Here is a 56,747-nt window from a genome sequence, read left to right on the forward strand (position 1 = left end):
CAGATGGTTGTTGACATCGCGTATGCGCGAGCCTGGCGAGAGGCGGTCGGCCTTGCCGTCCATGGAAATCATGGGCGGGTTGAGCACCACCATTTCACCGCGCAAGGCGTTTTTGGGGAAAGGTCTGACCTTGGGCGTGGCCTCGTCATTGGCCTGCGCGGCGGCGGGCAGGCTCAAGAGGCTGGTGGATGCCGCCAGCAAAAACAGGGCGGCCATCAGGGGCGGTGCGCAGCGGTTCATGGTGTCTATCCAGAGGCTGTGAAGTAATAAAGCCCCAGGGGTCAGGACCACTGAGGCTTTTGGAGTTTGGTGGTGATAGGTGGATTTGAACCACCGACATCAGCATTATGAATGCTGCGCTCTAACCAACTGAGCTATATCACCGTCAGGCCAGTATTATAGCGGCGGTTTTAGCGATTCTTGAAAATTGGTTGGCGTTTGTTCACAAAAGCGTCCATGCCTTCCTTTTGGTCCTCGGTGGCGAACAGGGCGTGAAACAGCCGGCGCTCGAACATCACGCCATCGCTCAGGCCGCTCTCAAAGGCGCGGTTGACGGCTTCCTTGGCCGCCATCACGCTGGGCTGGCCAAAGTTGCAAATCATCAGCGCCGCGCCCAGCGCTTCGTCCATCAGCTTGTCCAGCGGCACCACGCGGCTGACCAGGCCGGCACGCTCGGCCTCGGTCGCGTCCATCATGCGGCCGGTCAGCGCCATGTCCATGGCCTTGGCCTTACCAACGGCGCGGGGCAGGCGCTGCGTGCCGCCGGCGCCTGGAATGATGCCCAGCTTGATTTCGGGTTGACCGAATCTGGCGTTGTCGGCGGCAATGATGAAGTCGCACATCATGGCCAGCTCACAACCGCCGCCCAGGGCGAAGCCGCTGACGGCCGCGATCACCGGCTTGCGCACGCTGCGGATTTGCTCCCAGTTGCGCGTGATGTAGTCGTTGTTGTAGGCATCGGCAAAGCTGTACTGGGCCATGGCGCCTATGTCGGCGCCGGCGGCAAAGGCTTTTTCGCTGCCGGTCAGCACGATGCAGCCAATGCTGTTGTCGGCGTCAAAAGCCTTCAGGGCACTGCCCAGTTCATCCATCAGCTGGTTGTTGAGCGCATTGAGCTGTTTGGGGCGGTTCAGGGTCACGATGCCGACCTGGCGGGTCTCCGGGCCTTCGGTGCGGATCTCTATCATTTCGTAGGTCATGGATGCTCCTTTTGAGGCTTGAATCATGCCATGTTCAGGCGGCCTTGCTGCGCCCGTTTCCCGACCCTAAAGCGCCCAGCCGCAAGGCTCAATGTCATCCAGGCGGCTGGCACAATCGGCCGGCTTTTTCAGGCCGGATCTTGCCGGCGGTTCAGGCTTTGGGGCTCAGCCAGGCGTTGAGCAGCGCCGCGTCCTTGACCGCCAGCCGCCAGGTCGTGAGGGCTGGCGGCAGCGTCAACTCCAGCCGCAGCAGGCGCTTGTCGCGGGCCACCAGGGCGCTCACTTTCTTGGCTTTGCCGGCGTACAGCGTGAGTTCATCCAGGCTGTTCAGGCGCCAGCCGCCAGCTTGCTGGGCTGCGGCCTTGCCGCTAGGTTCCAGGCCCAGCCATTCGTCGCCCGCCGCAAAGCCGGCGCGCTCGGCCAGACCGCCGCGCAGCACGGTTTTGATTTCCACACTCCGGCCTTCGCTGACGCGCAGGCCCAGCTTATGCGCCATCTGTGCGGGGTCTTCGAGCACGGCCACGCCGTGTTGTTCCAATAGCGCTTTGAGCGGCAACTCGCCCTTGCCGTGCACCCAGCGTGCCAGTTCGGGGGCGAACGAGCGCTGGCCTGCCGCCTGCAGCGCCTCGGCCACATCGGCTTCGCGCAGCGGGCCGGCCTTGCAGCGCAGCCAGAGCTCGCGCATCACATGGTCCAGCGTTGCGCCCGCGTCGCCGCGAGCGCGGCCCTCGGCGCGCAGCGTCAGGTCCAGGCACAGCGCCACCAGCGCGCCCTTGGTGTAGTAGCTGACCGTGGCGTTGGGCGTGTTTTCGTCCTGCCGGTAGTACTTCACCCAGGCGTCAAAGCTGGCCTCGGCCACCGACTGCAGCTGCCGGCCCGGCGTCTGCATGACCTGGTTGATGGTTTTGTTGACCAGTTTCAGATAGCCGGCGTTATCCAGCAGACCGGCATGGCGTAGCAGCAGGTCGTCGTAATAGCTGGTGAAACCCTCGAAAAACCACAGCAGCTCGGTGTAGTTTTCGCGGTCGTACTGATAGCTCTCGAACTCCGCGGGGCGCAGGCGTTTGACGTTCCAGGTGTGGAAATACTCGTGGCTGATGAGGCCGCGCAGCGTGGTGTAGCCGTCTGAGGTCTTGGGCTCGCCCAGGCTGGGCAGGTCTTTGCGGTTGCAGATCAGCGCCGTCGAGTTGCGGTGCTCCAGCCCGCCGTAGCTGTCGTCCACGGCATTGAGCATGAACAGATAGCTTTGGAAGGGCGGCTTTTTGTTGCCATGCCAGAAGCGGATTTCGGTTTCGCAGATTTTTTGCGTATCGGCCAGCAGACGCTCGCCATCAAAGCTGGGCGCGGCGCCCGCCACCACAAAGCGGTGCGGTACGCCGCGGGCGGTGAAGCTGCCGCTCCAGAAGGCGCCCATTTCCACCGGGCAGTCGGCCAGCTCGTCGTAGTCGGCCGCCAGATAGCTGCCAAAGCCCTGTTTGTTGACTTTCTGGGCGCTCAGGCCGGTGGCCACCGACCAGCCCTTGAGGGCTTGGTTGGCGGGCAGCTCCAGCACATGGGGCGCGCTTTCCTGGCCTTCGACCCGCAGGCACAGGCTGGTGCCGTTGAAAAAGCCGCGCTGGGCGTCCAGCCAGGCGCTGCGCACCGAGTTGTCATGGGCATAGACCTGATAGCTCAGCACCAGCGGCTTGGCGGGCGAGCAGCGGACTTGCCAGCTGCATTTGTCCAACTGCTGCACCGGCAAGGCGCTGCGCGTGCCCTGGTGGGCCTGCAGGCCTTGCAGGTGTTTGGAAAACTCGCGAACCAAATAGCTGCCGGGAATCCAGACCGGCAAAGACACTCGTTGAAGTTCCGCCGGTTTGGCAATCGTCAGGGTGACTTGAAACAGATGGGCGTGCAGTTCGCCGATGTCGACGCGGTAGTGAATCGGGCTGGCGGTGTTTCGGCTGGCAGTGGGCATCTTGATCCAAGAGTGTTCCAGGCCTGCCGTAGCTATGGCCAGGCCCTGGCCATAAATACCGCAACAGCACGCTGGAGTTTGCTATTAAAAGAGAAGCTTGTATCGCCCGTAGTATATGGGCTACAGGCCTTTTTTATTTAAAAACCAGGCGGGCGCGGCTTATTGGGCACCGCCGCTGCTGAGCAGTTTTTCGACCTGTTGTGAGCTGATGGCACCGGGCACGCGTGAGCCGTCGGCAAAAAAGATCGTGGGCGTGCCGGTGATCTTGTATTTCCGGCTGAAAGCCAGGTTGCGCTCCAGCGCGGCGGTGTCGCAGCTGGCCTTGGCGGGGGTCTGATCGCGCACCATCCAGTCGGTCCAGGCCTTGTTCTTGTCTTTGGCGCACCAGATGTTCTTGGATTTTTCGGTCGAGTCCGGGCTCAGGATGGGAATCAGGAAGGTGTGTATCGTCACATCGGTCACCTTGAGCACATCACGTTCAAAGCGCTTGCAATAGCCGCAGTTGGGGTCGGCAAACACCGCCATCTTGCGCTTGCCGTTGCCGCGCACTTCGACAAAAGCGTCTTTCAGGGGCAGGGCGCTGAAGTCGATGGCGCTGAGTTTTTCCATCCGCTCCTCGGTCAGGTTGCGCTTGGCCTTGGTGTCGATCAGCTGGCCTTGCAGCAGGAAGTTGCCCTCGGCATCGGTGTAGAAAATGTCGTTGTCGTTGACGCGAATCTCAAACAGGCCGTTCATGGGCGTTTTGCTGACTTCATCAATCTTGGACAGCGCCGGCAGCCTTTCCGCCAGGTTTTTGCGTATGGTGGCTTCCTGCGCAAAGGCAGCGCTCAGGCTACAGGCCAGCAGGCTTAGCGCGGCGATTGATTTCATGGTGTTCATCTTCATTCCTAGTTATTCCAAAATTCTTATAAACCAGCCGCCTGGCGCGCCACCCAGCGTTTGAGCAGGGCGCTGCGCGCAAATCCCTTCATGCCCCAGTTGCGCAAGGCCTGCCAGCGGCCGTCGGGTTGCGCAAACAGGCCGTGCAAGCCATCGGTCACCGCGCCCATGGCACTGACATCGGCCTGGCGCGCCCTTTCGTAGCGGCGCAGCAGTTTTTCATCACCCAGCTCGCGCCAGTATTCACGCTGTGCCAGCACGCTGGCCAGACAGGCCGCATCGGCCAGACCCAGGTTCAGGCCCTGGCCCGACAAGGGGTGCACGGTGTGCGCCGCATCGCCGGCCAAGGCCCAGCCCGGGCCTACCCAATGATCGGCCCTGGACAGCGCCAGCGGCCAACTGGCCCGCTCGCTGGTCAAACGCAAGCTGCCCACTTCCTCACCGCAGACGGCTTGCAGAGCCGCACAAAATTCTTCCGGCGCCAGCTTCTCCAGCGCAGCGGCGCGCTCTACAGAGACAGACCAGACCAAGGCCACAGAGTTCCCGGCCGCGCCCGATAAAGGCAGGAGCGCCAAAATGTCGCCGCCCGAAAACCACTGCCGCGCCACGCCGCCATGGGGGGCGTCTGCTTCGAGCCGGGCGGCAATGGCTTTTTGCGGATAGGGCTTGACGGTCCAGTGAGCGCCGAATTCATCGCGGCTGCGGCTTTGCCGGCCTTCGCAGATGACGGTGAGAGCGGCCTTGACCGGCGCCTGCACGGTCTCGATTTGCGGCTGGTAGCGCACCGCCTGAATCAGCTGCTGCTCCAGCGCGGGCACATCGACGATCCAGGCCAGGGCCTCTTGCGCCACGCTGTCGGCGCTGAAGTCGAGCCGGCCGCCGTCGTCGCCCCAGACGCGCATTTCCCGCACCGGGGTGGCAAAAGGCGCTTCTGGCCAGACCCGCAAGGACTCCAGCACTTGCCGCGAGGCGCTGTTCAGGGCGTAGGCACGCACGTCGGTGCGGGCCTGGCCGGGCTGGTCGGCGCTTGCGCTGTCTGGCCTGGTGACCAGCGCCACGCGCAAACGCTCGCGCGCCAGCAACAGGGCCAAGCTGCGGCCGACCACGCCGTCGCCGCGAATACAAACATCAAAGGACTTGGACATCCCTCATTTTAGAAGGCAGTGCAGAATGGCTGTTTTTGACGCTTGGCTTGGCCTTGGGCCGGCATTGACAAGGACTGAATCAAAGTGAGTGATGCATCCAATGACAGCTTGAAGACCGCCGTCGCCGAAGCGGAGTGCGACTTGGTGGCGGTGATTTCGCGGCTCTATGTCTATCCGGTGAAGTCCTGCGCCGGCGTGCAGGTGCAAGAGGCGATACTGACCGAGACCGGGCTGGAATTTGACCGCGCCTGGATGGTGGTCGACGGCGCGGGGCGCTTTCTGACGCAGCGCGAGCTGCCGCGCATGGCGCTGATCAAGCCGCAGCTCAAACAGTATGAGATGGTGTTGCGCGCTCCCGGCATGCTGGCCTTGCACATCGCGCTGGACCAGGTCGAGGCGCCAACCCGTGTCAGCGTCTGGGACGACGAGCTGCCGGCTTACGACATGGGGCCCATCGCCGCCCAGTGGTTTAGCGATTTTCTGGGCACCACGGCCCGCCTGGTGCGCTTTGACCCCGAGCAGCAGCGCGTCTGCAGCCGGAAATGGACCGATGAGCACGAGGCGCTCAACCAGTTCAGCGATGGCTATTCGCTCTTGCTCAGCAGCGAAGCCTCGCTGGACCAGCTCAACAGCAAGCTGGGCGCCGCCGGTGTCGCGGCGGTGGGCATGGAGCGGTTTCGGCCCAACATCGTGCTTGGCCATGCGGCCGGCGGGGAGGCGCTGGCGCCGCATGACGAAGACCGGCTGGAGTGGCTGCAGATCGCCACGGCGCCGGGCGCGCCAGGCTTGGTGGAACTCAAGCCGGTCAAGCCCTGCCCGCGCTGCCCCATCCCGAATATCGACCCGGCGACCGCCATCAGCAGCCCGGAAGTCGGCGACATGCTGCAAAGCTACCGCCAGGATGCGCGCGTCAATGGCGCGGTGACTTTTGGCATGAATGCCATCGTGATTAGCGGCGTGGATCAGTTGCTCAAGGTGGGGCAAAGCGTTGCCGCCAACTACCGCTTTGACTAGCAGAGCCCTTAAATCGCGGCCTGCGGGCGGTATCGAATACACTTCTCACCCTGTTTTTGAAGGTTTGTCATGAGTTTGAAGTGCGGTATCGTAGGCTTGCCTAACGTCGGAAAATCAACCCTGTTTAATGCCTTGACCAAGGCGGGCATTGCGGCGGAAAACTACCCGTTTTGCACCATCGAGCCCAATGTGGGCGTGGTGGAGGTGCCTGATCCCCGGCTGGCGCAGCTGTCCGAGATCGTCAAGCCCGAGCGCGTAGTGCCGGCGATTGTCGAGTTTGTCGATATTGCCGGCCTGGTGGCCGGTGCCAGCACCGGCGAAGGCCTGGGCAACAAGTTCCTGGCTCATATCCGCGAGACCGATGCCATCGTCAACGTGGTGCGCTGTTTTGAAGACGAGAACGTGATTCACGTCGCCGGCAAGGTCGATCCGATTTCCGACATCGAGGTGATTCAGACCGAACTCTGTCTGGCCGATCTGGGTGCGGTGGAAAAAGCCCTGCACCGCGTGACCAAGCTGGCGCGCTCGGGCGACAAGGAGTCCGTCAAGCTGGTGGCCATCCTGGAGAAATGCCAGGCCGCTTTGAATGAAGCCAAACCGGTGCGCACGCTGGAGTTCAGCAAGGAAGAAAAGCCGCTGCTGCAGCAGTTTTTCCTGATCACCGCCAAGCCCGCGATGTTTGTCGCCAATGTGGCCGAAGACGGTTTCGAGAACAACCCTTTCCTGGATCGCCTGAAGGTCTTTGCCGAGTCGCAAAACGCACCCGTGGTGGCCATCAGCGCCAAGCTGGAAGCCGAAATGTCCGAGATGAGCGACGAAGACCGCCAGATGTTCCTGGAGGAGCTGGGCCAGACCGAGCCCGGCCTGAGCCGGCTGATTCGCTCGGCCTACAAGCTGCTGGGCTTGCAAACCTATTTCACCGCTGGCGTGAAAGAAGTGCGCGCCTGGACCATTCATGTGGGCGACACCGGCCCGCAGGCCGCCGGCGTGATTCACACCGATTTCGAGAAGGGCTATATCCGCGCCCAGACCATCGCGTTTGAAGACTTCATCGCCTACAAGGGCGAGCAGGGCGCCAAGGATGCCGGCAAGATGCGCGCCGAAGGCAAGGACTATGTCGTCAAGGATGGCGACGTGATGAACTTCCTGTTCAGTTCCTGAGCGGGGTAGGCCGGCTTGCTGCTGGCCTTGATTTTTAAGTGATTTATGCCTGTAGCCCAATAAACATGGGCGCAGCCAGCTATTAATTAAGTAGCGAACAAATTTTCCATTGCAACCGGACTCAACAGGACATGCGGCCATGAATGAACCGGTACGACTCGCCAAACGCCTGGCCGAGATGCTCTCCTGCTCGCGCCGCGAGGCCGAGCAATACATAGAGGGTGGCTGGGTCACAGTTGATGGCGTGGTGGTGGAAGAGCCGCAATTTCGCGTGCTGAACCAGACCATTGCGCTGGACCCGGACGCCAGTCTGCTGGCGCTCACGCCAGTCACCTTGCTGCTGCACAAGCCGGTCGGCTATGAGGCGGGCCTGGGTGCGGCTGGAGGCCAGGCGCTGCCTGCGGCCCAGTTGCTGTCGGCGGCCAGCTTGTGGCCCGAGGACCGCTCACGCATACGGCCGTTGAAAAAACACTTTTCCGCTTCTGAATTGGTCACGCCGTTGGCCACGCCGGCCAGTGGCCTGGTGGTGTTTACCAGTGACTGGCGCGTGACGCGCAAGCTGCGCGAGGACGCCAGGTTGCTGGAGCATGAGGTGCTGGTGGAGGTTGGCGGCGAGATCAAGCCCGGCGGCCTGGAGCGCTTGAATCGCATTGATCACGGCTTTACCTATAGGGGCGCTTTGTTGCCGCCGGCCAAGGTGAGCTGGCAGAGCGAGGCGCGGCTGCGCTTTGCGCTCAAGGGCGAGTTGCCCGGGCAGATCGCCTATATGTGCGAAAGCGTGGGGCTTAGGGTAGAGGCCATGAAACGCCTGCGCGTGGGCCGGATTCCCATGAGCCACTTGCCGCCCGGTCAGTGGCGCTATTTGCTGCCGCACGAGCGCTTTTAAGTACCGAAGACGCCAGGAAATGCCCAGATCAGGCTTCCGGTCAGCAAAAAATAACGCGCGAACTTGCCTATGGCCATATAGGCCAAGCAGGGCCAGAAGGGGAATTTGAGCCAGCCGGCCACGGCGCAAAGCGGGTCGCCCACGCCCGGCAGCCAGGCCAGCAGGCAGGCTTTGGGGCCCAGCTTTTCCAGCCATCGCACCGCCCGGCCATGGTGCGAGGAATGCTTGTACTTGTCGACCACCTTGTGCGCGCCGTAGCCCAGCCACCAGTCCAGCGCACCGCCCAGCGTGTTGCCGGCAGTGGCGACCAGGACGGCCGGCCAGAACAGCTCGGGGTTGAGCTTGACCAGACCAAACACCACGGGCTCAGAGCCCAGCGGCAGCAGCGTTGCCGAGATGAAGGACACCACAAACACCGTGCTCAGGCCAAATTCGGGCAAGGCCAGCAGCGTGATCAGTTGTTGTATCCATTCTTCCATAGGGCCTAGAGTTTATAGGCAGGGGTGCATGGGCCAGAACAGGACGGATGGGCGGCTTGGCCGAATAGATGCAAAAATTTCAATTGCTGAAATTTTAGGCAGTTACAATCACCGCTCCCTTTTCGACCCGTCCCACGCTCCCACTTCTCATGAACATCGGCTCTTATGCTTTGGCAAACAACCTGTTTGTCGCGCCCATGGCTGGCGTGACGGACCGGCCGTTTCGCCAGCTCTGCAAAAAGCTGGGAGCCGGCTATGCGGTGAGCGAAATGGTGACCTCGCGGCGCGATTTGTGGAATACGCTGAAGACCTCGCGCCGCGCCAATCATGAGGGCGAGCCGGGCCCGATTGCGGTGCAGATTGCCGGCACCGACGCGCAGATGATGGCCGAGGCGGCCGCCTACAACGTGGACCGGGGCGCGCAAATCATTGACATCAACATGGGTTGTCCGGCCAAAAAAGTCTGTAACAAGTGGGCCGGTTCGGCCCTGATGCAGGATGAAAAGCTGGCGCTGCAAATCATCGAGGCGGTGGTCGCGGCCTGCGCCCCGCACCGGGTTCCGGTGACGCTGAAAATGCGCACCGGCTGGGCCCAGGGCCACAAAAATGCCCTGGCGATTGCCTGCGCCGCCGAAAGCGCCGGCGTGCAGATGGTCACCGTGCATGGACGCACGCGTGAGCAGGGTTACAAAGGCTTTGCCGAATACGACACCATCGCCGCGGTGAAGGCGGCACTGCGCATTCCGGTGGTGGCCAATGGCGACATCAACAGCCCGGAAAAAGCCAGGGATGTGCTGGCCTATACCGGCGCCGACGCCGTGATGCTGGGTCGCGTGGCCCAGGGCCGGCCCTGGATTTTCCGTGAGGTGGCGCATTTCCTGGCCACCGGCACGCAGCTGGCGCCGCCGCTGGTGAGTGAGGTCAAGCGCCTGCTGCTAGACCATTTGCCGGACCACTACGCCTTGTATGGGGACTTCAGCGGCGTGCGCACGGCGCGCAAGCATATCGGCTGGTATGTGAAAAGCTTGCCGGGCGGCGAAGCGTTTCGGGCGCAGATGAATTTACTGGAAGACTGCCAAGCGCAGCTCCAGGCGGTCGCTCATTTTTTTGACGACCTGGGTGAACGGATGGACAGAATTCCGTTGCCCACAGAGAGTGAGAACGACCCGGTATGGGTCGGGATGAACAAAGATAAAAATCAGGAGGAAGCTGCTGCATGAGCAAAAATCACATCGAAGAGTGCGTACGCACCAGTCTGGAAGGCTATTTCAAGGACCTGGACGGCACCAACCCCGACGGCATGTACGACATGATGGTCAGGGTGGTTGAAAAGCCCCTGCTGGAAGTCGTTATGCACCACGCCGAACAAAACCAGTCGCGCGCCGCCGAATGGCTGGGTCTGAACCGCAATACCTTGCGTAAAAAGCTACTCGAGCACAAGCTCATTAAATAATCCACCCCCTCCATCAGGGCCGGTTTGACCGGCCCTGATGACTTGCACAGAAGAAAACCATGAACGCTCTGATTTCCGTTTCCGACAAGACCGGCATCCTCGAATTCGCCCAGGCCCTGCATGGGCTGGGCATCAAGCTGCTGTCCACCGGCGGCACCGCCAAACTGCTGGCCGATGCCGGCCTGCCCGTCACTGAAGTGGCCGATCACACGGGCTTTCCCGAAATGCTAGACGGCCGCGTCAAGACGCTGCATCCCAAGATCCACGGCGGCCTGCTGGCGCGGCGCGATTTCCCTGAGCACATGGCGGCGCTGCAGACGCACGGCATAGACACCATAGACCTGCTGGTGGTCAATCTCTACCCCTTTGAAGCCACGGTGGCCAAGCCCGGCTGCACGCTGGAAGACGCGATCGAGAACATAGACATCGGTGGTCCGGCCATGGTGCGTTCGGCGGCCAAGAACTGGAAAGACGTCGGCGTACTCACCGACGCCTCGCAATACGCCGGCGTGCTGGCCGAACTCAAGGCCGGCGGCAAGTTGACGGACAAGACCAAGTTCGCCCTGTCGGTGGCCGCCTTCAACCGCATCAGCCAGTATGACGGCGCCATCAGCGACTACCTCTCCAGCATCCAGCCGGACGGCTCGCACAGCCTGTTTGCCGGCCAGTCCAATGGCCGCTTCATCAAGCTGCAAGACCTGCGCTACGGCGAAAATTCGCACCAGCAGGCCGCGCTATACCGTGACCTTTACCCGGCGCCTGGCTCGCTGGTCACCGCCAAGCAGCTGCAGGGCAAAGAGCTGTCCTACAACAACATCGCCGATGCCGACGCCGCATGGGAATGCGTCAAGAGCTTCACGGAATCGGCCTGCGTCATCGTCAAGCATGCCAACCCCTGCGGCGTGGCCGTCGGCGCGGATGCGCTGGAGGCTTACAGCAAGGCCTTTCAGACCGACCCAACCTCTGCATTTGGCGGCATTATTGCCCTGAACTGCCCGCTGGATGAGCGCGCTGCGCTACAAATTTCGAAGCAGTTCGTGGAAGTGCTGATGGCGCCCGCCTTCACACCCGAGGCGCTGGAAGTGTTTAAGAGCAAGGTGAATGTGCGCATCCTGCAAATCGATCTGCCGCCTGGCGGCGACACCGCCTGGAAGCAGGGCCGCAACCTGATGGACGTCAAGCGCGTCGGCTCCGGTCTCTTGATGCAGACCGCCGACAACCATGAGCTGGCCCTGGCCGATCTGAAGGTGGTCAGCAAGCTGCAGCCCACGCCAGCGCAGTTGCAGGATTTGCTGTTTGCCTGGAAGGTCGCCAAATACGTCAAGTCCAACGCCATCGTGTTCTGCGCCAACGGCATGACCATGGGTGTCGGTGCTGGTCAGATGAGCCGGCTGGATTCGGCGCGCATCGCCAGCATTAAGGCGCAGCACGCCGGACTGTCGCTGCAAGGCACGGCGGTGGCCAGCGATGCCTTCTTCCCCTTCCGTGATGGCCTGGATGTCGTGGTCGATGCGGGTGCGACTTGCGTGATTCAGCCGGGCGGCTCCATGCGTGATCAGGAAGTGATTGATGCCGCCGACGAGCGTGGCGTGGTCATGGTGCTGAGTGGCGTGCGCCACTTCCGTCACTGAGTTGGTGTCCTTGGGCTCAAGCTCCCGGGGCTTGGCAGGGCTGCGCTGCATGGCAGCGGCCCTGCTGCTGGTCTGCAGTCTGACGGCTGTGGCCCAGCCGCCATCGCTGCAGGCGCAGGATTTGGCCCGAAAAAACGGCTGCCTGTCCTGCCACGGCATGGTCCGCAAGCAAGTCGGACCGGGCTTCGCCCAGATCGCGGCGCGTTACCGCGGCGACCCCGAGGCGCCGCTACGTCTGGCGGGAAAAATTCAAGCAGGCAGTGTTGGCACCTGGGGCCGCGTCATCATGCCCCGGCAAGCGCTGGTGACGCCGGCCGATGCGCAGGTGCTGGCAGACTGGGTGCTGTCCCAGCCGCCGCTCCCGTAACCGGCTGACGCTCTTATTTCGAAGCGAGTGAACTGAAGAAGTCGCGCGCCGCAGCAATCGTGGTTTCTATGTCGTCGGCCGTGTGCGCCGCGCTGACAAAGCCCGCCTCATAAAGCGCCGGGGCGTAATACACGCCGCTGTCCAGCATGGCGTGATAGAAGCGGTTGAAGGCCGGGCTGTCCGTCTTCATGACCTGTGGATAGTTTTGCGGCAATTGAGACAGCAGGAAAAAGCCGAACATGCCGCCTTCGCTGTCGCTGCAAAATGGCACGCCGGCCTTGGTGGCGGCTTGCGTCAAGCCCTCAACCAGGCTGCGCGTACGGGCGCCCAGTGCATCGTAAAAACCAGGTTTCTGGATTTCGCGCAGCGTTGCCAGGCCACAGGCGGTAGCGACCGGATTGCCAGACAGCGTGCCGGCCTGGTAGACCGAGCCTATAGGCGCCAGGTGCTCCATCACAGCGCGGCTGCCGCCAAAGGCCGCCATCGGCATGCCACCACCTATCACCTTGCCCAGCGCCGTCATGTCGGGCTTGAAACCGGGAATGCTCTTGGCGTAGACGCTTTGCGCGCCGCCCAGCGCCACGCGAAAACCGGTCATGACTTCGTCAAACACCAGCAGTGCGCCGTATTCGGTGCAAAGTTCGCGGCAGCGCTTGATGAAGGGAACGCTGGCGCGCACGAAATTCATGTTGCCGGCAATCGGCTCGATCATCAGGCAGGCGATGTCTTTGCCGTGCAGTGAAAAAGCTTCTTCGAGCTGGACGATATGGTTGTATTCGAGCACCAGCGTGTGTTGCACCACCTCGGGCGGCACGCCGGCGCTGGTGGGACTGCCGAAAGTCGCCAGGCCCGAGCCGGCCTTGACCAGCAGCGCATCGGAGTGGCCGTGATAGCAGCCTTCGAACTTGATGATCTTGCTGCGCCTGGTGGCGCCACGCGCCAGCCGGATTACGCTCATGGTCGCCTCGGTGCCCGAGCTGACCAGTCGCACCATCTCCAGGGAGGGCACCAGCTTGACGATTTCCTCGGCCAACTCCACTTCGCGTTCAGTCGGCGCGCCATAGGAAAAGCCTTCGAGCACGGCGGCCTGTACGGCTTCGACCACCGCTGGATGGCCGTGGCCCAGAATCATGGGTCCCCAGGAGCCGATGTAGTCGATATAGCGCTTGCCGTCGGCGTCCCAGAAGTAGGCACCTTGGGCGCGCTGTATAAAGCGCGGCGTTCCGCCGACGGCCTTGAAGGCTCGGACTGGGGAATTGACGCCACCAGGGATCAGCTTTTTGGCGCGCTCAAACAGGGCGGTGTTGCGGGATGGGGAGGTCAGGGAGTTAATGCTTGAGTGTTCCATTGGGGGGCAGGTCAAAAGGAGGCTTGGAAGTCAGGGGTGAGTCAGCGGCTGCATCGTCTGCTTCGGCGTCGGCCTCAGAAGCCTCGGCGTCGTCATCGCTTTGCGCCCAGAACAGGCGATCCGGCACGATGTGACCCATGCCGGGGTGAAAGCCGGCATCCAGGCTGTGATCCAGATAGGTCAAGGCTTCGGCGGTGGCCGCCTGCAGGTCATGGCCGTTGGCCAGCAAGGCGCAGAGGGCTGCCGAGAGGGTTTCGCCGGCGCCGGCAAACACGGCCTCGAAGCGCTCGAACTTCTCGCTGTAAAGAATGGCTTGTGGCGTGGCCAGGACGTTGTCTATGAACTGGTCGGGCAAGGGAATGCCGGTGACCAGTGTGTAAGGCACGCCCAGATCGGAGGCCGCCTTGGCAATATCGCGGGCCGAGGGGCTGCGCTCGGCCGGCCAATCGGGCAGCAGCCAGCGCCACAGGCTGCTGTGGTTGCCTATCAGCACCGTGGTCTGCGGCAGCAGCAATTCGCGAAAGGCGTCTAGGTAGTTGTCAATTTCGCTTTCCTCCCACCAGGACAGGCTGGGCATGTAGGCGACCAACGGAATTTCAGAATAGTCCGAGGCGATCTCGGCAATCGTGCTGATGTTCTCCGGGCTGCCGACAAAGCCCACCTTGATGGCAGAGACTGGCATGTCTTCCAGCGCGGATCGCGCTTGCTCCGCGACGGCCTCTTCGTCAAAAGCAAAGTGATCGAAAATTTCGGCGGTGTCGCGCACATAGGCGCCGGTCACGACGGCCAGTGGATGAGCCCCGGCAGATGAGATGGCGGCTATGTCGGCGGTCAGGCCGGCAGCGCCGCTCGGATCATTGGCATTGAAGCTCATGACGCACGTCGGCGACATGTCGCTGTCCTCGGCTTGTGTTTGTTGGCTGTCTAGCAAAGGGGAAGTGGGGTTTGCCATAGGCCTAGATTTTGCCCTGTGAGCGAATAAGCAACACGGGCTGGATACAATTGTTGCATTCTATTTGAAGGCAACTTAAGCTGTGACTGACTCAATGACTTGGATGTGTTTGATTTGTGGGTGGATATACGACGAAGCTACAGGTTCGCCTGAGCATGGTATTGCCGCCGGGACGCCGTGGGCTCAAGTGCCCATGAACTGGACTTGCCCTGAATGCGGGGCGCGTAAAGAGGACTTTGAAATGGTCGCGATGTAAATCTGCAAGCGCTGGTTTGAATAATGGCAATCCGGCGTACCGATCACTTCGGAGCCCGCAAAAAGAGGAGTAGAGGCAGTGAGCATTCCTAGTTCCGGACTGAAGGTGTTAGTTATCGATGACAGCAACACCATCAGGCGTAGCGCCGAGATATTCTTGAAGCAGGGTGGGCATGAAGTGTTGTTGGCCGAGGACGGCTTTGATGCCTTGTCCAAGGTGAACGACTATGAGCCCAACCTTATTTTTTGCGACATCCTGATGCCGCGTCTGGATGGTTATCAAACCTGCGCCATCATCAAGCGTAATGCGAGGTTTTCGGATGTTCCCATTGTGATGCTGTCCTCCAAGGACGGCGTCTTCGATAAGGCGCGCGGTCGCATGGTGGGTTCGCAAGACTACCTGACCAAACCCTTTACAAAAGATCAGTTGCTGCAAACCGTGCAGGACTTGGGCAGTGTTAAAGAAGGCGTATTGTGATGGCAATCAAAAAAATATTGATCGTTGACGACTCTAAAACCGAATTGATGTTTTTGACCGATCTATTGGTTAAAAATGGTTTTATGGTCAAGACGGCAGAAAACGCGGAAGACGCTTTTCGTCGTCTGGCTGAAGACAAGCCGGAGTTGATTTTGATGGACGTAGTCATGCCGGGACAAAACGGCTTCCAGTTGACCCGAGCCATTGCGCGTGACCCGCTTTACTCCGACATCCCCATCATGATGTGTACCAGCAAAAACCAGGAAACCGACCGGGTCTGGGGTATGCGCCAAGGCGCGCGTGACTACATCACCAAGCCGGTGGTGGCCGATGAGCTGATGGCCAAAATCAAAGCCCTCGGCTGAGTCACGGCCTAAGCCCCAAGCATGGCGAACAGACAGGCCCTCAGAGAGCTACAAACCCGGCTGGCCGACCGGTTACAAATTGCCCGAACCCAAGGTGTTTCGGCTTCCTGGTTGGCGGTGGAGGCCGGGGGCAAGAAATACTTGTTCCCACTGAGTCAATCCGGTGAAATTTTCCCCTGGGTCAGCATGCAGTCGGTTCCTTATACCCAAGCCTGGTTTGCCGGCGTTGCCAATTTGCGCGGCGGCCTGTTCGGGGTTGTGGACTTGGCCAGCTATGTGAGCGGTCAGCCACCGCTACTGAAAAATGAGCTCGCACGCACGGATTCGAGGCTGGTTTCACTCAATAGCGCATTGGAAGTGAATTGCGTCTTGCTGGTGGACAAGCTGGCCGGCTTGCGCAAGCAGGATGCCTTCATCGATTTTTCTGAAAAGGCGCCCGATGCGCCGGATTTTTTTGGAAACCAGTACGTTGATCTCGGCGGCACAACCTGGCAGGAAATCAACCTTCAGCTACTTGCCCAGCAAGCTCATTTTTTGACCATAGGGGCGTAACGCGCCTTGTTCCCTGTTTCTCCCGGAAGGCTTCTCATGTCTGTTATTGAAAACATCCAGAAACTATTCAAACCAAAGTCTACCCAGCCTGAAGACAGCATGGATATGGCCTCCTTGAGCATGCCGGCCGATCCTCTGGCTGTCACGGTTGCGAATGAAGCTTCGTTTGATGATGCCCCTCCGGCTTCCATGGCTAGCCCCGAGGAGTCCTTTGTGTCCAATCGCATGGCAATGGCCGAAGAGGATGCTCCGGTTGAAGCCGCTGATCTGCTGAGTCTTCCCTTGCTTGGCCGCCGTACCATCAGTCAACACCAGAAGATTTTGGTAGGCACGTTGGCGGTGGCGGTGGCGGTGCTCGGTGTGGTGACATTTTTGGCGTTGAGCCAGGCAAATCGTGTGGCTCAGCAGGTGGCTGCAACCGGGCAGTCATTGATGCAGTCGCAGCGGCTGGCGAAATCGGTGTCGCAGGCGCTGGTGGGTAGTGCTCAGGCTTTTCCCGATGTGCGCGAAAGCTCTGACGTGCTGGCCAGAACCGTGCGTGGCTTGAAATCTGGTGAAGACAGTCTGCGTTTGGCTCCGGTGAAAAGTGACTTGCAGCCCGATGTGGAAAAGGTCACTCCTCTTATGGAGCGGGCCGAGAAAAACGCAAAAATTGTGCTGGGTCAGCAAAATATCTTGACCCAAGTGGGCAATGCTTTGCGCACCATTAACCGTCAGTCTTCGGATTTGCTGGAAATTGCCGAAACCGTGTCCTCGCTCAAGTTGCAGCAAAATGCGGCGCCAGCAGAAATTTCAGCCTCTGGTCAACTGGTGATGTTGACCCAGCGGATTGGTAAATCAGCCAATGAATTCCTGACCATGGAGGGCGTGAGTCCCGAGGCAGTGTTCTTGCTGGGCAAGGATTTGAATTCATTCAAGGAAATTGCCCAAGGTCTGCAGGAGGGCAGCCCTGAGCTGCGTTTGACCGGCGCCAAGGACCCGCAAACGCGTGAGCGGCTGGATGCCTTGATGGCGCTCTATGAGCAGACACGGGTGCAGGCCGGTGCCATTTTGGGTAACTTGCAGGGACTGGTCTCGGCCCGTGAAGCCCAGGCATCGATCATTGCTGACAGCGAGCCTTTGCGCCGTGACCTCGAGAGTCTGCAGGGCAAACTGTCGTCCGAGACCGGCTTGGGAGCTGCCGCACTGGCCACCTTGGTGGCTGCTGCCGCTGTGGCCTTGCTTTGTGCGGCAGGGCTGGCTCGTTTGCAGGTGAAGGACAGTCAGCAGCGCCAGGCTGTTGCCGAGAGTCAACGGCAAGACGCAAAAAGTCAGGAGCAGGATGCCAAGCGCGTCAACGATGCCAATCAGGCCGCGATTTTGCGTTTGATGAATGAATTGCAGACCGTGGCGGAGGGTGATCTGACGCAGGAAGCCACTGTGACCGAAGACATTACTGGCGCTATCGCCGACTCGGTGAACTACACGGTTGAAGAGTTGCGACAGCTGGTGGGTAACGTACAGAACACGGCGACCCGCGTTGCACAGACGACGGCGCAGGTGGAAAGTACATCGACAGAACTGCTGGCAGCTTCTACCGAGCAGCTGCGCGAAATTCGTGAAACCGGTCAGTCGGTGCTCGACATGGCATCCCGAATCAACGAAGTGTCAACCCAGGCGCAAGAGTCATCTCAAGTGGCGCGCCAGTCGCTGACGGCTGCCGAATCCGGCTTGCAGGCGGTGCAGAACGCCATCGGCGGTATGAACTCCATCCGTGACCAGATCCAGGAAACGTCCAAGCGGATTAAACGACTCGGTGAATCATCACAAGAGATTGGTGAAATTACCGAGCTGATTTCCGACATTACCGAACAAACCAACGTGCTGGCGCTGAACGCCGCCATTCAAGCAGCGTCAGCCGGTGAAGCCGGGCGAGGCTTCTCCGTTGTGGCCGAGGAGGTGCAGCGACTGGCTGAACGTTCCGCCGATGCGACGCGCCAGATTTCTGCACTGGTCAAAGCCATTCAGACTGATACCCAGGATGCCGTGGCTGCTATGGAGCGCTCCACCCAGGGTGTGGTTGAAGGTGCAAAACTGTCGGATAACGCTGGTACGGCACTGTCAGAAATTGACCAGGTGTCACGTCGTCTGGCGGATTTGATTGAGCAGATTTCCAACTCGGCGTCCAGGGAAGCCGCATCGGCCAACGTGGTGGCTGGAAATATCCAGCACATTTTTGCGGTGACCGAACAGACCGGTGAAGGTACCCGTTCCACGGCGCAGCAGGTGCGTGAACTCTCTCGTATGGCAGAAGAGCTGCGTCAGTCGGTGTCACGATTCAAGATTGCGTGATGTCCATCCGTTGTGCGCTGTTTGCAAATTCCGATTTTTGAACCGGTCTGTTATCTATGCAATCCAAGGTCCCGAATTCAACAGCCACCGAACTCGACTTTGTCGTGAATGACTTGGGGCCACTGGCCTGGGTGCTGGACGAGCTTCGCAAGTCGCTGGACGGCGCGACGAAGGCCCTTAAACGTTTTGTCCGGGACGCCGAGGCGGCCCGCGGCTCGGATCTGGCGGCGCTTGACGCTGGTCAGCTGCGACTGGCTCGTCAGCAACTGCATCAGGCGGTTGGTGCTCTGGAAATGGTGGGGCTGACAGGACCTGCTTTGGTGCTCCGGGCAATGGAAGCGGCGGTGCAAAAGTTTGTACAGCAACCCGAGCAATGCAACCAGGATGCGGCTGCCAAAATCGAGCGTGCCAGTTTTGCATTGACCGAATACCTGCAAAGTGTGCTGGCGGATAAGCCCGTCTCTGCGGTCTCGCTGTTCCCTCAGTACCGTGAGGTGCAGCAGCTGGTGCGAGCCGACCGGATTCACCCGGCCGACTTATGGCCGCTTGAGTTGCGCTGGGTGGAGCCGGAACTGCCTATTACGGTGCCGGCTCGTCATTACGACATGGATGCCCGGGCTGTGCTGGATCAGTCGATATTGCAACTCATGAAGGGCAAGGCGCCGCAGGCGGCCAGCAGCCTCATGGATTTGAGCCTTGGGCTGTCGATGCAGCAAACCGATAGACAGCCCAGAATTTTCTGGAAGATTGCAGCTGCTTATTTTGAGGCCATCGCGAATGACCTACTGGGAGCCGACCTGTATGTGAGGCGTGCCGCTTCCCGCATCTTGCTGCAATACGCTTCGCTCGCCAAGGACGACAGTTCGATCTCCGAGCGCCTGGTGCAGGATCTGCTCTTTTTTTGTTCTCAGGCCATTTCTGCTCGTGCCAGCGATACGCCTGTGTTGTCAGCAGTTCGTGCAGCTTATGGGCTCACGAGGTTCAAGCCGGTAGATTACGAACTGGTGCAGTTTGGTCGTTTTGATCCGGCTCTGCTGGCGCAGGCGCGCAAGCGCATCACCGCAGCCAAGGAGATCTGGTCTTCGCTGTGTGCCGGGGATGCCAGCAAGTTCAAATCGTTGACTGATCAATTCAGTCTGGTGTCCGACTCCCTGCTCAAATTGCATGCGCCCAGCGAACCGCTGGCCCAGGCCTTGATGCGGGCGATTGATACCACCGTCCGCAGCGCTCAGGCCCCAGACATTCAATTGGCGATGGAGGTGGCGACATCGGTGCTTTATTTGGAAGCCGTGTTTGATGATCTGGATCCTAACGATCCGCAACTGACGGTGCGCATGGCCAACTTGGCTGAGCGTCTGGAGGGGGTCAGAGCGGGCGGAGAACCCCAGCCACTGGAAGGCTGGATGGAAGAGTTGTACCGCCGGGTCAGCGACAAGCAGACCATGGGCAGCGTGGTGGGGGAGTTGCGCATTTCTCTGGGCGAGCTAGAGAAATCGCTCGATGCCTTCTTTCGCAATCCACAGGGCAAGACGACTTTGCAGGCGGTGCCGGGGCAACTCTCCCAGATGCGTGGTGTGTTGTCGGTGCTGGGGCTAGATCAGGCCTCCCAGGCTGTTTTGCGCATGAAGGCCAGCGTGGAACAAATGCTTGTCACCGACGTTGACCCACAGTTGGCGCGAAGCGCCGGCACCTTTGAGCATCTTGGCAACAACCTGGGCGCTTTGAGTTTCCTCATCGACATGCTCAACTACCAGCCGGCGCTGGCGAAAAAACTGTTTGTCTATGACGAAGAAAAAGGCGAGCTAAAACCCCTGATGGGCCGCACGCACAACACCGCAAGCGCAGCCTCGGCGGTGACGGTGAACAATGATTTGTTGTCGCAACAACTGATGGCCGTGGTGCAGGATGCTGCTGTCAGCCACCCTGATGAACCTCTTGGCGACAGACTTGATGCGCTGGCAACGCGCGCGGCGCTTGCTGATCAGCCCGCGCTGGCACAAAGCGTACGTGATGCTGCGCTGGCCGTTTCGGCGAATGACATGGACGCCACAGCCCAGGCATTGACAAGCTTGGCATCGACCGCGGCGCAAGTGCCCGTCACTTCGGCCGCCCTGTCAGTCCCGGTGGATTTCGAAGAAGATGACTTGCAGGGTATTTTTCTTGAGGAGGCCGGTGAAGTTGTTGCTCATGCACGGGAAGCGTTGGCCGCACTGACCACCAATCCGGATGATGTCGCTGAAATGACGGTGCTGCGGCGTGCTTTTCACACGCTCAAAGGCAGCTCCCGCATGGTCGGACTCAACGAGTTCGGCGAGGCCGCTTGGTCCTTCGAGCAATTGGTCAATAGCTGGCTGGCCGACCAAAAAATCGCCAGCCCTGAGTTTTTGGCCTTGTCGTCAGAGGCTGTGACCGGTTTCGGGCGCTGGGTTGACGCTATCGCCGCGAATCAGGATGGATCATGGTTGGCAGCACCCTTTCAGAGCAGTGCGGAGGCCATGCGCATCGAAGTCCGCTATAGCGCGCTGGCCTTGCCTGGAATTGCTGGCGATCCGAGCGTTTTGACTCCTGTCACTGACGAGTCTGCGTCGGTCACGTCCGAATTGCCAGAATTTCTGATCGAGCCCGATTTCGAGTTCGACATTCAGCCTGAACCTGTTGCGGCGGTTCAAGTAGTGACGCCGCAAGAACAGGCAGTCACACCGGCTCCGGATCTTGAAGGTATAGATCTTGACAGTCTGTTTGCGCTTTCTGCTGACGGCACTGATTCATCTTCCGTGCAGCTTGACTCGTCGGTTGAAAGCGTGGCTGCTGAGCTACCCATTGACGCGGAATCTATTGAACCCGTGGCGCTGTCGGTGGCCGATTTTGACCAGTATTTTGAGTTTGAGGAGGCTAGCCCCACTCCCAGCGAGCTTGTCATTGCGAGCGCAACGCAAGCTATCACGGAGCCTGAGCCTGAGCCTGAGCCTGAGCCTGAGCCGGAACCGGAACCGGAACCGGAACCGGAACCGGAACCGGAACCTGTTCCTCAGCCTGAAGACGCTGTCACCGATCTGGTTGAGGCCGTACTGGTTGAGGTTCCCGAGATTTTTCCCTCGGTCGACGACAACGAGGACGAAAAGATCAAGATTATTGGTGACTTGCGCATAGGTATTCCTCTTTACAACGTTTATCTGAACGAGGCCGATGAATGGTCGCGCCGATTGGTGACTGAAGTGGGGGAGTGGGTGCTTGAGCAGCACCAGCCTGTGAGTGCTTCCACGGTGGCGCTGGCACATTCCCTGGCCGGTAGTTCCGCCACGGTTGGTTTTGAGGCCTTGTCTGAAATGGCGCGTGCGCTCGAGCATGCCTTGCAGAAATCGCGGGACCATCACAGCCATGGTGCAGCCACTTACGGTCAGGTGTTTGTTGATGCGGCGGAAGATATTCGTCGCTTGCTGCACCAGTTCGCTGCGGGCTTCCTAAAGCTGCCCAATGCCAGCGTGCTGGAGCGCTTGGATCAGCTTGAATTTGCCGACTCGATTTTGTCGCTGCCGATTGAGGCCGATGACTTTGACTTTTTCGCGCCGTCTGAAGCGGCTGCGTTGGCCGAGTCTGAAGAGCTGCAGGCAGAACGCCCGCTGGCCAGCGAGCCAATTGATGCTTTGCGACCTGTTCCGATGCATGCTGTCGTGGCACCGCCTGCGCGACTGACATCGTTTGCTGCGGGATCTGCTGCCCCGGACTTTCATGAAGAAGACGAAGACGGCATTGACGCCATCGATGCGATTGATCCCGATCTCTTCCCTATTTTTGAAGAAGAGTGCGCGGAACTGATGCCCCAATTGGGCGGCGCATTGCGGCAATGGTCGGCGCGGCCCGACAACCAGAGCGCACGCCTTGAAGTGTTACGCGTGCTGCACACGCTCAAGGGCAGTGCCCGTTTGGCTGGCGCTTTGCGGCTTGGTGAAATGGCGCACCGGATTGAGTCGGAGATCGAGTATCTCGGCTCTGATGCCGCGACAGGCCAGGAGTTCGAGCCGCTGCTGATGCGTTTTGACGGCATGCAAACAGCGTTTGAGCGCTTGCGTCATGTTGATGCTGCGGTCGCTGCCGCGCCTGATGATCTGATTGAAGTCGCACCGTTCACCATGGACGAGCCGGCCCAGCCCATCTCCGAGCAAGCCGTGCCACTTGAGACGCCTGGCCCCGGCAATAGTGCCCGCGCAGTGGAGATTCCTGCGCCGCAGTCGCTGGCCCTGCAACCCTTGCGGCAAACTGCGACGGCCTCGATACGTGTGCGCTCCCAGTTGCTCGACCGCATGGTGAATCAGGCCGGTGAGGTCATGATCACCCGCTCCCGTCTGGAAGCAGAGCTCGGCCAGTTGCGCGGCTCCCTGAACGACATGAGCGGCAACTTGAACCGTTTGCGGCAACAGTTGCGCGATATTGAGCTGCAGGCCGAAACCCAGATGCAATCGCGCCTGGCCCAAGCCAAGGAGGCTCAGGCCGGTTTCGATCCGCTGGAGTTTGACCGCTTCACCCGGGTACAGGAGCTGACCCGCATGATGGCCGAGTCGGTGAACGACGTGGCCACCGTGCAGCGTACCTTGCAGCGCACGGTTGAGGCGACTGAAGACGACCTGATTGCCCAGGCCCGCCAGACCCGTGAATTGCAGCGCGATCTGCTGCGTACGCGCATGGTCGAGTTTGAAGGTATCTCTGATCGGCTGTATCGCGTGGTGCGACAGGCCTCCAAGGACACCGGTAAACAGGTACGGCTCGATTTGCTGGGTGGCACCATGGAGATGGATCGCGGCATGCTGGACCGCATGACGCCCGCGTTTGAGCATTTGCTGCGTAATTGTGTGGCTCACGGCATAGAAAGCACGCAAGTCCGTAGCGCCGCCGGCAAAGACCCGGTTGGCCTGATCACCGTTCATTTGCGCCAGGAAGGCAATGACGTGGCGGTGGAATTTAGCGATGATGGCGCCGGTTTGGACCTGCAGCGCATCCGCGAAAAAGCTCTCAGCTTGGGCTTGGTGACGGCTGATCAGTTGCTGGATGACCAAGCCGCAGCCAACCTGATCTTCATGCCCGGCTTTTCAACCGCCGCGCAAGTGACCGAGCTCGCCGGGCGTGGCATTGGCATGGACGTGGTGCGCAATGAGGTCAATGCCTTGGGTGGCAGGATTGAAACCACCACCCAGTCGGGCAAGGGTTCGTGCTTCAAACTGGTGTTGCCACTGACCACCGCTGTGACGCAGGTGGTGATGATGCGCGCCGCCAGTCTGTCTATCGGTGTTCCCGCCAACGTGGTGGAAACCGTCAGGCGCGTCTCCAGCAAGGAGCTGCAGCAGGCTTACAACAGTGGCACGCTTGAGGTGGCCGGTGAGGCCGTGCCCTTCTTCTGGTCGGGAGCGCTGTTGCAGTCTTCGCACCATAGCAGCGAAGTGCAGGCCAAAACCACGCCGGTAGTGATTTTCCGCAGTGCGGCCCAGCGCATTGCCCTGCACGTCGATGAGGTGCTGGGCACGCGCGAGGTGGTGGTGAAAAACCTCGGCCCCCAGTTGTCCCGTCTGCCGGGTTTGGCTGGCATGTCTGTGCTGGCATCGGGTACGGTGGTGCTGATCTATAACCCGGTGGCCCTGGCTGCTGTTTATGGTGAACGGGCGCGCGGCTGGAGCGCGGACCGGGCCGAGCCGCATATGCTGGAAGCCGGCGCTGCCGGTGCCGTGCCGGCGTTGATGCCGGCGGCACCGCAAATACCGCTGATTCTGGTAGTTGACGATTCCATCACGGTACGGCGCGTGACGCAGCGCCTGTTGCAGCGTGAAGGCTATCGTGTGGCCATGGCGGCCGACGGCCTGCAGGCGCTGGAACGCTTGCAGGAAGAGTTGCCAGCGGTGGTGTTGTCAGACATTGAAATGCCGCGCATGGACGGCTTCGATCTGGCGCGAAACATCCGCGCCGATACACGTCTGAAGGGTTTGCCCATCATCATGATCACGTCGCGGATTGCCGAGAAGCACCGTGAACACGCCAAGGAACTGGGTGTTGACCACTACCTGGGCAAGCCTTACTCCGAAGACGCGTTGCTGAGTCTGGTGCGGCACTATACCGAAGCCGCGGTTCTGGCTTGAATTGGCTTCTAGCCCAGACGGGATGAGCGCGGTCAGCTATTGAACTAATAGCTAATCAGGGCTGCGACGGTTTCACCACGGCGTAGCGTTGCAGTGTCAGCGCACGCGCCTCATCGTGCTGCACGATGGGCCGGGGGTAGTTTTTTCCCAGCTCCACGCCTGCGGCCATGAGCTCCAGCGGTGAGGCCAGCCAGGGGCTGTGCAAAACCGAAGTCGGCAGCTTCTCCAGCACCGGCAGGTATTTGCGAATGAATTTGCCTTGTGCATCAAATTTTTCGCTCTGGCTGACGGGGTTGAAGATGCGGAAATAGGGCTGGGCATCGCAACCGGTGCTGGCTGCCCACTGCCAGCCGCCATTGTTGGATGCCAACTCAAAATCATTGAGGTGAGTGGCAAAAAAGCGCTCCCCCCAGCGCCAATCCAGCCCCAGGTCTTTCACCAAAAAGCTGGCGCTCACCATGCGCAGGCGGTTGTGCATATAGCCGGTCTGCCGGATTTGTGCCATGGCGGCATCGACCAACGGGTAGCCGGTCCGGCCCTCGCACCAGGCCTGGAACAGTGCCTGAGCTTTATCGCCGCTTTCCCAGGCAATGGCGTCATAGTTTGGCTTGAATGCGCTGCGGGCAGCATGGGGAAAATGACTTAGGATCTGGGCGTAAAAATCCCGCCAGATCAACTCGCTCAGCCAGCAGGCAGCTCCCTCGTCGCCCAATTGCTGTTGCGCCAGTGCGCAGGCCACCAGCTTTCTGATCGACAGCGTGCCAAAGCGCAGGTGCATGCCTAGATAACTGGGGCCTTTGACGGCCGGGAAGTCGCGACTCACGTGGTAGTGCGACATGCGCCCAAGGAAGTCGGCCAACAGAGCGGCACCGCCCTGGCTACCGGTGGGAATCTTCAGGGCCGATAGATTGGTTTTTTCAAAACCCAGAGCAGCCAGCGTGGGCAGGGCTTGCCGCTCATTAATAGGCCTTGCCGCCAGTGCCGTGGCATAACGTTCCAGCGCATAGGGTTTGAGATCGTGGGGCTGGAGCTTCTTCAACCAGGCGGTTTTGTAGGGCGTGAACACGCTATAGGGTTTGCCGGCCTGGGTCAGCAGCTCGGTGCGTTCAAAAATGAGGTGATCCTTGAAGCTGTGAAAAGCCACCTTTTGCCGCTCCAGCAGGGCTTGCACTGCGGCGTCACGTGCCAGTGAAGCGGGTTCGTCATCATGGTTGCAAAACACAGCATCGGCCGCCAGTCTGGCGGCAAGCGCTGGCAGGGTCTGATCGGCCTTGCCGTGCCGCCACAGCAGGCCGGCTTGCGTGCCGCCGTTTTCTAGGCCTAGCCGCTGCAATTGCTGGTCGAGCTCAAGCAGTGATTCCCGGATGAACTCGACGCGGCGGTCATAGCGGGGCAAGGCGTCCAGAATGTTGCGGTCAAAGACGAACACGCAAAATACCTGGCGACAGGATTTCAGGGCGTGGTAGAGCGCGGCATTGTCGTCGGCCCGTAAATCGCGCCTGAACCACATCAGACCGGTCTGGTAAATCTTTTGCATTGCCGCATGTTAGTGAAAAGTCCCGGCCCTGCCTGAGGAGCGTTGCGGCGCCGGGCCAGGCCGGCCAGTGCGCGTAAAATCGAGGGATGGCCATGGACTCCGCACCGATCAACTTGACGCACCACTTTCTCATCGCCATGCCGGGGCTGGAGGACGAAGCCTTTGCCAAAAGCGTGGTGTATATGTGCGAGCACAGCGATCGTGGTGCCCTGGGCCTGGTCATCAACAAGCCCAGCGACATCAATGTCAAGGGCCTGTTTGACAAGGTCGAGTTGCCGCTGCGGCGCGACGATCTCACTGACAACCCGGTTTTCCAGGGCGGACCGGTACAAACCGAGCGCGGTTTTGTGCTGCATGAGTCCATGATGCCGGGTCACGAATCGGTCTACGCCTCCACCATGTCGATTCCTGGTGGCCTGGAAATGACCACCTCCAAGGACGTGCTGGAAGCCTTGTCCACCGGCGCCGGGCCGCGCAAGGTGTTTGTCTCGCTAGGCTACTCCGCCTGGGGCGAAGGTCAGCTGGAGTCCGAGCTGCTGGACAACAGCTGGCTCACCGTGCCGGCCGACCTGGCGGTGATTTTTGACACGCCGGTGGAGCAACGCTACGACAAGGCCCTCATGCTGTTGGGCCTGCAGAGCTGGATGCTGTCGCCGGTGGCGGGTCACGCATGAGCCTGGCGGCCATGCCTCCCTTGCACGCGGGTCTGCAAACCTTTCTGGCTTTCGATTTCGGTCTCAAACGCACGGGTGTGGCCAGCGGCAATAAGCTGACCCGCAGCGCCACGCCGCAGGCCACCATTGTCGCGGAAGGGGCGGCCCGTTTCCCGCTGATTGCCGCCCGCATCAAGGAGTGGCAACCCGATGCGCTGGTGGTCGGCGTGCCCTTTCACCCCGATGGCGCGAGCCATGAAAATACCCTGAGGGCGCAAAAGTTCGCCCGCCAGCTGCGCGGCCGTTTTGGTTTGCAGGTGTTCGAGGTTGACGAGCGCTACAGCACCACCGAAGCCCTGGCCGGCGGCGCCAAGGATGCCGATGCGGCGTCGGCCTGCATCATTCTTGAGCAGTTTCTAAGGAGTCTTCCCAATGAGTAGTCTGGTTCTGGACGCCGAGGCCCTGTACAGCGATCTGCTGCGCGGCATGCGGCTGCAACTGGCCTCTTACGCCCAGCCGCCGCTGCTGGTGGGCGTTGCCTCCGGTGGTGCCTGGCTGGCTGAGCGCCTGCAAAAAGACCTGGGCCTGGCGGGCGACATCGGCGTGCTGTCTTCCTCCATGCACCGCGACGATTTTTCCCAGCGTGGCCTGGCCTCCAGCGGGCCAACCTTGCTGCCCTTTGACGTCAATGGCGCTCACCTGGTGGTGCTCGACGATGTGCTCTACACCGGGCGCACGATACGGGCGGTACTCAACGAGCTGTTTGACTATGGCAGGCCCGCCAGCGTCAAGCTGGTGGTGCTGGTGGACCGGGGCGGACGCGAGTTGCCGGTCCAGCCCGACCTGGCCGTGGCGCGGGTGGCCTTGCCGGCCGCCCAGACGCTGGAACTGGCGCGCGCCGAAGACGGCCGCTTCAGCTTCCAGCTGCAGGATCGATAGGCCCAAGCGGCCATTAACAGCATAAGAGCGTAAGCGCGACAAGCGCAAGAGGAGAGCCCAAGGTGTTGTATCGACGAAATCCACAACTCAATAAAAACGGCGAGCTGATTCATTTGCTGTCGACCGAAGGCTTGCCCAAGGCGACCCTGACGCAAATTCTCGATACCGCCGCCAACTTTGTCTCGGTCAGCAGCCGCGAGGTTAAAAAAGTCCCGCTGCTGCGCGGCAAAAGTGTTTTCAACCTGTTTTTTGAAAATTCCACGCGCACCCGCACCACCTTTGAGATTGCCGCCACCCGTTTGTCGGCCGACGTTATCAATCTGGACATCGCGCGTTCCTCGGCCTCCAAGGGCGAGTCGCTGCTGGACACCATCGCCAACCTGAGTGCCATGGCCGCCGACCTCTTCGTGGTGCGCCACAGCGAGTCCGGCGCACCCTACCTGATCGCCCAGCATGTGGCGCCGCATGTGCACGTGATCAATGCCGGCGACGGACGCCATGCCCACCCAACGCAGGGCCTGCTGGACATGTACACGATCCGGCACTACAAAAAAGATTTCAGCAACCTGACGGTGGCCATCGTCGGCGATGTGCTGCACTCGCGGGTGGCGCGCTCCGACATCCATGCCCTGACCACCCTGGGTTGCCCCGAAGTCCGGGTGGTCGGCCCCAAGACGCTGGTGCCCTCAGACATGGCGCAGATGGGCGTGCGGGTCTGCAACACGCTGGAAGAAGGCATCAAGGATGCCGACGTGATCATCATGTTGAGGCTGCAAAACGAGCGCATGAGCGGCGCGCTGCTGCCCAGCAGCCAGGAGTTTTTCAAGAGCTTTGGCCTGACCCCCGAAAAGCTGCAGCTGGCCAAGCCCGATGCCATCGTCATGCACCCCGGCCCCATCAACCGCGGCGTCGAGATTGATTCGGCGGTGGTCGATGGCGCGCAGAGTGTCATCTTGCCGCAGGTCACCTTCGGCATTGCCGTACGCATGGCCGTCATGAGCATAGTTGCCGGGAATGAAGCGTGAACGTTGCCCCCACGCTTGCCACTTCGTGTGCTGCGCTGCCCCCCGAGGGGGCTGTCCCGCCTAAGGGCGGCCTGTCGGCGGGACTGGCTCCCACGCTTTCCATTTGGTCTGCTGCGCGGCAGCTTTTTTCCGGACAAATCAAATGAAAATTCTTATCAAGAACGGCCGGGTGATTGATCCTGCCACCGGATTCGATCAAATCGGTGACGTGGCGATTGCGGCCGGCCGCATCGTGGCCATCCACGGCACGCTGGCCGATTTCGTGCCCAACAAGGTGATTGATGCCAGCGGCTGCATCGTCGCGCCCGGCCTGATCGATCTGGCGGCGCGGCTGCGCGAGCCTGGCTACGAGCATGAGGGCATGTTGGAAAGCGAGCTGGCCGCCGCGGTGGCCGGCGGCGTCACCAGCCTGGTCTGCCCGCCCGATACCGACCCGGTGCTGGATGAACCCGGCCTGGTGGAGATGCTCAAGTTTCGCGCCGAAAAAATGCACCAGTCGCGCGTCTTTCCGCTGGGCGCCCTGACGCGCGCGCTCAAGGGCGAGGCGCTGACCGAGATGGTCGAGCTGACCGAGGCCGGCTGCGTGGCTTTCAGCCAGGCCGAAGTGCCCATGGCCAACACCCAGGTGCTGATGCGTGCGCTGCAGTATGCGGCCACTTTCGGCTACACCGTCTGGCTGCGGCCGCAGGAGATGCATTTGGGCCGGGGCGTGGCGGCCAGCGGCGCGCTGGCCACGCGGCTGGGCCTGGGCGGCGTGCCGGTGGCGGCGGAGACCATTGCGCTGCACACGATTTTTGAGCTGGTGCGTGCCACCGGCGCGCGCGTTCACCTGTGCCGCCTCAGCAGCGCCGCCGGGGTGGCGCTGGTGGCCAAGGCCAAGGCCGAGGGCCTGGACGTGAGCTGCGACGTCAGCATCAACAGCCTGCACCTGACCGATGTGGACATCGGCTATTTCGACAGCCGCATGCGGCTGGACCCGCCGCTGCGCCAGCAGCGCGATCGCGACGCCATTCGCCAGGGCCTGGCGGACGGCACCATTGATGCGCTGGTATCAGACCACACGCCGGTCGATGAAGATGCCAAAACCCTGCCGTTTGCCGAAGCCGAGCCCGGCGCCACCGGCCTGGAGCTGCTGCTGAGCATGGCCTGCAAATGGGGTCAGGATGACGCGGTGGGCCTGCAGCGCGCGCTCGCCGTGCTGACGAGCGAGCCGGCCCGCGTGCTGGGCAATGCGCTGGGCACCCTGCAGGCCAGCGCCGGCCGCCTGGTCAAGGGCGGGGTCGCCGATATCTGCGTGTTCGATCCGAATCGCGCCTGGACGGTGGAGCCGGCCGCGCTGCGCAGCCAGGGTAAGCACACGCCGTTTTCCGGCTACGAGTTGTCGGGCTGCGTGCGCTACACCCTGGTGGGTGGTCAAGTGGCGTTCGAGCGTGCCTGACGCCGTGCCTGTCGCTATGGTCGGCATGAGTCGTTCGCTGCTGGTGCGCCGCCGTATGAAGGGCCTGGCATGAGTCGTCTGCGCGCCTGCTGGCGCTTGCTGCGGCTGCTGGGCCATATCCTGGCCGGCCTGGGGGTGGTGGCGCTGCGCTTTCCGCGTCTGTCGCCAGCCCAGCAACATGCCCGCGTGCAGGCCTGGGCGCTGCAGATGCTGGGCCATGTCGGCATCACGCTGCAAGTGCGCGGCCAGCCACCCGTCACCGGGCCGGTGCTGCTGGTGGCCAATCACATCTCCTGGCTGGATATTCCGGTCATGCATGCCGCGCGCCACTGCCGCTTTGTCTCCAAATCCGATATCAAAGGCTGGCCGCTGGTCAATCAGCTGGCTGAGGCGGCGGGTACGTTTTACATAGAGCGCAGCTCCCGGCGCGATGCCTTGCGCATGGTGCACCAGATGGCGGAGGCGTTGCGCACCGACCAGGTACTGGCGGTGTTCCCCGAGGGCACCACGGGCGATGGCCGCACCATGCTGCCTTTTCATGCCAACTTGCTGCAGGCGGCGGTGTCTGCCGATGCGCCCGTGCAGCCGGTGGGCCTGCGTTTCATGGACCAGGCCAGTGGTGAAACCAGCTACGCGCCCAGCTATGTTGGCGACGAAACCCTGCTCGGTTCGATCTGGCGCACCTTGTGCGCGCCGCCGATTGTGGCGCTGGTGTGTTTCGGCGAGCCAGAGCATGCCCAGGGGCGCGACCGTCGTGCCTGGAGCCAGCAGCTGCGCGACACGGTGGACGGTTTGCGCAACAGCTAAAGCCTGAGCTTGCTATTGAATAAATAGCTGCTTGCGCTTATTGGACGGGCGCTTCAGGCCTTTTTTATATAAATTTGTCAGGCTTCGCGGGCGAAGGTCACGACATGGTCGACCTGTGCCCGTATGCCTATCCACTCGCCAACGGCATGGTTGTGGTGGCTGGGCACATGCGCCAACATGCTCTGGCCGCTGGCCAGGCGCAGGGTGTAGAGAAACTCGGAGCCGCGAAAGGCCTTGCGCATGATTTGCGCCTGCACCGGCGCCGCGTCGTCATGCACGATGTCATCGGCGCGCAGCAAGACGTCGCATTCCCCGCCGGGGTAGCTGGAGGGTAGCGGGCATTCGTCCAGATCACTCAGGTCGCCGAGCGGCGTGCAAGCCACCACGCCGCCGTCCTGGTGGCGCAGCGTGGCCGGCACAAACACGCCATGGCCAATGAAGTCGGCGACAAAGCGGGTTTCCGGCCGGTGATACAGCGCGTAGGCGTCGTCCCACTGGTGCAAGCGCCCCTCATTCATCACGCCAATGCGGTCGCCAATGGCAAAGGCTTCGAGCTGGTCGTGGGTCACAAACAGGGCGGTGGCGCCGGCCGCCTTGAGAATGCCGCGCACCTCGTGCGCCAGCCGCTCACGCAAATCCACGTCAAGATTGGAAAAAGGCTCGTCAAGCAGCAGCAGGCGCGGCTGTGGCGCCAGCGCCCGAGCCAGCGCGACACGCTGCTGCTGTCCGCCGGAGAGTTCGTGCGGAAAGCGCTTGTGGACATTGCCCAGGCCGACCAGCTCCAACACCTCGCTGACGCGTTGCTCACGCTGGTGGCGGCTCAGGTGGGTGAGGCCGAAAGCCACGTTGTGCGCCGCATCCAGATGCGGAAACAGCGCGTAATCCTGGAACACCATGCCGATGCGGCGCGACTCCGCCGGCACTTGCACCTGCGGGCTGCTGACGATTTGCTGGGCCAGCCTGATGGTGCCGGCCTGCGCCCGCTCCAGCCCGGCAACGGCGCGCAGCAAGGTGGTCTTGCCGCAGCCCGAGGGGCCTATCAGCACCCCGATCTCGCCCGCCTGCAGGCTGAAAGACGCGCCGTCAACGGCAGGCTGTGGGCGGCCCGCATAGTGAACACCCAGCTGGGAGACATCCAAAAACATGGATGGATTGTAGATGCTTACAATTCTCATTTGCAGTGACTGACTGCAGACACTACGGCGCACGCCGGCTGGGGCACGGCCCGCGCCGGCGATGGCCTTTTTTCAGGCCTACATGCTGCGTCGTATTTTTGTTCGTTTTGTCCCCACCACCTTGTTGCTGTTGCTGGTCGGCCTGCTGACGCTGCCGGTGCTGGCCGTGGCACTGTCCTGGTTGCAGTTCAACGGCGAGGCGCGCGCCATCCTGCTGGAAATGCTGCAGACGGTGTTGCCCGACTACACCTGGACCTCTTTGTGGCTGTGTCTGCTGGTGGGCGCTGGCGTGGCCGCCGTCGGCATGGCGACGGCCAGCGCCGTCACGCTGTTCGAGTTTCCGGGCCGGCGCGTGTTTGAGTGGGCCTTGCTGCTGCCGCTGGCCATGCCGGCCTATGTGATGGCTTATGCCTATACCGACTTTCTGCAATACGGCGGGCCGCTGCAGAGCTGGCTGCGGGCCAGTTTCGGGCTGCAGGGGCGCTTGCTGCCCGAGGTCCGCAGCCTGGGCGGCGCCGTGCTGGTGTTCACGGTGGCGCTTTACCCATATGTCTATCTGCTGGCACGCACCGCCTTGTCCGAGCGCGCCGTGCATCTGATGGAAGCGGCCCGCCTGCTGGGCGCGCCGCTGTCGCGCCGCATTCGCGCGGTGGCCTTGCCGCTGGCGCGACCGGCGGTGGCCGCCGGCGTGGCACTGGCGCTGATGGAAACGCTGGCCGATTTCGGCGTTTCCAGCTATTTCGGCATACAGACCTTTACCGCCGGTATTTACAAGGCCTGGCTGTCCATGGACAACCGCATGGCCGCCGCGCAACTGGCCACCGTGCTGCTTATCGTGGTGGCGCTGTTGCTGCGCATGGAGCACAGCGCGCAAAAGCGCATGCGCTTTGCCGCTGGCCGGGGCGCGCGCGCTGGCGCCGCCGATGCCGCGCCGGTCCAGTTGCGGGGTGGGCGTGCGGCCCTGGCCTGGCTGGTCTGCGCCGCGCCGATTGCGCTGGGCTTTGTGCTGCCGGTGCTGTTCATGCTGCGCCCGCTGGTGCTGGGCTGGGAGAACCTGCTCTGGGACCAGTTTTTCAACTGGACCATGAACAGTCTGTGGCTGGCCGGTTTGAGTGCCGTGCTGGCCACCGCGCTGGCCCTGAGCCTGGCCTTTGCGGTGCGCAGCCAGCCGCATGCGCTGAACCGCTGGGCCGCCCATCTGGCCAGCCTGGGCTATGCCGTTCCGGGCGCCGTGATTGTGGTCGGCTTGCTGCTGCCGGTGGGCTGGCTGCAGGCGGCCGCGCCGCAATCGGGCGCCGGTTACTGGGTCACGGCCACGGTGCTGGGCGTGGTCTGGGCTTATCTGGTGCGCTTTAGCGCGGTGGCCTTGCAAAGCATTCAGAGCGGCTACTCCCGGATTCCGGTCAGCTTTGATGACAGCGCGCGCATGCTGGGCATCACCGGGGCCGGTCTGCTGGCCCGGGTGCACTGGCCCTTGCTGAAACGCTCGGTGGCCGTGGCCGGCCTGCTGGTGTTTGTGGATGTGATGAAAGAGCTGCCGGCCACCCTGGTGCTGCGCCCCTTCAACAGCGACACCCTGGCCGTGGTCACCTACCAGCTGGCCCGCGACGAGCGCCTGGGCGAGGCCGCCTTGCCCGCGCTGGTGCTGGTGCTGGTCGGCTTGTTGCCCGTGGTTCTGTTGAGCCGCACCTTGCGCGCCCGCTAGCGCGCGGTGTTCGCACGCCGACCGGTTCGGCGCGGGTGCATATGTCCTGCAAGCCGTGTAGTCATGAGACTACGCCCGTCAAATCTGTGGACCTACCGGCGCCGGACCGCTGCGCGCCTACGATTTCTCCATCTGCAAACGCTTGGTGACACCGACGAAAAACGTCAACCGGCCAGAGCAGAGTTTTCAATCATCACCCCAGGAGAAATCTATGAACCAAGATCGTATCGAAGGTAACTGGCTTCAGTTCAAGGGCAAGGTCAAGGAGCAGTGGGGCAAGCTGACAGATGATGATCTGGACGTGATTGCCGGCAAGCGTGACCAGTTGCTGGGCAAGCTCCAGGAGCGCCACGGCCTGACCCTGGAAGAGGCCGAAACCCAAGTCACCCAATGGCGTGAGCGCAATCCGACGAATTTCTTTGAGCGCTATTGAGCCCCAGGGCTGCACGCCATATTTCCCATTCAATGTTTAGCCAAGGATTAACGATGAAAATCAAACTGATCATGCTGACGGTCGCCATGTCTTGTGCCTTTGCTGGCAATGTCATGGCCATGACCAAAGCAGAATACAAAACCCAGGAAGCGCAGATTTCGGCCGACTACAAGGCCAGCCGTGAAAAATGCGAGGTCATGAAGGGCAACGCCAAGGACATCTGCAAGGCCGAAGCCAAGGGCACGGAGAAAGTCGCCAAGGCCGAACTGACTGCCCAGTATCAGCCTGGTGCCAAAAATACCGAGAAGGTCGCCCTGGCCAAGGCGGACGCCGCCTATGACACGGCCAAGGAAAAGTGCGATGACCTGGCGGGCAACGCCAAGGATGTCTGCGTCAAGGACGCCAAGGCTGCCTATGTGAAAGCCAAGGAAGACGCCAAGGTGGCCAAGGTCACCGCTGATAGCAGCAAGGAAAAGACGACAGCCGTGAATGACGCGAAGAAAACCGCCAGCACGGAGACCCGCGAAGCCGACTACAAGGCAGCCAAGGAGCGCTGCGACAGCCTGGCAGGTGTGGCCAAAGACACTTGCCAAAACGATGCCAAAGCCAAATACGACATGAAGTAAGAGGCTCGCTGGCATCGCACTAAGCCGCGCTCTAAGCGCGGCTTTTTCACATTCCGGTATAATCCATACTTCCCGATGAGCCACAGGCACTCGGGACTGCCTGGCCAGGCAAGCCGAATCTCACACCGGCGCGTCGATCAAGAACTCACCAGACGAAAAAAATAATCTGAGTTCCTGCATGTGAATTGCCGTAACGTGGGTCGCGTAAGAGCCCACGTCCATTATCCAGCCCGCTTTCAGTGGGCTTTTTTACGCCTGTTGTTTGCCGCTCGTCTTCACCCCTAGATGCATACCACCGCCATCGGTCTGCTTGTCCCCTGTTTTGAGACCATAAAAAACCCGCCATGCCATTAAACATGCGGGTTTTGAGGGGTTATGAGACTGTTTGATTCGATCGTCTGGTACCACCAACAGGAATCGAACCTGTATCTAGCGCTTAGGAGGCACTCGTTCTATCCATTGAACTATGGCGGCACATCTTGGCAAGTTGCGAAGAAGACGAATTGTATGCGCTGGCAGGAGCGCTTAATCGTAGGGGATGGTGAAGATCAGATCCACGGCACTTTGATTGCCGGCCTGGGCGCGGATGGTGAAGCGCCGTGACAAGTCATAAAACACATACAGCGTGCCCAGGGCGCCGGAAATGCTGCGTTCGTAAGCGGCGTAGAAATTGCGCGAGAAGCGCTTGCCCAGGGTGACTGCGCTTTCGGTGGTGGTGCCATCGGCCTTGCTGGAGGCGCCGCGAAACGACAGCTCGTCTAGGCCCAGCGAGGCGGCCAGGCCGCCCGACATGCCGCCGCTCTTGCTGCCCAGCAGGGCCAGGGCGGCCTGCTGCAGCAGCGCGGCTTCGGCGCCGCCGTCGGCCGAGGCGCGGCCCACCACCAGCCACGACAGCTTTTCGGCATCGGGCAGCTCGGGCTGGGCGTACAGGCGCACATAGGGCAGCAGGGCGGTGCCGGTGATCTGCACGCCGACGCGCTGTGTCAGGTTGGGGCGAATCGCCAGTATGTCCAGTGCCGGGTTGTTGATAGCGCCGGTGAAGCGCAGCACGCCTTGCTCCACATCCAGGCGCTGGCCATAGGCGCGGTATTGCCCGCCAGAGGTTCTGACCGTGCCGGTAAGCCGGGGCTCGCGCAGCGAGTCGCCGTTAAGGCTCAGGCTGCCGCGAACCCGGGTGTCCAGGCCCTTGCCCTGGATGCGGAAGTCTGGCCCCAGGTCGAGCTGGACCACCAGCTTGATGGGGCGGTTCTCCTGCGTGCCAGTCGGCGCGCTGGTTTCTGCCGGCGCCTTCTGGCCGGCGGCGACGCCACGGGCGGTGCGTACGATCACGTCATCGCCCAATTGCGGCGTGCCTTCGTCGGGCAGGATGATGCGGGCCTGGTCGACGGTGAGCTTGCCGGTGAGCTCGGCTTGCTGGTTCTTGAGGCTGGCTTGCACCTGGCCTGACAGGGTGATCTGCCGGTCGGTGCGAATGCTGGCACGCAGCCGCTCCAGCTTGGCATCCAGTTGCACCTGAGGCTTGCCGTCTATCCAGCCGGCCTCGCCCTGAGCCGTGAGGCTGCCGCCCGTGCCCTTGTCGCCAGCGCCCTGCAGGCTGAACTCGCTGATGCGCATGCGGGTGCCGTCGAGCCGGGCGCGCAAGCGGCCGTTGCCAAACTCTATGCCATCGACGACCGAGCGCAGGGCCAGGTCATTGGCCTGCAGTTCGCCAGCCAGTGCGGGCGCCGTGCGCGTGCCGCTGATCGCCACGTCGGCGCCCAGCGAGCCGCGCAGCCGCCAACCCGGTGGTGCCAGCACCGACCAGACGCCGATGCGCGGCAGCTGCGCTCGCAGCTGGCCATTGAGCGGCGCATCCACAGGCCAATGCCAGTTCCCGCCCTCGGTGTTGGGCGTGCGCGCCAGGCGCGTCAACAGCCGGCCTTCGGCCGTACCGGCGCGCTCGCTCTCCCAGCGCAAGGCCAGGCTCAGCTCATTGCCTTCGCTGAGCAGCGAGAGCCGCGCCTGCTTCACGCCGGCCGCTACGCGCGCCGTCGTGCCCTGTGCGGTTTCTGCCTGCACCGTGATGTCGCCGCTGCTGCGCGCCAGGCTGGCCTTGAGCCGCAAGCTGTCTCCTAGCATGGCATCCCATTCGCCATCGAACAGCAGGTTGCCCCCCAGGCCTGCGCCCGCCATCTGCGGGCCGGCCAGCAACTCTATCCAGGCCATGGGCAGGCCGCTGAGCTTGCCGGCGGTGACGAGTTGGCCGGGCCGCCAGCGCACGGGTTGCCAGGACAGCCTGGCTTGGTTGGGCGTGGCTGCTGACAGCGCGCCGGAGGGGGCGCTCAAGACCGCTTCGCCAGCGCCGCTTTCAAAGGCCCCGCCCTTGTCGCCAGGTGTCCATTTGAGCGGCAGCGCGGTGCGTGTTGCCAGCCGCCAGGCGCCGCTGCCCAGGGCTGGATCTTCCATGCTCAGGCTGAGTTCTTTCAGCAGGCCTTGCCAGCTTGATGCGCTGAGGGACGCGCCCGGCTTGACGCGGCCGCCTTCGCCCGTCAGTTGCAGGCTGAAGCGCCGTTGGTCGATTTCAAGGCGGCCTTGCGTGCTGAGTTGGGCCTGGCTCAGGCGCCCCGAGAGCGTGGCTTGCAGCGCGCGGATTTTGAGCTCTCCCGGGCCGGCGGCGGCGGCGGCGGCGGTGGCGTTGGCGGACGCGGAGCCGGTCTGGCGCCAATCCAGCGTAGGCACGCTAAGCCTGGCCTGCAGTGACGGATCGCGCCAACCGCCTTGCCAGCTGGCTTGCAGCTCCGCATTCCCATTGGCCGAGGCTGATTGAAGGGCGGCCGGCAGGCCCGGAAGCTGTTGCAGCCAGCGCAGGGTTTTGGCCGCATCCTGGCCGTGCAGGCTTAGCTCGCCGGCGCCGCTGCCCGGCCGCAATTCGCCTTGCAGCTTGGCTTGCAGCCCGGGGGCCGTGAGTGTCAGCGTGGCCTTGCCGCCTTGCGCCGAGGGTTGGGCTTCGAGCTGACCTTGTAGTTCCGCTTCATCGCTTCGCACGCGCAAGGCCGACAGCCGCAGCGTGCCGCCAGCCTGCTGGGAGTTCCAGCTGCCGGTAGCGCTGGCATCGCGCAGGTGCAACTGGCCTGCGGCCTGTCGCTTGAAGGGAGAGGATTTGCTGCCGTTGCCGGCCGCAAGGAGCTTGGTGTCAAAACTGATGGTCTGGCCCTGGCTGCTTACCTGGGCCTGACCGTCAAGCGGCAGCGGAGCGAATTTGCCGTGCAGCAGCGCCGGGTTGACCTGTCGCAGCGTGGCCTGCAGCTTCCAGCTTGGCGTCGCCGCGCTTGAGGATTCTGTCCATTCGCCGCTGGCCAGCAGCTCGCCGCCGCCCAACTGGGCTTTCAGCGTGCGCACCATGGCCGCACCATTACGCCATTCGCCTTGGGCCTCGACTCGTTCCAGTGGCAGCCGGTGCTGATCCCAGGGGCCGGGCAGGCGATTGGCCACTTGCAGCTGCAGCGACCAGGCCGGCGTTGCGCTATTGCCCTGCGGGCGCACGCTGGCGCTGCCGTTGAGCAGGGTTTGCGGTGCGTCTGGCCACAGCGCGGCGATGTCCAGGTCACGAAAGCTGGCATCGGCTTGCGGCAGCGGCTGCGCGGCCCAGGGGGTGACGCGTGCCGTGGCGCTGGCCTGAGGTTGTGGCTGGGCAGGCCGGCCGGTGGCGGGCGGGGCCGTCATTTGCAGCTCGGCCTTGACCAGCAGTTCCGTGAGCGGGCCGCGCGCCGTGGCCTGGAAGGTCAGTGGCAGGGCGGTTTGGCTATTGGGCAGGGGCGCACTCAGAGCGCCGGACAGGCTGGCGTCCAGCGTCAGCGGGCCGTGCGAAGACAAAGCGGCGCGGCCGCTGTAACGGCCACTGGCGACTTCGGCGCTGAGCAATTCCAGCTGGTGCGACAGGCCGTTGAAGGCATAGCGGGCGGAAATGCCGGAGGCGGCAAATGTCGTCGACCCGCTCAGTTTGAAGTGACCCACGGACAAAGCATCCAGCGCCATCGGCAGCGGCAGATTGAGCGCTGTGGGCGGGGCAGCCGGGGTCGATGAGGGCGGGCGCTGGTCATCCACCAGCACGCTGGCGGCGGCCAGGCGGTCCAGCTTGAGCGTGCCATGCAGCAGCGACCAGGGCTGCCAGGCCAGACTGACATCGTGTGCCTCAACCCTCAGGCCGTCTTGCTGCCACAGCAACTGATCCAGGTGGCCGCCGGTGCGCAGCGAGCCGGTGGCGTGGGTAGCCGTCAGGGGCTGTGACTGCTCCAGCCAGCGCAGGGTGGTGGCCAGCGAGCCGTCGGTGCCGGCCCACCACCAGAGCGCAGCGGTGGCAGCCACGGCCATCGCCACCATGCCGCTGCCGGCCAGCGCGACCGTTTTCAGCATGCGCCGTGCTGGTTTGGCGGGCGTGGGTTGCGCAGCTGGCGCCGGCTGTGGGGTGGGAGTGTTGGCGCTAGTCATCAGAAAACAAAGCCCACGCTGACATGCAGCCGCAGGCGCTTGACCTTGACGCCATAGGCCAGGTCAATCTGCAAGGGGCCAATGGGGCTTTTCCAGCGAACGCCGGTGCCTATGCCGACGGAGGGGCGCATATCTTGCGGTTTCTCCGCCACGGCACCGGCATCCAGAAAAAAGGTGTTTTCCCATTCACTGGGCCGGCCGTCAACCATCATGGGGCGCTGCCATTCCACGCTGCCGACGGCCAGGTAGTGGCCCGGACCAATCACGCCGTTGGCCAGCGGGATGCCGATGTCGCGGTAGCCATAGCCGCGCACCGTGCTGTCGCCACCGGTGCGAAACAGCTGGGCGCTGGGGATGCGGGCCGAGTCATTGGCCAGCACGGCACCGCCTTCGGCGCGCATGGCAATACGCCCACGGCCCAGTGTTTGAATGCCCAGCCAGCGGCCCACCAGGCGGGTAAAGGGCTGGCGCTTGTCGCTCAGCGTGGTGCCGCCGCCCAGCTCGAAACCCAGGCCGTAGCCCTGGCTAGGGAAAGGCACGCTGTCGAAATAGCGGCCGGTCCAGACGTAGTTGGCGGTGATGGCCGAGCCGTCGCCGGTGTCGGCAGCGGTATTGCCCAGCAGGCCGGCACCCTGCACCGAGGCCCGGTCGTATTGCAGGTAGATGTTCCGGTCAATGCGCTCGCCGGATTGGGTGCGGCCAAAACGCAGGCGCTGGTCGCGGGTTATCAGTTGGTCGTCGTCTATGCGCTCGGTGCGGCCCAGGGCAACCCAGCGCCAGCTGGCTTCGTCGGGCATGGAAGTCCACTCGGTTTGCGCGAACGGCGATTTTTTTTCCAGCTGCAGCTTGGTGACCGCGCGCCAGTCGGTGCCGGGCACGCGGTGGTGGGTGTGCTCCACCGATGCCCGTGGCCCGCTGTCGGTGGTGGCGCCCACGCCCAGAATGATTTTTTGCAGCCTGGCTTCCCGCACCTGTACCTGTACCGGCGCGGCCTGCGGATCGCTTTCGGGATCGACAAAGATATAGGCCGAATTAAAGTAACCGCTGGAGGCCAGGCGTTGCTGGGCTTGCATCAGCTGGTTCTGATCGTAGACCGCACCGACGTTCAAACGGGCCAGCCGCGACACCAGCACCGGGTCGTAGCGCTGCACGCCGGTGATCTGCATAGGGCCCAGGCGATAAAGTGGGCCGGAATCAAGCTTGAGGCTCAGGCTGGCGGTTTGCTCCGGTGCGTCTACGTCGGCCAGGCTGTCGGCCAGCTTGCCGGCGGGGTAGCGGCGGGCGACCAGTTCGCGCAAGGCCTGTGTCTTTGCGCTGTCCCAGGCATCCTGTGTGAAACGCTGGCCGCTGGCCAGGCGCCAGTCCTTGCGGATGTCGTTGCGCTGGGCCACGGCATCCGGATCGGCTGAGTCGGCAATATCACCCTCGAAGTTGATGGCGACAGGGCCTATGCGCGTGGCTGCGCCTGGATCGACGGCCACCACGATGGTAGGGCGTTGATTGGGGCCGGTTTCATGCGTGATGCGTATGTCGGGGCTGAAGTAGCCCTGCGTGCCGACCAGGTTGCGCACATCGCGCTCGGCCAGCACGATCAGCCTGGCCAGTTCGGCCTCGTCCAGATCGGTGACGGCACGGTAGCGCTGCAGCTCGAGATGCTTTTCCAGCAACTCGCGCAATGCGGTCGGGGCGCGCACGCTAATGTCAAAAGCGCTGACTTCGGGCTCGGCATTGCCGGGACCAACCGAACCTTGCGGTGTAGCGACGGGAGCCACGCTTTCAGGAGGCGGTGTGGGGGCCGGTGCGGTTTGCGTGACGCTGGAAGGCGGCGTGGAGACCATGCCGTCAGTCACTGCAGGCGTGGCGCTTTGTGCTCGGGCTGCAGGCATGAGAGCCATCGCAGACAGGGCGAGGAGGGCGGGGACAATGCGGGAGCGGCCGGCAAAGCGGGCCAAGACATGGCCGGCGGTGGCCGTCCAGGTGCAATAGATACTGGGATGGGTCACGGCACCCAGTTTACTTGGTGATTATTTGGACAGCAGTCGCATCGCTTCTTCCAGGCCTTTGATGGTCAGCGGATACATGCGCTGACCCATCAGTTGCTGAATCACGCCGATGCTCTGGCGGTATTGCCAGACGCCTTGCGGCTCGGGGTTGATCCAGGCGAACTTGGGAAAGGTGTTGGTCAGGCGCTGCAGCCACTCGGCGCCGGCTTCCTCGTTGTTGTATTCCACGCTGCCGCCGGGCTGCAGGATTTCGTAGGGACTCATGGTGGCGTCGCCGACAAAGATCAGTTTGTAGTCCTTGTTGTACTTGCGAATGATGTCCCAGGTCGGAAACTTTTCGCTGAAGCGGCGGCGGTTGTTTTTCCACATGAAGTCGTAGACGCAGTTGTGGAAATAATAGAACTCCAGGTGCTTGAATTCGGCCTTAACGGCGGAGAACATTTCCTCGACGCGGTGAATGTGCTCGTCCATGGTGCCGCCCACGTCCATCAGCAGCAGCACCTTCACATTGTTGTGGCGCTCGGGCCGCATCTTGATGTCAAGCCAGCCGGCGTTGGCGGCGGTGGAGCGTATGGTGTCGTCCAGGTCCAGCTCTTCCACGTTGCCCTGACGGGCGAACTTGCGCAGGCGGCGCAGCGCGACCTTGATGTTGCGCGTGCCCAGCTCCTGCGTGTCGTCGTAATCCTTGTAGGCGCGCTGGTCCCAGACCTTGACGGCGCTGCGGTTACGGCTTTTTTCCTGGCCTATGCGTATGCCCTGCGGATTGAAACCGTTGGCGCCAAAGGGCGAGGTGCCGCCCGTGCCTATCCACTTGCTGCCGCCTTCGTGGCGCTCTTTTTGCTCTTCAAAGCGCTTCTTCAGCGTTTCCATGAGCTCGTCCCAGCCCATTTTTTCTATCTTGGCCTTGTCCTCGGGGCTGAGTTCGAGCTCCAGGTTTTTGCGCAGCCATTCGAGCGGAATGTCCTTGGTGAAGTCGGCGATCATCTCCACACCCTTGAAGTAGGCCGCGAAGGCGCGGTCAAACTTGTCGTAGTGCTTTTCATCCTTCACCAGGACGGTGCGGCTGAGATAGTAGAAGTCGTCGATCTTCCAGGCGCCTTCGCCTGTATGTCCGTTCTCGCCTTCGCCGTCGTTGGCGTCATTTTTTTCACTGTTGGGGCCGACGACGCCGGCCTCCAGTGCTTCGAGCAGCATCAGGTATTCCTTGACGGATACCGGCAGTTTGGCCGAGCGCAGGGTGTAGAAAAAATCAATCAGCATGGCGTGGCCTGTTGAGCAGGTAGAGCAGCTGCGCCTTGACCTCGGGCCATTCGCCGGCGCGCAGGCTGTACATCACGGTGTCGCGAATCGTGCCGTCACGGCGCAGCGCATGGCCGCGAATCACGCCGTCTTTTTTTGCGCCCAGCCGTTCAATGGCGCGCTGGCTGGCGAAGTTGAAGTTGTCGGTGCGCCAGCCCACCACATGGCAGGCCAGGGTTTCGAAGGCATGCGTGAGCAGCAGCAGCTTGGCCGTGGTGTTGACGTGGGTGCGCTGGCTGCTGGCGGCGTACCAGGTGTAGCCAATCTCGACGCGTTTGATCGCCGGCACGATGTCATGAAAGCTGGAGGTGCCCAGCACCTTGCCGCTGTCAGCATGGGTGACGGCAAAAGCCAGTCGGTTGCCGGTCTGCAGGGCGGTCTCTATATAGGCGCGCGTCTCGTGGGGTTCGGGCACCGAGGTGACGCGCAGTTTCCAGAGTTCGCCGTCGGCGGCGGCGGCTTTCAGGCCGGCTTCGTGCGCAAGTTCAAGCGGCAGCAGCCGCACGCCGCGTGCCTCCAGAGTCACGGGTTCAACAAAAGCCATGCTCAGCTCTCCTCCTTGGCTTTCTGGCGTTTTCTCCAGCGTCGCGCCAGCTGCAGGCCAAGCCCGCCGCCCAGCCCCACCAGCACAATGCCGCCTATGGCGCTGTTGCCATAGCCCTCGGCGAAAATATCCAGGCCCAAAAGACGACCTATCCAGTAGCCCAGCAGCGCGCCGCCCATGAAGCCAATGGCGTCCGACAGGCCCTCAAGCAGCAATGATTTTTGGTTCATGAGTAGGCCTTGTGAATTAGCGGTTGTTGCGCTGCATGAACACCAGTTTTTCAAACAAGGTCACGTCCTGCTCGTTCTTGAGCAGCGCACCGACCAGCGGCGGTACGGCGATTTTCTGGTCACTGCTTTGCAGTGCTTCCAGTGGAATGTCCTCGGCCACCAGTAGCTTGAGCCAGTCCAGCAGCTCGCTGGTGGAGGGTTTCTTTTTCAGGCCGGGCAGGTTGCGCACCTCGTAAAAGGTTTTCAGGGCGGACGCCAGCAATTCCTTCTTGAGGTCGGGGAAGTGCACGTCGACGATCTGCTTCATGGTGTCGGCGTCGGGGAACTTGATGTAGTGGAAAAAGCAGCGGCGCAAAAAGGCGTCGGGCAGTTCTTTTTCGTTGTTGGAGGTGATGAACACCAGCGGCCTGTGCCTGGCGCGAATCAGTTCGCGGGTTTCGTAGCAGTAAAACTCCATGCGGTCGATTTCGCGCAGCAAGTCGTTGGGGAACTCGATGTCGGCCTTGTCGATTTCGTCAATCAGCAGCGCCACTGGTTGCTCTGCCGTGAAGGCCTGCCACAGCACGCCCTTGAGGATGTAGTTGTGAATGTCCTTGACCTTCGCGTCACCCAGCTGCGAGTCGCGCAGGCGCGACACCGCGTCGTATTCATACAGGCCTTGCTGCGCCTTGGTGGTCGATTTGATGTGCCACTGCAACAGCGGCAGGCCCAGCGTCTGTGCCACCTCCTCAGCCAGCATGGTTTTGCCGGTGCCGGGCTCACCCTTGACCAGCAGCGGCCGTTTCAGGGTGGAGGCGGCATTGACCGCCAGCATCAGGTCCGGGGTGGCGACGTAGTTCTTTGAGCCTTGGAATTTCATGTTTGTGGAGGAGGCGTGGTGGAATTGAAAGGTCTTGGAGCAGCTTATTGACAGACGGCAGTTCGTTTGGGCCGGCACAGATATAATCGGCGGTTGTTTTATACGATGAATTCTCACCTGATTGTGCGCGCAAAATGAATAAGCTGTTGACCACGATATTCGCTCTAGCTGTCTCATGTGTGACGGCTTCAAGCCTTGCTCAGGACATCAAGGGCGACGCCAAAGCCGGCCAGACCAAGAATGCCATGTGCATCGGCTGCCACGGCATCAAGGGCTATCAGGCCTCTTTTCCAGAGGTCTATAAGGTTCCCATGATTTCCGGTCAGGGCGCCAAGTACATCGAAGCGGCGCTTCATGAGTACAAAAAAGGTGAGCGCAAACATCCGACCATGCGCAACATTGCCGATTCCTTGACGGATCAGGATATCGCCGATCTGGCGGCTTACTACAGTGCCCATGGTGTGGTGGCTGGTGCCGAAGCTTCCGCCAAGCAGGTCAAGGCGCCAAGCGCCGAAGTGCAGGCTTTGCTCAACAAGGCCAATTGCGCGTCTTGCCATGGTGCCGATTTCAGCAGCCCCATAGATCCGGCTTATCCCAAGATTGGCGGCCAGCATGCGGACTACCTGTTCGTGGCGCTCAAGTCCTACAAAATCGAGAACAACCCCAAGGTTGGCCGCGGCAACGCCATCATGGGTGGCATGGTCAAGCAATACAGCAATGCCGAACTCAAGTTGCTGGCCGGCTACCTGTCATCGGTGCCTGGTTCGCTCAAGGTGGTTCCCCAGAGCGAATTCCGCTGAAGCCGTCAAAGCCTGATTGAATAGTCGCTGTTTCAGCACAGCATTCAATTAATGCGTTGAATGTATGAGCCCCCTACTGAAGTTCAGTAGGGGGCTTTTTCGTTTCCAAATCCCGTTTTATTTGGATTTCACACGTCCATGCATTGCAGCGTGAAGGTGGGGAGTCGTTAGTCGATCATGGGTATGTCGTCTTGTAGTCTTCGGTCGAAACATACATCCAAGGCAGGCAAATTCGATCCTCGGCCTCAAAAGCCTCTATCTGCGTAGAGTGTTGCTGAAGCGTCCTGCCGATTGGATCTAATCCCGTCAATAACTGGTCGCGCTCCTCTTCACCTAAATTTATGGAGTGCGATATTCCATTGGGACCAAGTAGTTCTCGTCGCATCAGATCTACGGTCAGCAAGTGTACTTGTGGGTCGGAAGACACGGAATTGGCTAGCGTTTTAACGTCCGACTCTGGCAAGACAACAGGCGCAATTCCATTGCGAATGCAATTCTCAAAAAAAATAGCCCCGAAACTTGGCGCGACAATAGCCCGAATCCCCCACTCGACCAGCGCCCAGACGGCATGTTCTCGCGAAGAACCGCATCCAAAATTTCGTCCGGTGAGCAGAATAGTGGTTCCGTGTTGTTGGGGCTGATTCAGTACGAAGTCTGGTTCTGGCTCGCGCGTCGCAACATCGCAATAACGCCAGTTTGCGAACAGCCCGTGCGCAAGTCCATCCTTCCCTACGGTTCTGATCTCACGTGAAGGGATGATTGCATCGGTATCGATGTTGTGATGTAGTAGAGCGGCTGCAATTCCTACATGCCGAACGAAGGGTGTCATTGTGTTTTCTCAAAAAAAACTCTTGGATCGGCGATGCGACCAACCAGTGCCGAAGCGGCAACCGTCGCAGGACTCGCCAAATGTGTTCTTGTCTGGGGGCCTTGGCGTCCTTCAAAGTTGCGGTTAGTCGTGCTTATGACCCGTTCAGATTCTCCGAAACTTTCACCCCCTGCAAAGAAACACATCGAGCATCCGGCTTCCCTCCATTCAAAACCAGCGTCGATAAACACACGATGAAGACCCAAGGCCTCGGCTTCGCGCTTCACGCTGGTGGAGCCTGGTACGCAAATCGCCCGAACGTTGGGAGCAACGCGCCGTCCACGCAGTATCGCGGCCGCAGTGACGAGGTCTGACAGACGGCTGTTCGTGCATGAACCGATGAAGGCGGCCTGGATCGGAAGATCGGCAAGTCTGTCGCCAGGCTTCAGGCCCATATATGCCAGTGCGCGAAATGCGGATTCTGCGGAGCGCGCCTCGACAGCCGCTTCTGGGTCTGGAACGAACTCATCGACCCCACACGCGTGTTGGGGGCTTGTTCCCCACGTCACCATGGGGGACAATGCAGAGGCATTCATCTGTAACTCAGCATCGAAATCTGCATCGTCGTCGCTTCGAAGCGTGCGCCAAAATGCGACGGCCTGATCCCATTGGGAATCTTTTGGTGCGAATGAGCGTCCATACAGTGCATCAAACACCTGCTCGTCGGGCGCGATCAACGCTGTGAATGCCGAGAACTCTACCGCCATGTTACACAAGGTTTGACGCGCCTCGATGGACAGTTCGCGAACTGCAGGCCCGTCGAATTCGACGACACAGCGCTGGGCACCGTCTGAGCCGTACCGGGCGATGAGCGCCAAAGCCATGTCTTTCGCACTTACGCCCGCTGCCAAACGCCCGTTGAATAGAACCCGCATGGAACGAGGCTTTCTTACGCGCAAGGTCTGCGTTGCCAGCGCATGCTCAGCCTCGGACGAGCCGATTCCCCACGCGAGCGCACCGAACGCACCTTGCGTGCAGGTGTGGCTGTCAGGGCACACCAAAGTAATGCCTGGTAAAACAATTCCTTGCTCAGGTGAAATGACGTGAACGATGCCCTGGCGCGGATCGTCGATATCGAAAAGGTGAATTCCTGCCTTGTGAGCCTCTTCCCGGGTTGCGCGTATGAAATTCGTCCCACTCGGCATCAAGGTGATGTCCGTCCGCCCTGGTCTGGTATCGACGATATGGTCAATCGTGGCAAAGACTTGACTGGGCCTTCTTACCGGAAGCTTGCGCTCGGAAAGCGACCGCAAGGCAACGCCACCGGTTCGCTCGTGGAGCATCACCCGGTCGATGTGCACAAGCGCCAGACTACCATCGGCATCAAGGTCGGCGATGCGGCGCCGTGACCAGATTTTTTCAAACAGCGATTGAGGGGGCCTCTTGGTCATTGGTCTTCGATCCGCAATACACCCGCATCCTGCATCTTCTGCAATTGATCCGGTGAAATGCCGGCAGCAAGGAGTGCTTGAGCGCCCCCCGAACCAATGCTTGGCAAATCCCGGCGCACACCCATGCGGCGCGAGCCCATTTCTATTGGCAGTGCCGGCAATTTTGTGTTTTTACCCGAGGGAAGAGTGACTGTCAGCAGTCCGCCCGCATTAAGTTGCGAATCCTCAAACAAGTCCTCAGGCTTGGCCACCGGAGCAAAAGGCAGGCCGATTTCCTCCAGTTTTTGCATCAACTCAGCTTGCGTCAGCGAACCCAAACGCTCCCGAATGATCGGCATGATGCGCTCTCTTTGCCGGACACGATCATTGTTTTTGTGAAGTGAAGGATCAGCCGCCAGCTCATCCAGGGTGAAGGCTTTGCAAAAGCTGCGCCATTGCGTGTCACTGACAACGGCAACAAAAACTTTGTTGTGGTCTTTGACCTCGAACACGTCGTAAACCGCCCAAGCTGACTGGCGTTGTGACATGGGCGGGGCAGCCTTTCCTGTCACGGCGAACTGAGCCATGTGCTGTCCAACCAGAAATGCCGTGGTTTCGTAGAGCGCCGTCGTCACCTTTTGCCCGTTTCCGTCACGATGGCGCTGTTCCAGGGCAGCCATGATCCCGATGACTCCGAACATCGCGCCCATCACATCAATGACAGAGGCACCCGCCCGCATGGGCCTATCCGGCGTACCGGTCATATAGGCCAGGCCTCCCATCATCTGGGCCACTTCGTCCAGCGCGGTGCGATGAGCGTAAGGTCCGCTCAGGAATCCTTTGCCTGAGCAATAAATGACTTTCGGGTTGCGAGCCGACACCGCTTCGAATCCCAAGCCGAGCGCATCCATGGCGCCTGGACGAAAATTCTCAATTACAACGTCTGCTGTATCTAGTAGTTGCAAAGTGGCATCACGCCCGGCAGCGGACTTCACGTCTATGGCAAGACTGGCCTTGTTGCGGTTGTACATCGGGAAATAACCGGCGCCCGAGCCGGTCAGGCGGCGCGTATTGTCTCCCTCCAAGGGCTCTATCTTGATGACTTCTGCGCCGAGGTCGGCGAGGATCAGGCCCATGCTCGGGCCCATCACCATATGTGTGAACTCGACCACTAACAAGCCATGTAGGGGTAGGTCGGAAATCTGGTTCATGAAGATTTAAAATTTTTTGGCAGTCCCGCCAGTGGGACCATGCCGTAGAGAGGCTCGCCAGGAAGGGCATCGCTCAGCAGTTGACGGGCGGCCATCAATCGACCGTAGTCAATTCCGGTGGAGATGCCCATTGCTTCCAGCATGAATACAAGATCTTCCGTGACGATGTTGCCGCTGGCGCCAGGCGCAAATGGGCAACCGCCCAACCCGCCTTGAGAGGCGTCTATGGTGGTCAATCCCTCATCAATTGCGGTAACCGCGTTTGCCAGGCCAAGCCCCCTGGTGTTGTGCAAATGAATGCCGGTGAGTTTGTCGGCTCCGACGCGTTCGTGAACTTTCCTTATCAAGCGTCGGACTTGCGCTGGATTTGCGTAGCCAGTCGTATCAGAAAGACCCACTTCGTCGCACCCTGCCTTGATAAGAATCTCCGCAAAATCAACCACTCTTGACTCGGGAACGTCGCCCTCCAGCGTGCAGCCAAATGCAGTCGACAAGCCCCCTTCAAAGTGAGGACGAGTTTGCTTCGGCAACGATTGCAGATAGTCACCGACTGCATGTATCTCACGAATCATTTGTTCATGCGTACGCCTGACGTTCTTGAGGCTATGGGTTTCGCTGCAGGAAAAAGGAATTGTGATTTTGTTTGCGCCGGCCAGGACGGCTGCTTCCGCACCTTTCAGATTCGGCACCAATACCGCAACGGCAAGTCCTGGCAGTCTGCTCGCATACTCGACAAGTTCCGAAGTGTCGGCCATCTGGGGAAGTACCTTGGCGGGAACAAAAGATCCCACCTCGATTTCCCGTAATCCAGCGTTATACAGCGCATGAATCCAGGCTTTCTTGTCCGCGGTTCTCATGAGTTGCGAAATACTTTGTAGCCCATCACGTGGGCCCACTTCGCTTACTGTTACTTGCGTACTCGTGCTACTAGCCCGTGCACGCTCTGATGCAGATGATTGATTCGCCCGTTGATCTTGCATTGCTGAATCAAAAGTTGTGCACGATGCCCAGCGTCATCGCAGTCGCCTTGTCCTTGAACCCGGCGCCTTGGTAACCGCTTCGCCAGTCCGTATGATCCAGCTCCGCATACAGCTTGGATCGCTTGGACAACGAGTATTCAAGAAATGCGATTGCGCGACCTAATCCGTCATTACTCAGCTTGGTCCTGCTTCGCTTCATATCGTAGTAAGACAACGTGAGCTCAAGGCTTGGCGACAGCTTGGAGCTGTAGCCCACGCCGACAGTTCGATGTCCGGTTGAGGAGGTGGCAGTCAGATCGGCGTCATTATGGGCGTAGCTCAGCTTGAAATGGCCTAGATCAGTGCGCAGTGCCCCGCCCGCAATGTAGGCATTGAGCTTCTGGGCCCCCGTTCCTTTTAATGTCATATAGGCGATCTGGGCTTCAAAGGCTCCAGCTTTATAGCCGGCTCCGACGCCGCTGCTGCTTCGGTCACCTCCGCTTGCTTCGCCCGGTCCGGCCATGGCTTTCAAGGTCACCGCTCCCAGATTGACTGCGTACTTGAGCGAGTTGTCCATGCGGTATGAACCGGTTGTAGAACCGCCGGTTGATCCGAACTCGGATCCCAGGCCATGTGCAGAGAGCGCACCAAACTGGACATTGGGGTTGAACCCGGCAAATCGAATTGCGAGCGGGTCAATGACGCCAAGTGTGTCTGCCAGAAGGTTGGTGTGTCGGCCCAGGGTAACGGTGCCCCAAGGCGTCTGTAGCCCGACGTAGCTCATCCGATCCCAGAACTTGTTCGTGTCAGCGTTGGCGCCTGTGTCCAGGGCCAGGCCCGACTCGACGTTGAAGATCGCGTAATTTCCGCCGCCGAGGTCCTCCCGGCCACGAAAGCCAAATCGGGAGGTGCGGTTCACGCCACTGGAAATGCCCAGTACAGTCCCCGTGCCCGGCCGATTTGCCGTGCTCAGGCCTGACGCGTAGCGAACGCCGCTATCCGCAATTCCATACAGGGTCAGTCCGGTTTGCGCTGCTGCGGCTTGCAGCATGCAGAGCAAAGTCGCTCCTGTCGCAAAAGGCCTTAATTTCATTGCAGTTCTCCTCGATTTATCTTGGTTTTTAGAAAAGCCCGGCCGGCTCCCTCTAGCGAGAAAAGGCCGGAATGGAGGACGGGTGTCCGTATCTGTTGCGTATACTGCTCAGCGAATCGCCGTGGCCTCGCGAAGGCCGCTGATCATCGATGTCTCCAGCAGGTATTGAGTCGCTAATGCCTTGTCGGATGCTTTTTGCTGGAGATCTGTTAATGACCGCCTTCGCTTTTCTGTGTCCCGCTCCTGCATGCGCGCTCGGTTCCGGCCTGACTGCTCGAGTACGTGCTTCACAGCAATCGGTCGACGCTGTCGTTCGTACAGCTGGAGCAGTTCCGTGCTTTCTCCGGCATAAATTCGACTGAGTTTTTCAGCAAGGTTGAAGGCGTCATGAATGCCGCCATTCATGCCCATACCACCACTCGGACTGTTGATGTGTGCGGCGTCTCCGACGAGCACCACTCGGTCGTGAACATACTGCTGCACAACGCGCTGGTGAATCCGGTAAGGCCTGATTTCAAGAACGTCATAGGGCTCCGCCTTCGGATGGATTTCCTGCAGCTTGGCTTGAATCGAGGCGGGCGCCACGGCTTCTTCATCCGATTCTCCGTCGCGGGGGTAGAGGCTCACCCTCCACAGATCGCGCAGACGCAGCAGGCTGAATGTGCCGCTTTCCTTCCAGCAGTAGTTGATGAAGGACAGGTCCGGAATATGCTCGTGAAAACGAAAGCTGGTGGTCGCCAGCACCGTGGTTTCTGGAAAAGTATGTCCATCAAACGCCAGGGCCAGTTGTGACCGGACTATGCTTCTGGCACCATCCGCACCGATCAGGTAGGCGCCGGTGAACGACTGAAGTTCGCCATCCGGACCTTGCGCCACCACATCGACGCTATCGGCGTGCTGCAAAAATTTTTGCACGCGATGGCCGTTCAACACCTCAATTCCAGGCAGCCTGTCCCGAATGTGCTCCAGTAGATACTCGGCCAACTTCCATTGCTCGCATTGGAGGCGATAGGGGTGGGCAGTGTGGTCTTTCAGGATTGAGAGATCGAATTCCGCAAACTCGCCGGTGGTGTGCCACCGCACTTGCCAGGTCGGCGCCACCAAACCGGCCTCTATCAGCCGCGACGTGATGCCGAAATCTTCGAGCATGTCGAGTGTCGGAGGATGAAACGTGGAAGCGCGCAGATCATGAGGCACTTCGGCGGCGGCTTCCAGAACCAGGCATTCGATTCCGTAGTGTCCTAGAAGCATGGCAGTAGTGAGGCCGACAGGCCCGGCGCCGACAATGATCACACGTTGATCGGCCAGTTTTCGCGTATTCATATTAGGTGCAGGAAAGTTGAGTGGAGGGAGGCAACTTGAGTGAGCAGTTCGCCATGAACTGTTCGTTGCTTAATATTTCTACAATAGGACAATTGATTCGGATGAGCGCCGCATCAGGTAGCCGTCTTAGTGTTTTAGAGCCTCTAGGCGAGGAGCCCAGTGCTCACCCACGAGCCAGCTTTGGATTGAATGACCGCCCGGATTCACAAGCTCTACAGCTTTCCAGGCAAGACACAACATGCATGACAGGACGGGGACACCTTTCGCCTCCCTGTTTGCCTGCAGCAAGGGTTCCAGCGTGGGCATACCCGTTCCAAGCATGACCAGAGCATCCACACCGGCCAGGGAGCCCAGTTCGCCAAGAACACTGTTGGCTTGCGCGGCGCTTAGGGAATAGATGGGATGAAAGTTGGTTGAATTGAAGGCGGCCGAAGCTTCCTTGACAACCGTCAGTCCGTGCGATTCCCAGTACTTCACGCTCTTTTGTGTCAACCCTTCGGGATAAGGTGTTGCCAAGGCGATGCGTCGCGCGCCCATTTGAGCCAGGCAATCCACAAGTGCGGTCGCCGCCGTGAAGGCCGTGATGCCTCTCCTTGCGCCCAACTGTTCCAGCAAGCTCTCCTCTTGCTCGCGCCCTGCCAGATACGATGCGCCCGTACACCCAAGAGCGAGCGCCTCAATTGGAGCGTTGGCAAATTGGTCTGCCGTCTGATCGGCAATGCGAAGGTAATCTAGCAAGCGCCCTTCAATGGTCTCTTTTTTGCTCACAAGCCTGGCGTTGATGTGTGCATAGCCTGGTGGCAGCAGTACTGAGAACTCGGGCTCGACGGTTGTGTTGGCTTGTGGCGTCAGCAGCCCAATCAAGCCTTTTGAGGCATATTCGACTTTCATGGAAGCAGCTCCTTTTTCGCGCTTATTCGATAGTGATCTTGGCGGCTTTGAGGATAGGAGCCCACTTTGCGGTTTCTTGCCGGAGGAAGTTGTCGAATTCCCGGGGGCCAAGACCCATGGGGTTTATTCCAGCCTGTTGAAGCTGCGCGCGGAGCAAGGGACTCTGGGTGACTTTTTCGAGTTCGGCGCGAATCCTCTCGATCACGGGACGCGGTGTTTTTGCTGGCACCGATACTCCGAACCACGCGTCACCGATGGCGCCAGGAATGGTTTCATTCATGGTCGGAACGTCAGGGTAATCGCGCAATCGCATAGCGCTGCTTACTGCCAGCGCCCGAAGTTTTCCGGAACTGATTTGAGAAGCTGCGACTGCCGGGCTTGTCAGCATGGCGCCTATGGAGCCGCCGACCAGGTCCGTGACGGCGGGGCCCGTTCCCTTGTATGGCACATGCACCATGCTGATCTTTGCCAGTTGCTGAAGAAGCTCCCCCGCCAGGAATCCGGCGGACCCTACGCCAGCTGAGCCCCAGCTGACGCCCTTTGGGTCTTTGCTCGAAATTTCCAGAAATTGCTTTAGTGTCTTTGCAGGATGGTCGGCGCGGACCACCAGCATGTTGGGGAAGCTTCCGATCAAAAACACGTGAACGAAGTCATCAATCGGTTTGTAGGGCAGCTTCTGCCCGATCAATGGGCCGGTTGTAATGGCGGCCCCATTGGTGATGGTCAACGTATAGCCGTCTGGCGCCGCCTTGGCTCCTGCGTCGGTTCCGATGAGGGACCCGGCCCCTCCGCGATTTTCAATGACGACGCTTTGGCCAAACCCTTCTCCCAACTTGTGGCCAATCAACCGGGCAACGATGTCTCCGGTACCGCCGGGAGCAAAGGGAACAATCAGTTTGACTGGTTTGTTCGGATACGCATCCTGCGCCATCGCGTTGCTGCCCAGCGCTAGAGCGAGGGCAGTTAAGAGCATGGTACGGCGTTGCAGAAAAACCTTGAGGCACAGTGAAGAGATCATGAATCGTTTACCCTGTCGACGTTGAATCCGTATTGACAGATGAGCGTCCTTAAATTCCGCCCATGTGCCGAAGACAATCAAGAGTGTCCGTGTTTATTGTTCCATTGTACCTATAATCATACAAATAAATTTTAATTTATGCAACAGTCCATGCCTTTGCCGAAGTACCACCAGGTGTACCTCGTCCTGAAAGAGCGACTTCTCGAGGGTTTTTACAACGAAAAATTTCCAGGCGAGCTTGAGTTAACTACCGAATTTGAAGTCTCAAGAGTCACCATTCGGAAGGCTCTCAGCAATCTGGCGTCTGAAGGTCTCATCGAAAGAACCGCCGGGCGTGGAACCCGACGGGTAGATGCAAGCGGTGCTTCAGCCGGGAGCGGAGCAGGATCTGTCCGCCCCCATCTGCTGGATAAGCTTGTTGCCATCAATCAGCACACCACGGTTAAAGTTCTTGAGCACGAGCGTATCTCTGCGACGGAGTCAGTGGCGGCCGCACTGCAGGTAGATGTGGGTGCTGAAGTTTTACGTGTGGTGAGGCTCCGCAGTACAAGCGACGGGCCTGTCTCTTATATTGTCGCGTGGCTGCCTGCCATCAGTTCTCGTGGGCTGACCAAGAGTCAACTCGAACGCAAGCCCATCCTCACGCTGATTGAAGAGGCTGGAGTCCAGATCTCGAGCGCCACTCAAACCGTGTCGGCCAGGCAAGCCGACAGTCTGGTTGCCCGCCATCTCGCAGTGCCTGTTGGAACGGCCCTGCTTGCTGTCAGTCGAATTGTCTTTGATGGGGAGGCTAGGCCTGTTCAGTGGCTTCAAGGGCTGTACCGACCCGACAGATACGAGTACGAAATGAAATTGTCTCGTTCTGACGAAGCCGATACCGCCAATGTGTGGATCAGCAAGGAGCTCACCACTCGCATTCAGTAATGCGCTGTTTGAGTGCGGGTTGGTGCACTCGGTGGCTGTGCGGCGAGTGGACATCGAGGCCGCCGCACCATTGCTGTCGATGCGCAGGGAGTGCTAATGCAGCTGCTTGATGGTTTGTACCGTCCCGACAGCTACGAATACCGGCTGGCGCCATCGCGAGTGGGTGTCGGGAGTGCCAATGTCTGGATGCCAGCCGAACGCTTCGCGGAGTCATCGTCCGACTGAAGGTGGCGAGCAACCAAGGGAGCATCCCAGAGCGGTCGTCTGCATGCAGGTCACTCCATGGCTGCTATTGCAGTGCCCGGATAAAAACCTCGGAATTCATTACCTCAGCGACGTTTCGCATATCGGCAAGTGAGGTTTGGTGGCGCTCCTCACCGAAGGCCGCACAGCCGTCGGCCAACACCACGACGCGGTAGTCGCGCATGTGGGCATCGCGCACGGTGCTGGCGACGCCGCCGTTGGTCACGATACCGCACACCGCCACCGTGTCTATGCCAGCGCGGCGCAGCAACCAGTCGAGCTGGGTGTTGAAAAAGGCCGAGTAGGCAACCTTGCAGACCGTCACGTCGGCTAGGCTTGCTAGCGCATCGACGTTGGCCTGGCCCCAACTGCCGGGCGCGAAGTCACCCTTCCTCAGATAGGGACGCAGCGTCTTCAGGTGCGACGAGATCATAGGTTCACCTGCCGCGTCCGGCCACAGGGTGAACTGGCTCGTGGCGACCAGTCCGCCAACTGCCTTGAGCGCGCGCGCCACGGTGGCCACGCGATCCGGCAGCTGCAGCGCGGGCGGGTTGGTGTCGCCACCGCGCGCATAGGCGCCCTTGGCATCGAGAAAGTCGTTCTGCAGGTCGATGATGACCAGCGCGGTTCTGGCCGCGGCGATGGCTTCGCCGTTGCTCATGATGGCCTCACCAGCAGGTTGCCGTGCGCATCGACCTCGGCGTGAAAGCCGGGTTCAAGCCATACGGTGGTATCGACCTGTTCGAGGATCGCGGGGCCGTTGATGCGTGCGGCCACGGGCAGTTCTAGCCGCGCGTAGCGCACCGCGTCATGCCATTGGCCCTGGTGGAAAACGCGCTGCGAGCCCAGCGACGCGGTGCTGCCCTTGCCTTCTGGTGCCAGCACGGCGAGGTCGAACTTGGGCCGCACGCCGATGCGCGCATAGCGCAGATTCATCACGCGGATGGCAATGCCGTCGAGCACGCGGCCGAAGGCGGCGGTGTAGGCAGCCTCGAAGGCGGCGCGGATGGATGCGGCAGTGAGCGGCACCTTGCCCGCATCTGCGAGCACCACGGGCAGCGTGTGCGTCTGGCCCGCGTAGAGCATGTCGAGCGCGATCACCTCGCGCACTTCGTCGAAGCGAACGCCCGAGGAATCGAGGCGCTGCTGGCAGCTAGCAGCCAGTTCATCGATGCGGCGCTGCACGTCGCCCACGTCGAGTTCGGTCAGCGGCTTGTTGAGCGTCTGCACCGCGTCGTGACGCATGTCGGCAATCACGCAGCCGAGGGCGGAAGTCACACCGGGGTACCGCGGCACGATGCCTGTCGCCACGCCCACCTCGCGCATCATCGCGCACACATGCAACGCGCCACCGCCGCCGAAGGGCATGTAGGCGAAGCGGCGCGGGTCGTGGCCGCGTTCGATGGAGACGAGGCGAATGGCGCCCGCCATGCGCGCATTGGCCACCGTGAGAATCGCCTCGGCCGCGGCATGCACGTCGAGGCCGAGTGGCCGGGCGACGTGTTCCTCGATGACCTGGCGCGACTTCTCCGCATCCAGCGCCGCGAGCAGCCCGCCGCCCAATGGACGATCGGCAGCGATGCGCCCCAGCAGCACGTTCGCATCGGTCACCGTCGGCCGCATGTTGCCGCGCCCGTAGCAAGCAGGCCCCGGCACGCTCCCGGCGGACTCTGGGCCGACCTGCAGCATCCCGCTCGCATCCACCGAGGCGATCGAGCCGCCCCCTGCGCCGA

50 protein-coding genes and 2 tRNA genes (2 of these 52 running past the window's edge) are annotated in these 56,747 nt (G+C 61.0%); 24 read left to right on the forward strand and 28 right to left on the reverse strand.

All coding sequences use genetic code 11. The features are described 5' to 3' along the window. The 6 genes from BM160_RS08525 to BM160_RS08550 form a co-directional block, all read right to left on the reverse strand. A protein-coding gene (locus tag BM160_RS08525) for a hypothetical protein (RefSeq protein ID WP_092003493.1) crosses the window boundary here: on the reverse strand, positions 1 to 240 show its 5' portion. 216 nt of this gene lie to the left of the window's left edge; the window shows 240 of its 456 coding nt (coding positions 1-240); it begins with the start codon at positions 238 to 240; the stop codon falls past the left edge of the window. Positions 241 to 307: 67 nt separating this feature from the next. Beyond that, a tRNA-Met gene (locus tag BM160_RS08530) sits at positions 308 to 384 on the reverse strand. A gap of 26 nt (positions 385 to 410) precedes the next feature. Beyond that, positions 411 to 1,199 (reverse strand): enoyl-CoA hydratase, encoded by a 789-nt coding sequence (locus tag BM160_RS08535; protein ID WP_092003496.1) that lies wholly within the window; start codon positions 1,197 to 1,199, stop codon positions 411 to 413. Between the two features lie 151 nt (positions 1,200 to 1,350). After that, the gene (locus BM160_RS08540; protein ID WP_092003499.1) at positions 1,351 to 3,156 is read right to left on the reverse strand and encodes a M61 family metallopeptidase; all 1,806 of its coding nucleotides are present in this window, start codon (positions 3,154 to 3,156) and stop codon (positions 1,351 to 1,353) included. A 159-nt stretch (positions 3,157 to 3,315) separates the two neighbouring features. Next, a complete protein-coding gene (locus tag BM160_RS08545) occupies positions 3,316 to 4,026 on the reverse strand; it encodes a DsbC family protein (protein ID WP_369821761.1) in 711 nt (236 codons plus the stop codon). 35 nt (positions 4,027 to 4,061) lie between these two features. Next, positions 4,062 to 5,180: an FAD-dependent monooxygenase gene (locus tag BM160_RS08550; RefSeq protein WP_092003502.1), complete on the reverse strand. Its 1,119-nt coding sequence runs from the start codon at positions 5,178 to 5,180 to the stop codon at positions 4,062 to 4,064. 84 nt (positions 5,181 to 5,264) lie between these two features. Here BM160_RS08550 and BM160_RS08555 point away from each other — a divergent pair, with 84 nt between their 5' ends. The 3 genes from BM160_RS08555 (at position 5,265) to BM160_RS08565 (ending at position 8,241) form a co-directional block, all read left to right on the forward strand. Next, entirely contained in the window at positions 5,265 to 6,194 is a 930-nt protein-coding gene (locus BM160_RS08555; protein WP_255368750.1) for an MOSC domain-containing protein, read from the forward strand. A 69-nt stretch (positions 6,195 to 6,263) separates the two neighbouring features. Beyond that, positions 6,264 to 7,355, forward strand: coding sequence for a redox-regulated ATPase YchF (gene ychF, locus BM160_RS08560; RefSeq protein WP_092003507.1), 1,092 nt, complete (start codon positions 6,264 to 6,266; stop codon positions 7,353 to 7,355). Positions 7,356 to 7,494: 139 nt separating this feature from the next. Next, positions 7,495 to 8,241, forward strand: a complete 747-nt coding sequence (locus tag BM160_RS08565) for an rRNA pseudouridine synthase (protein WP_092003510.1) — start codon at positions 7,495 to 7,497, stop codon at positions 8,239 to 8,241. Here BM160_RS08565 and BM160_RS08570 read toward each other — a convergent pair. Then, positions 8,238 to 8,720: a YqaA family protein gene (locus BM160_RS08570; RefSeq protein WP_092003513.1), complete on the reverse strand. Its 483-nt coding sequence runs from the start codon at positions 8,718 to 8,720 to the stop codon at positions 8,238 to 8,240. The two genes, BM160_RS08565 and BM160_RS08570, sit on opposite strands and share 4 nt — an antisense overlap. Positions 8,721 to 8,869: 149 nt before the next feature. Between BM160_RS08570 and dusB the strand changes: the two genes are divergently transcribed. Genes dusB through BM160_RS08590 form a run of 4 tightly spaced genes read left to right on the forward strand, consistent with a single transcriptional unit; the run spans position 8,870 to position 12,171 of the window. Beyond that, entirely contained in the window at positions 8,870 to 9,940 is a 1,071-nt protein-coding gene (gene dusB, locus BM160_RS08575) for a tRNA dihydrouridine synthase DusB (protein ID WP_092003516.1), read from the forward strand. Beyond that, complete coding sequence (locus tag BM160_RS08580) at positions 9,937 to 10,173, forward strand: Fis family transcriptional regulator (RefSeq protein WP_092003520.1); 237 nt, start codon at positions 9,937 to 9,939, stop codon at positions 10,171 to 10,173. The genes dusB and BM160_RS08580 overlap by 4 nt, the downstream gene beginning before the upstream one ends. 59 nt (positions 10,174 to 10,232) lie before the next feature. Beyond that, positions 10,233 to 11,804, forward strand: a complete 1,572-nt coding sequence (gene purH / locus BM160_RS08585) for a bifunctional phosphoribosylaminoimidazolecarboxamide formyltransferase/IMP cyclohydrolase (protein ID WP_092003525.1) — start codon at positions 10,233 to 10,235, stop codon at positions 11,802 to 11,804. 49 nt (positions 11,805 to 11,853) lie between these two features. Next, entirely contained in the window at positions 11,854 to 12,171 is a 318-nt protein-coding gene (locus BM160_RS08590) for a c-type cytochrome (RefSeq protein ID WP_092003527.1), read from the forward strand. Between the two features lie 13 nt (positions 12,172 to 12,184). Here the strand turns inward: BM160_RS08590 and hemL are convergent, their stop codons facing one another. Beyond that, entirely contained in the window at positions 12,185 to 13,519 is a 1,335-nt protein-coding gene (gene hemL, locus BM160_RS08595) for a glutamate-1-semialdehyde 2,1-aminomutase (protein WP_092003530.1), read from the reverse strand. Further along, positions 13,500 to 14,471, reverse strand: coding sequence for a bifunctional hydroxymethylpyrimidine kinase/phosphomethylpyrimidine kinase (locus BM160_RS08600; RefSeq protein WP_092003533.1), 972 nt, complete (start codon positions 14,469 to 14,471; stop codon positions 13,500 to 13,502). The genes hemL and BM160_RS08600 overlap by 20 nt, the downstream gene beginning before the upstream one ends. Before the next feature lie 82 nt (positions 14,472 to 14,553). Here BM160_RS08600 and BM160_RS08605 point away from each other — a divergent pair, with 82 nt between their 5' ends. The 6 genes from BM160_RS08605 (at position 14,554) to BM160_RS08630 (ending at position 24,574) form a co-directional block, all read left to right on the forward strand. Next, positions 14,554 to 14,727 carry a rubredoxin gene (locus BM160_RS08605; RefSeq protein WP_092003536.1) on the forward strand — a complete coding sequence of 58 codons (174 nt, stop codon included), beginning with the start codon at positions 14,554 to 14,556 and terminating at the stop codon, positions 14,725 to 14,727. Between the two features lie 78 nt (positions 14,728 to 14,805). Continuing rightward, complete coding sequence (locus BM160_RS08610; RefSeq protein ID WP_092003538.1) at positions 14,806 to 15,204, forward strand: response regulator; 399 nt, start codon at positions 14,806 to 14,808, stop codon at positions 15,202 to 15,204. Continuing rightward, a complete protein-coding gene (locus tag BM160_RS08615; RefSeq protein WP_092003546.1) occupies positions 15,204 to 15,569 on the forward strand; it encodes a response regulator transcription factor in 366 nt (121 codons plus the stop codon). The genes BM160_RS08610 and BM160_RS08615 overlap by 1 nt, the downstream gene beginning before the upstream one ends. Before the next feature lie 21 nt (positions 15,570 to 15,590). After that, positions 15,591 to 16,121: a chemotaxis protein CheW gene (locus tag BM160_RS08620; RefSeq protein WP_092003549.1), complete on the forward strand. Its 531-nt coding sequence runs from the start codon at positions 15,591 to 15,593 to the stop codon at positions 16,119 to 16,121. A gap of 36 nt (positions 16,122 to 16,157) precedes the next feature. Continuing rightward, a complete protein-coding gene (locus BM160_RS08625) occupies positions 16,158 to 18,452 on the forward strand; it encodes a methyl-accepting chemotaxis protein (protein WP_092003552.1) in 2,295 nt (764 codons plus the stop codon). Positions 18,453 to 18,508: 56 nt separating this feature from the next. After that, on the forward strand, positions 18,509 to 24,574 hold the full coding sequence (locus BM160_RS08630) for a hybrid sensor histidine kinase/response regulator (RefSeq protein WP_092003555.1): 6,066 nt from the start codon (positions 18,509 to 18,511) through the stop codon (positions 24,572 to 24,574). A 55-nt stretch (positions 24,575 to 24,629) separates the two neighbouring features. On the opposite strand, the gene BM160_RS08635 is transcribed toward BM160_RS08630, so the two are convergent. Then, positions 24,630 to 26,111 carry a cryptochrome/photolyase family protein gene (locus BM160_RS08635; protein ID WP_092003558.1) on the reverse strand — a complete coding sequence of 494 codons (1,482 nt, stop codon included), beginning with the start codon at positions 26,109 to 26,111 and terminating at the stop codon, positions 24,630 to 24,632. An 86-nt stretch (positions 26,112 to 26,197) separates the two neighbouring features. Here BM160_RS08635 and BM160_RS08640 point away from each other — a divergent pair, with 86 nt between their 5' ends. From BM160_RS08640 to BM160_RS08665, 6 genes are all read left to right on the forward strand, one after another. Further along, entirely contained in the window at positions 26,198 to 26,785 is a 588-nt protein-coding gene (locus BM160_RS08640) for a YqgE/AlgH family protein (protein ID WP_092003561.1), read from the forward strand. After that, entirely contained in the window at positions 26,782 to 27,204 is a 423-nt protein-coding gene (gene ruvX, locus BM160_RS08645) for a Holliday junction resolvase RuvX (RefSeq protein WP_092003564.1), read from the forward strand. The genes BM160_RS08640 and ruvX overlap by 4 nt, the downstream gene beginning before the upstream one ends. Then, positions 27,197 to 27,703: a bifunctional pyr operon transcriptional regulator/uracil phosphoribosyltransferase PyrR gene (gene pyrR, locus BM160_RS08650; protein ID WP_092003567.1), complete on the forward strand. Its 507-nt coding sequence runs from the start codon at positions 27,197 to 27,199 to the stop codon at positions 27,701 to 27,703. Before ruvX ends, pyrR begins: the two co-directional genes overlap by 8 nt. A 62-nt stretch (positions 27,704 to 27,765) precedes the next feature. Continuing rightward, positions 27,766 to 28,728 (forward strand): aspartate carbamoyltransferase catalytic subunit, encoded by a 963-nt coding sequence (locus BM160_RS08655; RefSeq protein ID WP_092003569.1) that lies wholly within the window; start codon positions 27,766 to 27,768, stop codon positions 28,726 to 28,728. Between the two features lie 142 nt (positions 28,729 to 28,870). Continuing rightward, positions 28,871 to 30,166, forward strand: a complete 1,296-nt coding sequence (locus tag BM160_RS08660; protein ID WP_092003573.1) for a dihydroorotase — start codon at positions 28,871 to 28,873, stop codon at positions 30,164 to 30,166. A gap of 69 nt (positions 30,167 to 30,235) precedes the next feature. Beyond that, positions 30,236 to 30,973, forward strand: a complete 738-nt coding sequence (locus BM160_RS08665; protein ID WP_092003576.1) for a lysophospholipid acyltransferase family protein — start codon at positions 30,236 to 30,238, stop codon at positions 30,971 to 30,973. Between the two features lie 77 nt (positions 30,974 to 31,050). Here the strand turns inward: BM160_RS08665 and BM160_RS08670 are convergent, their stop codons facing one another. Next, on the reverse strand, positions 31,051 to 32,118 hold the full coding sequence (locus BM160_RS08670) for an ABC transporter ATP-binding protein (protein ID WP_092003579.1): 1,068 nt from the start codon (positions 32,116 to 32,118) through the stop codon (positions 31,051 to 31,053). A 112-nt stretch (positions 32,119 to 32,230) separates the two neighbouring features. Here BM160_RS08670 and BM160_RS08675 point away from each other — a divergent pair, with 112 nt between their 5' ends. The 3 genes from BM160_RS08675 to BM160_RS08685 all read left to right on the forward strand — a co-directional run bounded on the left by BM160_RS08675 (position 32,231) and on the right by BM160_RS08685 (position 34,912). Continuing rightward, positions 32,231 to 33,853 carry an ABC transporter permease gene (locus tag BM160_RS08675; RefSeq protein ID WP_092003700.1) on the forward strand — a complete coding sequence of 541 codons (1,623 nt, stop codon included), beginning with the start codon at positions 32,231 to 32,233 and terminating at the stop codon, positions 33,851 to 33,853. 211 nt (positions 33,854 to 34,064) lie between these two features. Continuing rightward, positions 34,065 to 34,286, forward strand: coding sequence for a CsbD family protein (locus BM160_RS08680; RefSeq protein ID WP_092003582.1), 222 nt, complete (start codon positions 34,065 to 34,067; stop codon positions 34,284 to 34,286). Positions 34,287 to 34,339: 53 nt separating this feature from the next. After that, a complete protein-coding gene (locus BM160_RS08685) occupies positions 34,340 to 34,912 on the forward strand; it encodes a hypothetical protein (RefSeq protein WP_092003585.1) in 573 nt (190 codons plus the stop codon). A 399-nt stretch (positions 34,913 to 35,311) separates the two neighbouring features. Here the strand turns inward: BM160_RS08685 and BM160_RS08690 are convergent. From BM160_RS08690 to BM160_RS08720, 7 genes are all read right to left on the reverse strand, one after another. Beyond that, a tRNA-Arg gene (locus BM160_RS08690) sits at positions 35,312 to 35,386 on the reverse strand. A gap of 51 nt (positions 35,387 to 35,437) precedes the next feature. Beyond that, positions 35,438 to 39,304 (reverse strand): translocation/assembly module TamB domain-containing protein, encoded by a 3,867-nt coding sequence (locus BM160_RS08695; protein ID WP_255368761.1) that lies wholly within the window; start codon positions 39,302 to 39,304, stop codon positions 35,438 to 35,440. Positions 39,305 to 39,378: 74 nt separating this feature from the next. Then, a complete protein-coding gene (locus BM160_RS08700; RefSeq protein ID WP_092003591.1) occupies positions 39,379 to 41,382 on the reverse strand; it encodes an autotransporter assembly complex protein TamA in 2,004 nt (667 codons plus the stop codon). Positions 41,383 to 41,403: 21 nt separating this feature from the next. Then, positions 41,404 to 42,642: a vWA domain-containing protein gene (locus BM160_RS08705; RefSeq protein WP_092003595.1), complete on the reverse strand. Its 1,239-nt coding sequence runs from the start codon at positions 42,640 to 42,642 to the stop codon at positions 41,404 to 41,406. Next, positions 42,632 to 43,225: a GNAT family N-acetyltransferase gene (locus tag BM160_RS08710; protein WP_092003599.1), complete on the reverse strand. Its 594-nt coding sequence runs from the start codon at positions 43,223 to 43,225 to the stop codon at positions 42,632 to 42,634. The genes BM160_RS08705 and BM160_RS08710 overlap by 11 nt, the downstream gene beginning before the upstream one ends. 2 nt (positions 43,226 to 43,227) lie before the next feature. Further along, entirely contained in the window at positions 43,228 to 43,455 is a 228-nt protein-coding gene (locus tag BM160_RS08715) for a hypothetical protein (protein ID WP_092003604.1), read from the reverse strand. Positions 43,456 to 43,471: 16 nt separating this feature from the next. Beyond that, positions 43,472 to 44,314 (reverse strand): AAA family ATPase, encoded by an 843-nt coding sequence (locus tag BM160_RS08720; protein ID WP_092003607.1) that lies wholly within the window; start codon positions 44,312 to 44,314, stop codon positions 43,472 to 43,474. A 134-nt stretch (positions 44,315 to 44,448) separates the two neighbouring features. Here BM160_RS08720 and BM160_RS08725 point away from each other — a divergent pair, with 134 nt between their 5' ends. Then, positions 44,449 to 45,114, forward strand: coding sequence for a c-type cytochrome (locus tag BM160_RS08725; protein ID WP_092003611.1), 666 nt, complete (start codon positions 44,449 to 44,451; stop codon positions 45,112 to 45,114). Between the two features lie 175 nt (positions 45,115 to 45,289). Here the strand turns inward: BM160_RS08725 and leuD are convergent, their stop codons facing one another. The 8 genes from leuD to BM160_RS08765 form a co-directional block, all read right to left on the reverse strand. Next, positions 45,290 to 45,943, reverse strand: coding sequence for a 3-isopropylmalate dehydratase small subunit (gene leuD, locus BM160_RS08730; protein ID WP_092003614.1), 654 nt, complete (start codon positions 45,941 to 45,943; stop codon positions 45,290 to 45,292). Then, complete coding sequence (locus tag BM160_RS08735; protein ID WP_092003617.1) at positions 45,940 to 47,373, reverse strand: 3-isopropylmalate dehydratase large subunit; 1,434 nt, start codon at positions 47,371 to 47,373, stop codon at positions 45,940 to 45,942. Before BM160_RS08735 ends, leuD begins: the two co-directional genes overlap by 4 nt. After that, positions 47,370 to 48,563: a CaiB/BaiF CoA transferase family protein gene (locus BM160_RS08740; protein ID WP_092003620.1), complete on the reverse strand. Its 1,194-nt coding sequence runs from the start codon at positions 48,561 to 48,563 to the stop codon at positions 47,370 to 47,372. Before BM160_RS08740 ends, BM160_RS08735 begins: the two co-directional genes overlap by 4 nt. Then, positions 48,560 to 49,543, reverse strand: a complete 984-nt coding sequence (locus tag BM160_RS08745; protein ID WP_092003623.1) for a hydroxymethylglutaryl-CoA lyase — start codon at positions 49,541 to 49,543, stop codon at positions 48,560 to 48,562. The genes BM160_RS08740 and BM160_RS08745 overlap by 4 nt, the downstream gene beginning before the upstream one ends. A gap of 7 nt (positions 49,544 to 49,550) precedes the next feature. Further along, entirely contained in the window at positions 49,551 to 50,573 is a 1,023-nt protein-coding gene (locus tag BM160_RS08750) for a porin (protein ID WP_092003703.1), read from the reverse strand. A gap of 150 nt (positions 50,574 to 50,723) precedes the next feature. Further along, positions 50,724 to 51,938: an FAD-dependent oxidoreductase gene (locus BM160_RS08755; RefSeq protein WP_218156598.1), complete on the reverse strand. Its 1,215-nt coding sequence runs from the start codon at positions 51,936 to 51,938 to the stop codon at positions 50,724 to 50,726. 126 nt (positions 51,939 to 52,064) lie between these two features. Continuing rightward, a complete protein-coding gene (locus BM160_RS08760) occupies positions 52,065 to 52,829 on the reverse strand; it encodes a maleate cis-trans isomerase family protein (protein WP_092003625.1) in 765 nt (254 codons plus the stop codon). A 22-nt stretch (positions 52,830 to 52,851) separates the two neighbouring features. Then, the gene (locus tag BM160_RS08765; protein WP_092003628.1) at positions 52,852 to 53,847 is read right to left on the reverse strand and encodes a Bug family tripartite tricarboxylate transporter substrate binding protein; all 996 of its coding nucleotides are present in this window, start codon (positions 53,845 to 53,847) and stop codon (positions 52,852 to 52,854) included. Positions 53,848 to 53,985: 138 nt separating this feature from the next. Between BM160_RS08765 and BM160_RS08770 the strand changes: the two genes are divergently transcribed. Next, positions 53,986 to 54,771: a GntR family transcriptional regulator gene (locus tag BM160_RS08770; protein ID WP_255368767.1), complete on the forward strand. Its 786-nt coding sequence runs from the start codon at positions 53,986 to 53,988 to the stop codon at positions 54,769 to 54,771. Between the two features lie 289 nt (positions 54,772 to 55,060). Here the strand turns inward: BM160_RS08770 and BM160_RS08775 are convergent, their stop codons facing one another. Beyond that, the gene (locus BM160_RS08775) at positions 55,061 to 55,675 is read right to left on the reverse strand and encodes a cysteine hydrolase family protein (protein WP_092003633.1); all 615 of its coding nucleotides are present in this window, start codon (positions 55,673 to 55,675) and stop codon (positions 55,061 to 55,063) included. Beyond that, positions 55,672 to 56,747: the 3' portion of a hydantoinase/oxoprolinase family protein gene (locus BM160_RS08780; protein ID WP_092003636.1), read on the reverse strand. It continues 979 nt past the right edge of the window; 1,076 of the gene's 2,055 nt are visible here — the last part of the coding sequence; its start codon lies beyond the right edge, outside the window; the stop codon is at positions 55,672 to 55,674. Before BM160_RS08780 ends, BM160_RS08775 begins: the two co-directional genes overlap by 4 nt.

The organism is Polaromonas sp. OV174 (assembly GCF_900112285.1).
Lineage (GTDB): Bacteria > Pseudomonadota > Gammaproteobacteria > Burkholderiales > Burkholderiaceae_C > Polaromonas.

Excerpts from the sequence above, each read along its gene's own strand:
- BM160_RS08695 (WP_255368761.1), bottom strand. The coding sequence starts at position 39,304 with ATGCTGAAAACGGTCGCGCTGGCCGGCAGCGGCATGGTGGCGATGGCC.
- BM160_RS08765 (WP_092003628.1), bottom strand. The coding sequence starts at position 53,847 with ATGATCTCTTCACTGTGCCTCAAGGTTTTTCTGCAACGCCGTACCATG.
- BM160_RS08570 (WP_092003513.1), bottom strand. The coding sequence starts at position 8,720 with ATGGAAGAATGGATACAACAACTGATCACGCTGCTGGCCTTGCCCGAA.
- BM160_RS08670 (WP_092003579.1), bottom strand. The coding sequence starts at position 32,118 with ATGTTTTTGGATGTCTCCCAGCTGGGTGTTCACTATGCGGGCCGCCCA.
- BM160_RS08665 (WP_092003576.1), top strand. The coding sequence starts at position 30,236 with ATGAGTCGTCTGCGCGCCTGCTGGCGCTTGCTGCGGCTGCTGGGCCAT.
- BM160_RS08720 (WP_092003607.1), bottom strand. The coding sequence starts at position 44,314 with ATGAAATTCCAAGGCTCAAAGAACTACGTCGCCACCCCGGACCTGATG.
- BM160_RS08540 (WP_092003499.1), bottom strand. The coding sequence starts at position 3,156 with ATGCCCACTGCCAGCCGAAACACCGCCAGCCCGATTCACTACCGCGTC.
- leuD (WP_092003614.1), bottom strand. The coding sequence starts at position 45,943 with ATGACACCCTTCGTTCGGCATGTAGGAATTGCAGCCGCTCTACTACAT.
- ychF (WP_092003507.1), top strand. The coding sequence starts at position 6,264 with ATGAGTTTGAAGTGCGGTATCGTAGGCTTGCCTAACGTCGGAAAATCA.
- BM160_RS08735 (WP_092003617.1), bottom strand. The coding sequence starts at position 47,373 with ATGACCAAGAGGCCCCCTCAATCGCTGTTTGAAAAAATCTGGTCACGG.
- BM160_RS08775 (WP_092003633.1), bottom strand. The coding sequence starts at position 55,675 with ATGAGCAACGGCGAAGCCATCGCCGCGGCCAGAACCGCGCTGGTCATC.
- BM160_RS08640 (WP_092003561.1), top strand. The coding sequence starts at position 26,198 with ATGGCCATGGACTCCGCACCGATCAACTTGACGCACCACTTTCTCATC.
- BM160_RS08770 (WP_255368767.1), top strand. The coding sequence starts at position 53,986 with ATGCAACAGTCCATGCCTTTGCCGAAGTACCACCAGGTGTACCTCGTC.
- BM160_RS08590 (WP_092003527.1), top strand. The coding sequence starts at position 11,854 with ATGGCAGCGGCCCTGCTGCTGGTCTGCAGTCTGACGGCTGTGGCCCAG.
- BM160_RS08675 (WP_092003700.1), top strand. The coding sequence starts at position 32,231 with ATGCTGCGTCGTATTTTTGTTCGTTTTGTCCCCACCACCTTGTTGCTG.
- hemL (WP_092003530.1), bottom strand. The coding sequence starts at position 13,519 with ATGGAACACTCAAGCATTAACTCCCTGACCTCCCCATCCCGCAACACC.
- BM160_RS08615 (WP_092003546.1), top strand. The coding sequence starts at position 15,204 with ATGGCAATCAAAAAAATATTGATCGTTGACGACTCTAAAACCGAATTG.
- BM160_RS08635 (WP_092003558.1), bottom strand. The coding sequence starts at position 26,111 with ATGCAAAAGATTTACCAGACCGGTCTGATGTGGTTCAGGCGCGATTTA.
- BM160_RS08600 (WP_092003533.1), bottom strand. The coding sequence starts at position 14,471 with ATGGCAAACCCCACTTCCCCTTTGCTAGACAGCCAACAAACACAAGCC.
- BM160_RS08760 (WP_092003625.1), bottom strand. The coding sequence starts at position 52,829 with ATGAAAGTCGAATATGCCTCAAAAGGCTTGATTGGGCTGCTGACGCCA.
- BM160_RS08685 (WP_092003585.1), top strand. The coding sequence starts at position 34,340 with ATGAAAATCAAACTGATCATGCTGACGGTCGCCATGTCTTGTGCCTTT.
- pyrR (WP_092003567.1), top strand. The coding sequence starts at position 27,197 with ATGAGTAGTCTGGTTCTGGACGCCGAGGCCCTGTACAGCGATCTGCTG.
- BM160_RS08750 (WP_092003703.1), bottom strand. The coding sequence starts at position 50,573 with ATGCTGCAAGCCGCAGCAGCGCAAACCGGACTGACCCTGTATGGAATT.
- BM160_RS08725 (WP_092003611.1), top strand. The coding sequence starts at position 44,449 with ATGAATAAGCTGTTGACCACGATATTCGCTCTAGCTGTCTCATGTGTG.
- BM160_RS08620 (WP_092003549.1), top strand. The coding sequence starts at position 15,591 with ATGGCGAACAGACAGGCCCTCAGAGAGCTACAAACCCGGCTGGCCGAC.
- BM160_RS08535 (WP_092003496.1), bottom strand. The coding sequence starts at position 1,199 with ATGACCTACGAAATGATAGAGATCCGCACCGAAGGCCCGGAGACCCGC.
- BM160_RS08660 (WP_092003573.1), top strand. The coding sequence starts at position 28,871 with ATGAAAATTCTTATCAAGAACGGCCGGGTGATTGATCCTGCCACCGGA.
- dusB (WP_092003516.1), top strand. The coding sequence starts at position 8,870 with ATGAACATCGGCTCTTATGCTTTGGCAAACAACCTGTTTGTCGCGCCC.
- BM160_RS08745 (WP_092003623.1), bottom strand. The coding sequence starts at position 49,543 with ATGCAAGATCAACGGGCGAATCAATCATCTGCATCAGAGCGTGCACGG.
- BM160_RS08580 (WP_092003520.1), top strand. The coding sequence starts at position 9,937 with ATGAGCAAAAATCACATCGAAGAGTGCGTACGCACCAGTCTGGAAGGC.
- BM160_RS08550 (WP_092003502.1), bottom strand. The coding sequence starts at position 5,180 with ATGTCCAAGTCCTTTGATGTTTGTATTCGCGGCGACGGCGTGGTCGGC.
- BM160_RS08755 (WP_218156598.1), bottom strand. The coding sequence starts at position 51,938 with ATGAATACGCGAAAACTGGCCGATCAACGTGTGATCATTGTCGGCGCC.
- BM160_RS08630 (WP_092003555.1), top strand. The coding sequence starts at position 18,509 with ATGCAATCCAAGGTCCCGAATTCAACAGCCACCGAACTCGACTTTGTC.
- BM160_RS08715 (WP_092003604.1), bottom strand. The coding sequence starts at position 43,455 with ATGAACCAAAAATCATTGCTGCTTGAGGGCCTGTCGGACGCCATTGGC.
- ruvX (WP_092003564.1), top strand. The coding sequence starts at position 26,782 with ATGAGCCTGGCGGCCATGCCTCCCTTGCACGCGGGTCTGCAAACCTTT.
- BM160_RS08565 (WP_092003510.1), top strand. The coding sequence starts at position 7,495 with ATGAATGAACCGGTACGACTCGCCAAACGCCTGGCCGAGATGCTCTCC.
- BM160_RS08625 (WP_092003552.1), top strand. The coding sequence starts at position 16,158 with ATGTCTGTTATTGAAAACATCCAGAAACTATTCAAACCAAAGTCTACC.
- BM160_RS08740 (WP_092003620.1), bottom strand. The coding sequence starts at position 48,563 with ATGAACCAGATTTCCGACCTACCCCTACATGGCTTGTTAGTGGTCGAG.
- BM160_RS08705 (WP_092003595.1), bottom strand. The coding sequence starts at position 42,642 with ATGCTGATTGATTTTTTCTACACCCTGCGCTCGGCCAAACTGCCGGTA.
- BM160_RS08710 (WP_092003599.1), bottom strand. The coding sequence starts at position 43,225 with ATGGCTTTTGTTGAACCCGTGACTCTGGAGGCACGCGGCGTGCGGCTG.
- BM160_RS08680 (WP_092003582.1), top strand. The coding sequence starts at position 34,065 with ATGAACCAAGATCGTATCGAAGGTAACTGGCTTCAGTTCAAGGGCAAG.
- purH (WP_092003525.1), top strand. The coding sequence starts at position 10,233 with ATGAACGCTCTGATTTCCGTTTCCGACAAGACCGGCATCCTCGAATTC.
- BM160_RS08545 (WP_369821761.1), bottom strand. The coding sequence starts at position 4,026 with ATGAAATCAATCGCCGCGCTAAGCCTGCTGGCCTGTAGCCTGAGCGCT.